General features: G+C 42.3%; 40 protein-coding genes, 5 tRNA genes, 6 pseudogenes and 4 riboswitches. Of the genes and pseudogenes, 19 read left to right on the top strand and 32 right to left on the bottom strand.

Going from position 1 to position 42,676, the window contains the following annotated elements:
* Positions 1-190 precede the first annotated feature (190 nt).
* Both BN1067_RS20725 and BN1067_RS12680 read right to left on the bottom strand, forming a co-directional pair.
* Positions 191-463: pseudogene (locus BN1067_RS20725) on the bottom strand (transposase); the annotation flags it as partial.
* A gap of 346 nt (positions 464-809) precedes the next feature.
* Complete coding sequence (locus tag BN1067_RS12680) at positions 810-3,377, bottom strand: vitamin B12-dependent ribonucleotide reductase (RefSeq protein ID WP_053219228.1); 2,568 nt, start codon at positions 3,375-3,377, stop codon at positions 810-812.
* 449 nt (positions 3,378-3,826) lie between these two features.
* On the opposite strand from BN1067_RS12680, the gene BN1067_RS12675 reads away from it, so the two are divergent.
* The gene (locus BN1067_RS12675) at positions 3,827-4,222 is read left to right on the top strand and encodes a rhodanese-like domain-containing protein (protein ID WP_407701369.1); all 396 of its coding nucleotides are present in this window, start codon (positions 3,827-3,829) and stop codon (positions 4,220-4,222) included.
* Positions 4,223-4,280: 58 nt separating this feature from the next.
* On the opposite strand, the gene gcvPB is transcribed toward BN1067_RS12675, so the two are convergent.
* Genes gcvPB through gcvT form a run of 3 tightly spaced genes read right to left on the bottom strand, consistent with a single transcriptional unit; the run spans position 4,281 to position 8,205 of the window.
* Entirely contained in the window at positions 4,281-5,738 is a 1,458-nt protein-coding gene (gene gcvPB, locus BN1067_RS12670) for an aminomethyl-transferring glycine dehydrogenase subunit GcvPB (protein WP_053219226.1), read from the bottom strand.
* Positions 5,731-7,077 (bottom strand): aminomethyl-transferring glycine dehydrogenase subunit GcvPA, encoded by a 1,347-nt coding sequence (gene gcvPA, locus BN1067_RS12665; protein WP_053219225.1) that lies wholly within the window; start codon positions 7,075-7,077, stop codon positions 5,731-5,733. The genes gcvPB and gcvPA overlap by 8 nt, the downstream gene beginning before the upstream one ends.
* Before the next feature lie 24 nt (positions 7,078-7,101).
* Positions 7,102-8,205 carry a glycine cleavage system aminomethyltransferase GcvT gene (gene gcvT, locus BN1067_RS12660; protein ID WP_110943483.1) on the bottom strand — a complete coding sequence of 368 codons (1,104 nt, stop codon included), beginning with the start codon at positions 8,203-8,205 and terminating at the stop codon, positions 7,102-7,104.
* A gap of 112 nt (positions 8,206-8,317) precedes the next feature.
* Positions 8,318-8,398, bottom strand: a riboswitch (glycine riboswitch).
* A 3-nt stretch (positions 8,399-8,401) separates the two neighbouring features.
* Positions 8,402-8,492, bottom strand: a riboswitch (glycine riboswitch).
* A gap of 161 nt (positions 8,493-8,653) precedes the next feature.
* Here gcvT and BN1067_RS12655 point away from each other — a divergent pair.
* Positions 8,654-9,469 (top strand): annotated as a pseudogene (locus tag BN1067_RS12655) (DEAD/DEAH box helicase); the annotation flags it as partial.
* A 5-nt stretch (positions 9,470-9,474) separates the two neighbouring features.
* Here BN1067_RS12655 and BN1067_RS20215 read toward each other — a convergent pair.
* Positions 9,475-9,613 (bottom strand): annotated as a pseudogene (locus BN1067_RS20215) (glycine cleavage system aminomethyltransferase GcvT); the annotation flags it as partial.
* A gap of 112 nt (positions 9,614-9,725) precedes the next feature.
* Positions 9,726-9,806, bottom strand: a riboswitch (glycine riboswitch).
* A 3-nt stretch (positions 9,807-9,809) separates the two neighbouring features.
* Positions 9,810-9,900, bottom strand: a riboswitch (glycine riboswitch).
* Between the two features lie 161 nt (positions 9,901-10,061).
* On the opposite strand from BN1067_RS20215, the gene BN1067_RS12650 reads away from it, so the two are divergent.
* Together BN1067_RS12650 and BN1067_RS12645 are read left to right on the top strand one after the other, a co-directional pair.
* Positions 10,062-11,738, top strand: coding sequence for a DEAD/DEAH box helicase (locus BN1067_RS12650; protein WP_053219223.1), 1,677 nt, complete (start codon positions 10,062-10,064; stop codon positions 11,736-11,738).
* Positions 11,716-12,528, top strand: a complete 813-nt coding sequence (locus tag BN1067_RS12645; protein ID WP_053219222.1) for a YqhG family protein — start codon at positions 11,716-11,718, stop codon at positions 12,526-12,528. Before BN1067_RS12650 ends, BN1067_RS12645 begins: the two co-directional genes overlap by 23 nt.
* 37 nt (positions 12,529-12,565) lie before the next feature.
* Here BN1067_RS12645 and BN1067_RS12640 read toward each other — a convergent pair whose 3' ends face one another.
* Both BN1067_RS12640 and BN1067_RS12635 read right to left on the bottom strand, forming a co-directional pair.
* A complete protein-coding gene (locus BN1067_RS12640) occupies positions 12,566-12,742 on the bottom strand; it encodes a YqzE family protein (RefSeq protein ID WP_110943481.1) in 177 nt (58 codons plus the stop codon).
* A 23-nt stretch (positions 12,743-12,765) separates the two neighbouring features.
* A complete protein-coding gene (locus BN1067_RS12635) occupies positions 12,766-13,281 on the bottom strand; it encodes a shikimate kinase (RefSeq protein WP_053219221.1) in 516 nt (171 codons plus the stop codon).
* 105 nt (positions 13,282-13,386) lie between these two features.
* Here BN1067_RS12635 and comGA point away from each other — a divergent pair, with 105 nt between their 5' ends.
* The 9 genes from comGA to BN1067_RS12590 all read left to right on the top strand — a co-directional run bounded on the left by comGA (position 13,387) and on the right by BN1067_RS12590 (position 17,848).
* A complete protein-coding gene (gene comGA / locus BN1067_RS12630) occupies positions 13,387-14,412 on the top strand; it encodes a competence type IV pilus ATPase ComGA (RefSeq protein WP_053219220.1) in 1,026 nt (341 codons plus the stop codon).
* Positions 14,372-15,433 carry a competence type IV pilus assembly protein ComGB gene (gene comGB / locus BN1067_RS12625; RefSeq protein ID WP_053219219.1) on the top strand — a complete coding sequence of 354 codons (1,062 nt, stop codon included), beginning with the start codon at positions 14,372-14,374 and terminating at the stop codon, positions 15,431-15,433. Before comGA ends, comGB begins: the two co-directional genes overlap by 41 nt.
* A gap of 14 nt (positions 15,434-15,447) precedes the next feature.
* On the top strand, positions 15,448-15,753 hold the full coding sequence (gene comGC, locus BN1067_RS12620; protein WP_053219218.1) for a competence type IV pilus major pilin ComGC: 306 nt from the start codon (positions 15,448-15,450) through the stop codon (positions 15,751-15,753).
* The gene (gene comGD, locus BN1067_RS12615; protein ID WP_053219217.1) at positions 15,750-16,187 is read left to right on the top strand and encodes a competence type IV pilus minor pilin ComGD; all 438 of its coding nucleotides are present in this window, start codon (positions 15,750-15,752) and stop codon (positions 16,185-16,187) included. The genes comGC and comGD overlap by 4 nt, the downstream gene beginning before the upstream one ends.
* Entirely contained in the window at positions 16,174-16,524 is a 351-nt protein-coding gene (locus BN1067_RS12610; protein WP_053219216.1) for a type II secretion system protein, read from the top strand. The genes comGD and BN1067_RS12610 overlap by 14 nt, the downstream gene beginning before the upstream one ends.
* Positions 16,469-16,915, top strand: a complete 447-nt coding sequence (locus tag BN1067_RS12605) for a competence type IV pilus minor pilin ComGF (protein WP_110943480.1) — start codon at positions 16,469-16,471, stop codon at positions 16,913-16,915. The genes BN1067_RS12610 and BN1067_RS12605 overlap by 56 nt, the downstream gene beginning before the upstream one ends.
* A gap of 40 nt (positions 16,916-16,955) precedes the next feature.
* Positions 16,956-17,282, top strand: a complete 327-nt coding sequence (locus BN1067_RS12600; protein WP_053219214.1) for a hypothetical protein — start codon at positions 16,956-16,958, stop codon at positions 17,280-17,282.
* A 128-nt stretch (positions 17,283-17,410) separates the two neighbouring features.
* A tRNA-Gln gene (locus BN1067_RS12595) sits at positions 17,411-17,482 on the top strand.
* 123 nt (positions 17,483-17,605) lie between these two features.
* Complete coding sequence (locus tag BN1067_RS12590) at positions 17,606-17,848, top strand: DUF2626 domain-containing protein (protein ID WP_053219213.1); 243 nt, start codon at positions 17,606-17,608, stop codon at positions 17,846-17,848.
* A gap of 55 nt (positions 17,849-17,903) precedes the next feature.
* On the opposite strand, the gene BN1067_RS12585 is transcribed toward BN1067_RS12590, so the two are convergent.
* On the bottom strand, positions 17,904-18,524 hold the full coding sequence (locus BN1067_RS12585) for an MBL fold metallo-hydrolase (protein WP_053219212.1): 621 nt from the start codon (positions 18,522-18,524) through the stop codon (positions 17,904-17,906).
* A gap of 154 nt (positions 18,525-18,678) precedes the next feature.
* On the opposite strand from BN1067_RS12585, the gene BN1067_RS12580 reads away from it, so the two are divergent.
* Positions 18,679-18,843, top strand: coding sequence for a DUF2759 domain-containing protein (locus BN1067_RS12580; RefSeq protein ID WP_110943479.1), 165 nt, complete (start codon positions 18,679-18,681; stop codon positions 18,841-18,843).
* 241 nt (positions 18,844-19,084) lie between these two features.
* A pseudogene (locus tag BN1067_RS12575) lies at positions 19,085-19,396 on the top strand (IS5/IS1182 family transposase); the annotation flags it as partial.
* Between the two features lie 369 nt (positions 19,397-19,765).
* Here BN1067_RS12575 and BN1067_RS12565 read toward each other — a convergent pair.
* Positions 19,766-20,437 (bottom strand): LTA synthase family protein, encoded by a 672-nt coding sequence (locus BN1067_RS12565; RefSeq protein ID WP_053219209.1) that lies wholly within the window; start codon positions 20,435-20,437, stop codon positions 19,766-19,768.
* 116 nt (positions 20,438-20,553) lie between these two features.
* Between BN1067_RS12565 and BN1067_RS20210 the strand changes: the two are divergent.
* Positions 20,554-20,865: pseudogene (locus tag BN1067_RS20210) on the top strand (IS5/IS1182 family transposase); the annotation flags it as partial.
* Between the two features lie 369 nt (positions 20,866-21,234).
* On the opposite strand, the gene BN1067_RS12555 reads toward BN1067_RS20210, so the two are convergent.
* The 4 genes from BN1067_RS12555 to BN1067_RS12540 form a co-directional block, all read right to left on the bottom strand.
* The gene (locus tag BN1067_RS12555; RefSeq protein ID WP_053219207.1) at positions 21,235-23,133 is read right to left on the bottom strand and encodes an LTA synthase family protein; all 1,899 of its coding nucleotides are present in this window, start codon (positions 23,131-23,133) and stop codon (positions 21,235-21,237) included.
* Positions 23,134-23,394: 261 nt separating this feature from the next.
* The gene (locus tag BN1067_RS12550; protein WP_053219205.1) at positions 23,395-24,360 is read right to left on the bottom strand and encodes an ROK family glucokinase; all 966 of its coding nucleotides are present in this window, start codon (positions 24,358-24,360) and stop codon (positions 23,395-23,397) included.
* Between the two features lie 12 nt (positions 24,361-24,372).
* Entirely contained in the window at positions 24,373-24,573 is a 201-nt protein-coding gene (locus BN1067_RS12545; RefSeq protein ID WP_053219203.1) for a YqgQ family protein, read from the bottom strand.
* A gap of 230 nt (positions 24,574-24,803) precedes the next feature.
* Complete coding sequence (locus BN1067_RS12540; RefSeq protein WP_053219202.1) at positions 24,804-26,267, bottom strand: spore germination protein; 1,464 nt, start codon at positions 26,265-26,267, stop codon at positions 24,804-24,806.
* A gap of 199 nt (positions 26,268-26,466) precedes the next feature.
* On the opposite strand from BN1067_RS12540, the gene BN1067_RS12535 reads away from it, so the two are divergent.
* Positions 26,467-27,348 carry a hypothetical protein gene (locus tag BN1067_RS12535; RefSeq protein ID WP_053219200.1) on the top strand — a complete coding sequence of 294 codons (882 nt, stop codon included), beginning with the start codon at positions 26,467-26,469 and terminating at the stop codon, positions 27,346-27,348.
* On the opposite strand, the gene BN1067_RS12530 is transcribed toward BN1067_RS12535, so the two are convergent.
* The 4 genes from BN1067_RS12530 to rpmG all read right to left on the bottom strand — a co-directional run bounded on the left by BN1067_RS12530 (position 27,321) and on the right by rpmG (position 30,396).
* Positions 27,321-28,979, bottom strand: a complete 1,659-nt coding sequence (locus BN1067_RS12530) for a rhomboid family intramembrane serine protease (protein ID WP_053219199.1) — start codon at positions 28,977-28,979, stop codon at positions 27,321-27,323. The two genes, BN1067_RS12535 and BN1067_RS12530, sit on opposite strands and share 28 nt — an antisense overlap.
* 111 nt (positions 28,980-29,090) lie before the next feature.
* Positions 29,091-29,279 carry a hypothetical protein gene (locus BN1067_RS12525; protein WP_053219198.1) on the bottom strand — a complete coding sequence of 63 codons (189 nt, stop codon included), beginning with the start codon at positions 29,277-29,279 and terminating at the stop codon, positions 29,091-29,093.
* A 61-nt stretch (positions 29,280-29,340) separates the two neighbouring features.
* On the bottom strand, positions 29,341-29,898 hold the full coding sequence (locus BN1067_RS12520) for a 5-formyltetrahydrofolate cyclo-ligase (RefSeq protein ID WP_053219197.1): 558 nt from the start codon (positions 29,896-29,898) through the stop codon (positions 29,341-29,343).
* A gap of 348 nt (positions 29,899-30,246) precedes the next feature.
* On the bottom strand, positions 30,247-30,396 hold the full coding sequence (rpmG, locus tag BN1067_RS12515) for a 50S ribosomal protein L33 (protein WP_026771167.1): 150 nt from the start codon (positions 30,394-30,396) through the stop codon (positions 30,247-30,249).
* A 233-nt stretch (positions 30,397-30,629) separates the two neighbouring features.
* Here rpmG and BN1067_RS12510 point away from each other — a divergent pair, with 233 nt between their 5' ends.
* Entirely contained in the window at positions 30,630-30,989 is a 360-nt protein-coding gene (locus BN1067_RS12510; protein ID WP_053219196.1) for a hypothetical protein, read from the top strand.
* Positions 30,990-31,000: 11 nt separating this feature from the next.
* Positions 31,001-31,456, top strand: a complete 456-nt coding sequence (locus tag BN1067_RS12505) for an endolytic transglycosylase MltG (RefSeq protein WP_053219193.1) — start codon at positions 31,001-31,003, stop codon at positions 31,454-31,456.
* A 276-nt stretch (positions 31,457-31,732) separates the two neighbouring features.
* On the opposite strand, the gene phoU is transcribed toward BN1067_RS12505, so the two are convergent.
* The 14 genes and pseudogenes from phoU to BN1067_RS12435 all read right to left on the bottom strand — a co-directional run bounded on the left by phoU (position 31,733) and on the right by BN1067_RS12435 (position 42,611).
* Entirely contained in the window at positions 31,733-32,389 is a 657-nt protein-coding gene (gene phoU, locus BN1067_RS12500; RefSeq protein ID WP_053219192.1) for a phosphate signaling complex protein PhoU, read from the bottom strand.
* Positions 32,390-32,413: 24 nt separating this feature from the next.
* Positions 32,414-33,190, bottom strand: coding sequence for a phosphate ABC transporter ATP-binding protein PstB (gene pstB, locus BN1067_RS12495; RefSeq protein ID WP_053219190.1), 777 nt, complete (start codon positions 33,188-33,190; stop codon positions 32,414-32,416).
* Between the two features lie 18 nt (positions 33,191-33,208).
* Positions 33,209-33,997: a phosphate ABC transporter ATP-binding protein PstB gene (gene pstB, locus BN1067_RS12490; RefSeq protein ID WP_053219230.1), complete on the bottom strand. Its 789-nt coding sequence runs from the start codon at positions 33,995-33,997 to the stop codon at positions 33,209-33,211.
* A 51-nt stretch (positions 33,998-34,048) separates the two neighbouring features.
* Positions 34,049-34,936 (bottom strand): phosphate ABC transporter permease PstA, encoded by an 888-nt coding sequence (gene pstA, locus BN1067_RS12485; protein ID WP_053219189.1) that lies wholly within the window; start codon positions 34,934-34,936, stop codon positions 34,049-34,051.
* A complete protein-coding gene (gene pstC / locus BN1067_RS12480) occupies positions 34,936-35,859 on the bottom strand; it encodes a phosphate ABC transporter permease subunit PstC (RefSeq protein WP_407701368.1) in 924 nt (307 codons plus the stop codon). Before pstC ends, pstA begins: the two co-directional genes overlap by 1 nt.
* Before the next feature lie 79 nt (positions 35,860-35,938).
* On the bottom strand, positions 35,939-36,865 hold the full coding sequence (locus BN1067_RS12475; RefSeq protein ID WP_053219188.1) for a phosphate ABC transporter substrate-binding protein: 927 nt from the start codon (positions 36,863-36,865) through the stop codon (positions 35,939-35,941).
* A gap of 224 nt (positions 36,866-37,089) precedes the next feature.
* Entirely contained in the window at positions 37,090-39,219 is a 2,130-nt protein-coding gene (locus tag BN1067_RS12470) for a peptidoglycan D,D-transpeptidase FtsI family protein (protein WP_053219186.1), read from the bottom strand.
* Between the two features lie 70 nt (positions 39,220-39,289).
* A complete protein-coding gene (locus BN1067_RS12465) occupies positions 39,290-40,564 on the bottom strand; it encodes an MFS transporter (protein ID WP_053219185.1) in 1,275 nt (424 codons plus the stop codon).
* A gap of 170 nt (positions 40,565-40,734) precedes the next feature.
* Complete coding sequence (sodA, locus tag BN1067_RS12460; protein ID WP_053219183.1) at positions 40,735-41,346, bottom strand: superoxide dismutase SodA; 612 nt, start codon at positions 41,344-41,346, stop codon at positions 40,735-40,737.
* A 425-nt stretch (positions 41,347-41,771) separates the two neighbouring features.
* A pseudogene (locus BN1067_RS12455) lies at positions 41,772-42,029 on the bottom strand (transposase); the annotation flags it as partial.
* A 141-nt stretch (positions 42,030-42,170) separates the two neighbouring features.
* Positions 42,171-42,246 (bottom strand) — tRNA-Phe (locus BN1067_RS12450).
* A 100-nt stretch (positions 42,247-42,346) separates the two neighbouring features.
* Positions 42,347-42,439, bottom strand: a tRNA-Ser gene (locus BN1067_RS12445).
* 8 nt (positions 42,440-42,447) lie between these two features.
* A tRNA-Ile gene (locus BN1067_RS12440) sits at positions 42,448-42,524 on the bottom strand.
* A gap of 11 nt (positions 42,525-42,535) precedes the next feature.
* Positions 42,536-42,611: transfer RNA gene (locus BN1067_RS12435), tRNA-His, on the bottom strand.
* Positions 42,612-42,676: the final 65 nt, after the last annotated feature.

The following is a 42,676-nucleotide window of genomic DNA, read 5'->3' as shown; positions in this document are numbered from 1 at the left end:
GATTTTTCTTCCACCCTCTCTTTATCGAAAGGCTCATTCTAAAAACAGCTATTTTACTCAGACCGCAGAGGAAATAAACTCGCTTTCCGCGGACGAACGCCCGAGCCTCCTCGCAAAGCCCGCTGTGGGGTCTCGTCCGCCTGTTTTTCCGCACGAGTCTCGCTTATTTCCTCTGCTAAACTATTTCGCTCTACAGGGCCTTTTTAACCGCTTGCTGCCATAAAATTTTATGCTTTAATCGTTCAACGTGAATCTCGTTTTAAAACCTTTATCGTATTGTTTATTCCCTCGATATACCCATTATGAAATGGATACATGAACGACTGTAAAATCTCTTGTTTCCAACGCATGAACGTTTTTCTTACACGGCGAAATGCCTCTATGTTTGAAGCACGCATCCGTTTAAACATTCTTCCAGCCCTTTTCCGGCTGTCTTCTCATCACTTGTCTTAAACCATTGTTTTCTCTTTACAGAACGGGCACTTTTGTTGCCTTTGTCTTGTGTAAAGCTCTACTCTTAAGGCGCTCCTTCTTCCTCTATATTCCATACATCTACTTGTTTATCTTTAATCCCCAGTCAAAGAGAGAGAATGAGTGTATTTTTTTGCACACTGCAGGAACACCCATCACAACAGGGGACACCACCACATTCTGTATAGAGCGCTTTAATCTACTTATCAATTTTAGGTCTTTTTGACATAAAAAACACCCCCTTTAGATAATTTTATCCAAAGGGGTATAACAGTGCATCTTTTTTTATAAACGGTATGGCTTTACTTCAAAACCACAATATGCCTTTCTTCGTTTCCTTATAGTCCACATTTCAGCTGTGCATTGCAATTCGTACAAGTGTTACATCCGCCAATGTCCTCAACTGTCCCCTTACGGCAGACAGGGCAGGTATCACCGACTTCCGAACCAATCGTCACGTCGGTCTTTTCCAATTCATGGATGGTATCCATCAAGACGACATGAGGCTTGTTGTCTGCTGGTTCTTCCTGCTGGTTGTCTCCCTCGTCAAAGTCGTTTTCTTCCGCTTTCAAGGAAAGCACCTGGGTGTCACGGCTTCCGTCTACATAGACAGTTCCGCCCTTGGCTCCCCCTTTATAAAGTCTGCGGTACACACTTTCCACTTGTTCAACTGAGTATCCTTTCGGTGCATTAACAGTCTTGGAAATCGAACTATCAACCCATCTCTGAATTACACACTGCGTATCTGCATGAGCTTCTGGAGAAAGCTCCATAGCAGTAACAAACCAGTTAGGCAAGCTGTCTGCATCTTGTTCCGGATGCTCGTCCAGATATTCTTGTACAATATCTGCTTTTACCTCAATAAATTTACCTAAACGCCCGCTCCGGAAATATGAGAAGGAGAAGTATGGCTCAAGTCCGGTAGAAACACCAACCATGGTACCCGTACTTCCTGTCGGTGCTACTGTCAACAGGTGCGAATTTCGGATGCCGTGTTCCAAAATTCCTTGACGGATGTCTTCAGGCATTTTTTTCACATAGCCAGTTTGGACAAACCGTTCACGCAATTCCTGTGTTTCCTCTTCCGTTTCCCCAATCAAAAACGGGAAACTTCCTTTTTCTTTCGCCAATTCAATCGACTCACGATAAGCAGTTGTCGCAATTGCTTCGAAAATTTTGTCGACCAGCTGATTGCCTTCTGTCGAACCATATTCGGTTTCCGTATAAATCAACAAATCATGAAGACCCATCACGCCCAGGCCAACACGTCTTTCCCCTAATGCCTGTTTTTTATTTTCTTCAAGGAAGTATGGCGTAGCATCAATGACGTTATCCTGCATTCTTACACCGGTCCGGACAATCTCCTTCAGCTTTTCAAAATCAACCTGTTTATTGTCCTTATCGGCTACGGAAGCAAGGTTCACTGCAGCAAGGTTACAAACAGAATAAGGTGCAAGCGGCTGTTCTCCACACGGATTGGTGGCAACAACTTGCTGGCCGTATGCTTTGGCATTGGTCATGTCATTCGCATTATCGATAAAGAAAATACCCGGCTCTGCAGAATAGGTTGCACAAATGTTAATCAGGTTCCACAATTCTTTCGCCTTCATCTTGCGATACACCCGGACGCCATAGCCTTTTTCTTCCCAACGGCGGACATCCCCGATTTCGTGCCAAGTTTCGTTGTAAGCCTGCATTTCTTCTGGTGTGTAATTTTCTACATTCGGAAATCTGAGTTCATAATCCGCATCATTTTCGACAGCTTCCATAAATTCCTTCGTCAAGCAGACAGAAATGTTTGCACCCGTCAAGAACTCCGGATTATGCACACTGTATGTACCGCCAGTGTTTAGTTTTTCTTCAGCTTCTTTGATCGCACTTTCGGTAAAACCGCCCAATCCAGGCATGTTTTTGTAGTTGACAATTCCTTGATAAAGATCGATTTCTGTCGGTGTCAGCGGTGTGAATTTCAGTTTCTCCTGAGCCAGCCTTTTAATCTGCTCGTCCTCTGTATTTTCAATCAAGAATCGGAGGATTCTCGGGTTTTGCATTTTAGAAATAATAAACTCGATGATATCTGGATGCCAGTCGGCAAGCATAATCATTTGTGCTCCTCGTCGGGAACCACCTTGTTCGACTAAATGCGTCAACTTGGCAATATCGTCAAGCCAGGATACAGAACCAGAGGATTTACCATTTACTCCCCGTGCAAGGGTATTACGCGGCCTAAGCGTAGAACCATTCGTACCAACGCCTCCACCTCTGCTCATAATTTCCATGACTTGCTTACGATGATCGGAAATTCCTTCTCGCGAGTCCTGAATATACGGCATAACATAACAGTTGAAGTAAGTAACGTCGGTTTCTGCTCCAGCTCCATATAATACTCGGCCTGCAGGGATAAAATGCATATTGGATAATTCATGGTAAAAGCGTTCAAAGGCTTCCTGTTGCTTTTCCTCTGTTGTTTCCACTTTTGCAAGCCCGGTAGCATTTCGCTTGGCAATTTGTTCATAATAAATTTCCAATGGTTTATCGATTACATCCAAGGATCTGTTGACGACTCCAGCAGCTGCTTCTTCCTGGTCATCCAGCACAGCCAAAAAGTCTTTGTCTACCTGGATGTCAGCGCGTTGGGCCTGCCAATCGATCGATTTGATAAAGCCATATCCCCTTGCCGGAAACTTAGGATCCGCTTTTACCGTCAGTACGACAAAATCTCCTGGTTTCAGTGTGGCTTTCTCGGTGTCTTTGAATGCATACCTGTCCAACATCACTAAGCGTGATACACCTTTATGGGTGATTTTCATATCAGGGGTGATTGGATGTACCTGCTCAAATAAAGCTATGTCCTCATTTAACTGTTCGACATCAATCTGCCTGTTTACTTCTGTGATGGTTTTCATAATATCACCGCTCCTTCTTCCCTTTAGAAACATTTCACTCTAGTTATCAATTTACCACATCTTCGAGAAATAAAACAATATATTGTGTTGGAAATTTTAAAACATACTATATATGGTGATTTTGAACAAAGTTCATTCGATTTGTCAAAGATGAGAAAACGCAAATATAACCGGAAATACGAGATAAAAAAAGAAAAACGCTCAATTTTTTTATTTAATCACCTTTTTTATGAGTTGCTTTTTTTGACGAATTTTGTTGAACAGGAAACTACCCTGTACGCCTGCAAATAGACGGTTCATAATCTTAGATACTGGTTCTTTTTTTTTAAGAATATTGATTCTAGCACAATCTTATCTATTGGAAAAGCAAACTCCAACGAAATATCCTTTGAAAAAAATGTTTAACATGCCTATAATATAGGTTGACGCTAAAGAAAATGGGGGAAGAGATGATGGAACTAGAAATTCTGCTGATTTTGCTAATCGTGATTGTTGGGTTTGGTATATATAGATACTTTAAGCAGAGAAAAATATTGAAAACATTATCAGAAGAGGAATTCCGTCAAGGATACCGAAAAGCACAATTGATCGATGTCAGAGAACCGAAAGAATTCGACGGCGGCCATATTCTGGGTGCGAGGAATATTCCACTTTCCCAGTTGCGCAACCGTTTGACCGAATTAAGAAAAGACCAGCCGATTTACATGTACTGCCAAAACGGAACGAGAACGGCAAGAGCGGCCATGTTGCTCAATAAAAAAGGCTATAAAGATTTGAATCAGCTTCAAGGCGGCTTCAAAAAATGGAACGGAAAAATCAAAAAATCGAAGTCTCCACAATATTAAGAAAAGAAATAGAGAAAGCGGCCTTGCCCAATTCCTGGACAGGCCGCTTTCTAGATGATTATTTCTCGAATCGAAGAACGGGCTTTCGTGCTGCAGTCGTCTCATCCATCCGTTTCACGACGGTGCTGTACGGTGCTTCTTGTACAAGTTCTGGATGATGCTTTGCTTCATTGGCGATTTGAATCATGGTATCAATAAATCCATCAAGCGTTTCTTTGGATTCCGTTTCCGTAGGTTCTACCATCAGTGCTTCTTCCACATTTAAAGGAAAATAGATGGTAGGTGGATGAAAACCAAAATCAAGCAACCGTTTTGCAATATCAAGCGTTCTTACCCCTAGTTTTTTCTGTCTTTTTCCAGATAGGACGAACTCATGCTTGCAGTGCTGTGTATATGGTAATTCAAATTCTTCCTGTAGCCGTCTCATCATATAATTAGCGTTTAAAACAGCATACTCGCTAACCTTCTTCAGTCCTTCCGCGCCCATAGTACGGATATACGTGTAAGCCCTCAGATTAATGCCAAAATTGCCGTAGTAAGGCTTCACCCTACCGATCGAATCGGGTCGATCCTCGTCAAAATAGTATTCACCGTTCGCTTCCGTGAGGATTGGTTTAGGAAGAAATCTTGCCATTTCCTCGCTTACACCGACTGGTCCGGAACCAGGTCCTCCTCCACCGTGCGGGCCAGTAAAGGTTTTATGAAGGTTTAAGTGCACCACATCAAACCCCATATCTCCAGGACGAGCATAGCCCATGATGGCATTGAGGTTTGCACCGTCATAATAAAGCTTTCCGCCTGCCTGATGGACGATTTCTGCCATTTCGACAATGTTTTCCTCGAATAAACCAAGTGTATTCGGGTTGGTGAGCATCAATGCAGCCGTATCTTCACCGACTACTTTTTTCAGATCCTCCAAGTCGACGGTCCCACGTTCATCGGACTTTACCGTCACCGCTTCAAATCCTGCAACAGTAGCGGAAGCAGGGTTTGTTCCGTGTGCAGAATCAGGAACAATCACTTTCGTGCGGTTTGAATCACCGTTTGCTTCATGAAAAGCGCGGATCATCATCAAACCGGTCCACTCTCCTTGTGCTCCTGCTGCCGGCTGCAATGTAACCTGATGCATGCCAGTTATCTCTGCAAGCGATTGCTGTAAATCATACATCACGTTCAAAGCTCCCTGGACGGTTTTCGTATCCTGGTATGGGTGGACATGGCTAAAGCCCTCCATCCTTGCAACATCTTCGTTCATCTTGGGATTATACTTCATCGTACATGATCCTAAGGGGTAAAAACCAGAATCCACTCCATGGTTTCGTTTGGATAAAGCAGTATAATGGCGAATGATCTGCAATTCACTTACTTCCGGAAGATCCGGAGCCTCTTCACGAACATATACTGGATCGATTTCATCGTTCAGGTCGAATTCCTCTATTTCCAAATCCGGAAGACTGTAACCAGTTCTACCAGCCTTGCTATGTTCAAATATCAAAGGAAAATCTTGCTTATCCATGAATATCCCCCATTTCTTTTACGAAGGCATCGATTTCATCCTTGCTCCGATTTTCTGTGGCTGCTACCAACATATGATTAGCCAGATCAGGATACGTTTGCTCCAGATCATATCCACCGATAAAGCCCTTGGTAAGCAGTTGTTCGTTTACTTCCGATACGGGCTTTTGAACATCGATGACCAACTCATTGAAAAACGGACCTGCAAAAACAGCCTCAATTCCTTGCTCTTGAAGTCGCTGTCGTAAATACCGGGCCTTCTGCATATTGAGCCATGCCATTTTCCGTATGCCCTGCTTCCCCAGGGCACTCATCGCAACAGAAGAAGCCAGTGCATTCAACGCCTGGTTGGAACAAATATTGGAGGTCGCTTTATCCCTTCGGATATGCTGTTCTCTTGCCTGTAATGTCAAAACAAAACCGCGCCGGCCATCTTCATCAGTTGTTTGGCCTACTAATCTACCGGGAACCTTCCGCATCAGTTTCCTGGTCGTTGCAAAATATCCGCAATGCGGACCGCCATATTGAGCCGGAATTCCGAAGACTTGTGTATCTCCGACGACGATATCTGCTCCAAATGCTGCTGGAGGTGTCAAGTATCCCAAAGCTAACGGATTGCTTGATACAATGAACATCGCTTTTTGTTCTTCTAACAATTGCTGCAGCTCGGCAAGCGGCTCAATTTGTCCGAAGAAGTTAGGATATTGAACAATGACCCCTGCTGTCTGATCATCGAGTTCCGCCTTTAGAGCTTCCAAATTGACCTTGCCATCTTTTTGGCCGATTTCGACTACCTCCAGATCTGGTCCTTTTGCATAAGAAGCAATTACTTGCCGGGATTCCGGATGTACCGTATCCGCTACAAGGATTTTTTTGCGTTTCGTCTGAGAAGCACTTAAAGTAGCCGCCTCAGCAAGAGCCGTTGGTCCATCATACATCGATGAATTAGCTACATCCATTCCTGTCAATTCACAAATCATCGTCTGAAACTCAAAAATCGCCTGTAGTTCCCCTTGAGAAATCTCCGGCTGATACGGGGTATATGCCGTATAAAACTCGGATCGGGAGATGACATGATCGACGATGGATGGGATAGAATGATCATAAACACCAGCTCCCAAAAAAGAAACGTGCGATTTTAAGTTTACATTTTGCCTCGATAATTCCGACAATTCCTTTAAAAGTGCTTGTTCGTTAGTCGGTTTTTTCAGATTCAGTTCCCCTTGAAAACGCACTTTTTCAGGAACATCCGCAAATAATGCTTCTGTTGACCCGACTCCTATCGTTTGAAGCATTTCCTGTTTATCTTCATCGGTCATCGGTAAATAGCGAAATTCCATTGTTTTTCCCCCTTAGCGATGTATTTAAGATCGTTTATAGAAAGGTGTCGGCACAATTTTTGCTTTCAACAGCCGCTTCCTTACCTGAACGGTTACTTCTTCTCCCACCACGGCATGTGCGGTCTTGATTAAACCGAGACCGACATTTCTCTTTAATGTCGGAGACTGCGTACCGGTTGTGATAAAGCCGATCTCCTCTTCTCCAGCAAACACTTTGTAACCTGTTCGCGGAATGCCTTTATCCATCATTTCCAAACCGACCAATTTTCTTGGCGGCCCTGACTCCTTTTGCTGTTTCAGTACATCTTTCCCGATAAACTCCTCCTGCTTATCCGTTTTGACTGCAAAGCCGAGTCCCGCCTCGATTGGGGTTATTTCGGAGGAAAGTTCCTGTCCGTAAAGGGCAAGATTCGCTTCAAACCGAAGCGTATCGCGAGCACCAAGGCCCACCGGCTGCAATCCGTCGGACGCACCATTAGCAAGCAGACTCCGCCATAGCTGAATCCCTGCCTCTGGTTCTATGTATATTTCAAATCCATCTTCCCCTGTATATCCTGTTCGAGCCACCATTGCTGATTCGTTTATGCCAGTGAATGAGACATTCATTTCAAATCGAAAGAAACGAATAGCAGAGAGATCTGTAGTCGTCAGCTTTTGCAAAATCGCTTCTGCTTTCGGTCCTTGAACTGCCAATTGGACATACTGATCGGATACATCGGATATGGATACTTCCCCATGCTGATGCTCTTTCAGCCATTGATAATCCTTTTCCTTGTTTGCAGCATTCACAACTAGTAAATACCGATATTCTGCCAGCTGATAAACAATAAGATCATCAACTGTTCCGCCATCCGGGTAACACATCATGGTGTATTGAGCACGATTTGGGCTTAGCCTGGATAGATCGTTGGTTAAAAGCTTTTGCAAAAAAGCCTCGGATTCTTGGCCTTCCACAAGAATTTCCCCCATGTGGGAAACATCAAAAAGTCCTGCAGCCGTTCTCGTAGCTTCATGTTCCTTGATAATTCCGGTATATTGTACCGGCATTTCCCAGCCGCCGAAATCGACGGTTTTTGCACCGTTTTTTTCGTATTCCGGATATAAAGGGGTTCTTTTTAATTCTGCCATTCTATCAACTCCTTCTAAATAATATCCCATCGTTTCCTCAATCGTCCTTCCCTCCAAGGGAAAGAAGCAGGAAACAACATAAAAGGACAGAGATTCTCCTATCAAGGAAAATCTCTGTCCTTTTCACCAGAAAGTTTCGCCGAGCCATCGGCTTGCTTCTTTGGTGGTTTACCTGTGTAAACACTCTCCAGAGCCGCGTCCTATAAGAGTCTTTTTGCCTGAGAGATTCACATATTGTTTGCTCCTTCGGCGCTATCTCAACGGATAGTCTCTCCCCTTATATTCATTCGCTATATTAATTTGAATGTATTCGGACATAATAAAGCATGAAGCTGACAACGAGATCATTATGTCATAATGTTTACACTTTTTTAAATTCAGCATCATTATACCACAGCGATTCGTTGATAGGGGAAGATTTTTTAATATTTTTGAAAGGGGAAGCGGGATGAATATTCAGTTAAACAATGATACTGCTTTCATCGAAGAATTTGAAGCCGCTTTACAACAGGATGGTCCGTTTTCTTCCTGGGAATTATTTCAAATGTCCTACCAGGCAGCACAAACGACACTGACACCAGAATTTACTGGACTGACTGCTCCAAAACACCTGCCGCATATGGAATTTTTACCACATCAACTCGACTGCGCCAGGCAGATCGTCGAAGAGATGAACGGAAGAGGGTTGTTGGCAGATGAAGTCGGCTTGGGAAAAACGATTGAAGCTGGATTGATATTAAAAGAATATATGATCAGAGGATTGGTTAAAAAAGCCTTGATTCTGGTGCCAGCATCCCTTGTTAACCAGTGGGTGCTCGAACTGACCCAGAAATTTTACATACCTGCGGTTTCACAAGGAAAACGACCAGTATGGGATCAGAATAGCATTATTGTCAGTTCGATCGATACTGCCAAGCGAGAGCCTCATCGGGACATCATCCTCGAGCAGGAATACGATTTTGTCCTGATTGACGAAGCTCATAAACTAAAAAACCATAAAACCAAAAACTATGAGTTCGTCCGCGCCTTAAAGAAAAAATATTGTCTGCTCCTGACTGCAACACCTGTACAAAACAAACTTAGCGATATTTTCAACCTTGTTTCAATCTTAAAGCCAGGTCATTTGGGAAATTACGAAGACTTCACTGCCACCTATGGAAAAGATCGCAACCATTTATTTAACGATGAACATCTTAAACAACTTATTCAAAAAGTGATGGTTCGCAACCGACGACAGGATACAAAAGTCGACTGGACCGATCGAAAAGNCTGCAGCCGTTCTCGTAGCTTCATGTTCCTTGATAATTCCGGTATATTGTACCGGCATTTCCCAGCCGCCGAAATCGACGGTTTTTGCACCGTTTTTTTCGTATTCCGGATATAAAGGGGTTCTTTTTAATTCTGCCATTCTATCAACTCCTTCTAAATAATATCCCATCGTTTCCTCAATCGTCCTTCCCTCCAAGGGAAAGAAGCAGGAAACAACATAAAAGGACAGAGATTCTCCTATCAAGGAAAATCTCTGTCCTTTTCACCAGAAAGTTTCGCCGAGCCATCGGCTTGCTTCTTTGGTGGTTTACCTGTGTAAACACTCTCCAGAGCCGCGTCCTATAAGAGTCTTTTTGCCTGAGAGATTCACATATTGTTTGCTCCTTCGGCGCTATCTCAACGGATAGTCTCTCCCCTTATATTCATTCGCTATATTAATTTGAATGTATTCGGACATAATAAAGCATGAAGCTGACAACGAGATCATTATGTCATAATGTTTACACTTTTTTAAATTCAGCATCATTATACCACAGCGATTCGTTGATAGGGGAAGATTTTTTAATATTTTTGAAAGGGGAAGCGGGATGAATATTCAGTTAAACAATGATACTGCTTTCATCGAAGAATTTGAAGCCGCTTTACAACAGGATGGTCCGTTTTCTTCCTGGGAATTATTTCAAATGTCCTACCAGGCAGCACAAACGACACTGACACCAGAATTTACTGGACTGACTGCTCCAAAACACCTGCCGCATATGGAATTTTTACCACATCAACTCGACTGCGCCAGGCAGATCGTCGAAGAGATGAACGGAAGAGGGTTGTTGGCAGATGAAGTCGGCTTGGGAAAAACGATTGAAGCTGGATTGATATTAAAAGAATATATGATCAGAGGATTGGTTAAAAAAGCCTTGATTCTGGTGCCAGCATCCCTTGTTAACCAGTGGGTGCTCGAACTGACCCAGAAATTTTACATACCTGCGGTTTCACAAGGAAAACGACCAGTATGGGATCAGAATAGCATTATTGTCAGTTCGATCGATACTGCCAAGCGAGAGCCTCATCGGGACATCATCCTCGAGCAGGAATACGATTTTGTCCTGATTGACGAAGCTCATAAACTAAAAAACCATAAAACCAAAAACTATGAGTTCGTCCGCGCCTTAAAGAAAAAATATTGTCTGCTCCTGACTGCAACACCTGTACAAAACAAACTTAGCGATATTTTCAACCTTGTTTCAATCTTAAAGCCAGGTCATTTGGGAAATTACGAAGACTTCACTGCCACCTATGGAAAAGATCGCAACCATTTATTTAACGATGAACATCTTAAACAACTTATTCAAAAAGTGATGGTTCGCAACCGACGACAGGATACAAAAGTCGACTGGACCGATCGAAAAGTCCAGACTGTCTGGATAACCTTTAGCGAGGCTGAACAACAAGCCTACAACCAGTTGACAACAATTACCACCACCGCCGATACGTTTTCTTCCATCACCCTGACGAGAGAGCTATGTTCCTCCCGAGAAGCCTGCTATCTGTCTATCAAAAAAATGCTACAGCAGGAAAAACAAATTGCCAACCGGGCGGAGTATCAGGAATTTCTTAACGTCATCGAAGGTCTTCCACACCATGCGAAAGCCGACAAAGTCGTCGAACTAATCGGTAAGTCAAAGGATGAGAAATTCATCATTTTTACAGAATATAGAGCAACACAGTTATACTTGCAATGGTATCTTCAACAACACGGAATCTCCTCTGTACCATATCGAGGAGGTTTCAAACGGGGCAAAAAGGATTGGATGCGGCAATTATTCCAAAATCACGCGCAAGTTCTGATAGCCACCGAAGCCGGTGGAGAAGGCATCAACCTTCAGTTTTGCAACAACATGATCAATTATGACCTGCCGTGGAATCCAATGCGCCTGGAACAACGGATCGGCAGAATACACCGGTTCGGCCAGGAGCACGATGTGAATATTTTCAATTTTGCTATTCGCGATACCATGGAAGAACATGTTTTGAATTTGTTGTATGAAAAAATTCATTTATTTGAACGAGTGGTAGGCAATCTCGATGACATTCTTGCAGAACTGGACATCAAGGATGTCGAAAAGGAAATTCAGGCGATTTTCATGGAATCAGAATCAGAAGGAGAAGCAAAAATCAAACTGGATAATCTTTCTTCTGTAATTTCCTTGAGGCAAGAGGAATTACAGAGAGAGGAGGACTGGAATGGCAATCGAGAATCTTCATAACTTTATCACGGAATACTTCCTTGCCAATCAATGCGAATTACTGGAAAATGAAAACGGAAAAGTAACGATTCAACTGACAGATAAAATGGACGAACTGATTATGAACCGACCATTTTACTGGCATTATATCAAACAGATTGGCCAGCAGGGCCAGCCCATGAAAATAACGTTTATTACAAATCCGGATAGACAAAACGAGCAAGGGGAATGGCTGCATTTTGGCAGTCCAAGACTGCATCAAATTTTCCGTACATTGGCCAGTCAAGGGAAAATGACCAGGCAATACGAACAAACCATGGCAATGGAACGGCAACCACTAATTCCTTGGCTGCTGTTGAATATCAAAGTAAGCTATCAAGGAAAACATAAAAAGGATGAACTGTTGTCCTATGGATTACAATTGATTAACGGAACAATGGTCAGTCCGATGATGGAGAAGCTCACCGAAATACGCTTACAGCCGGTGATTCCCGATTATTGCTATACGATCTCCCCGCTCATCCATAACAAGAGCGCCTATCAGCGTTTGATTCGTTATGTGCAGGATTATCTTCGGACAAAGGATTACACATGGGCGAAAGAATCCTGGGATCATTTATATGCGGAGGGGAAATTGCTTGAACACTTCTATACGGGCGAAAAAGCTGATGAGGAAAAACAACGCGAGTTACAGCAGGCGTTAAAGGAAATCGAAAGCCGCTTCCGGCCACGGATTTCCATCGATATGGTCAATGGCGGTCTCTTTTACCTAACCCAAGAGAGTTCTGCCAGAATTAGCACATACCCTTAAAACAGTAAAAAGTAACAGACCGTGGAGATGCGGCCTGTTACTTTTTCTTTTTCATGAGCAGCCGGAAAGCAAATGGCAGTAATCCTAGCCAGTGATCCGAAACCTCATTCTGTTCTCTTTTACGATGCTTTTGCTTCTTCCTGTCTGCATGCGGTGTATCCATGTACTTAACGATTTCCTGGGTCATGAATTTTACGTAATCGTTTCCGGACACCTCATTTTCACCTCGTTGTTTTGTTATATACCTAGCATAACCGTTTTATTGTTAATTATAAGCTGGTATATTTCCTCGGCAACCTGTTCGGGGCTTTTCCCATCCGTTTTCACAATGCTGTGAGCAGTCTGTCGGTACTTCTCCAAACGATGCTCATATAAAGCTGATTTGTCGTGTTTATTCCATAGTGGCCGGGATGGATCCACACCTAACCTGCGGTCGATTTCTTCAAAAGAAGCGTGTAAATAGACCACATAAACATTTTCCTTCAGCCAGTTTCTATTCCAGGAAGATTCGACAATACCTCCACCGGTTGCAATGACTGCATCCGATACAGGCATGTTTGTTAATATTGCTGTTTCCTGCTCACGGAACGCTGCTTCTCCTTGTTGTTCAAAAATTTCAGGGATTGTCTGCCGGGCTTTTTGTTCAATCTCCCGATCCGTGTCCAAGCCCTGCACCATCAATTTTTCGGCCAACAACTGGGAAATGCTCGTTTTACCGCTTCCCATAAATCCGATAAGATATACTGCTTTCATCGTTCCACTCCCCCTAGTCTAACTTTCATGATATTTTTTTCAATTCGTTGCAGGATAAAAACGAAATTCGTCGAATAATTCTTTATCCCAATTAAAAGTGAGGTGATGATAGAAGTGACCCTCGCCGTCACGTTCTCCGAAAAGCTGATCAAATCTGCCATTTCCCAGGATGTCACCGACATCCACTTCCTCCCCTCTTCCCACCGAACCGATATTTTTTTTCGAATCCATGGTAAAAGGAAACTTTTCAAAGATGTACCGTTTAGACAATATCAACAAATACTCAGTTTCTATAAGTTTACATCAGGAATGGATATCGGAGAAGTGCGCAAGCCGCAAAATGGTACGATACCTTATACAAGTGGCAGGGGCCAGGCCTACTCCCTTCGCTTGTCGACACTCCCCGTGAAAGATTCGGAAAGTTTAGCCATCCGAATTCTTCCTCAAACGGAAACGCCTTCTCTTGACCACTTGTGTTTATTTCCTTTTCAGTTGGCAAAACTCAAAAACATGATTGCAGCTAGAGCAGGAATCATCCTGTTCACAGGACCCACTGGAAGCGGGAAAACCACTACCCTATATGCCTTGCTTCAATCCTTGCTTGATCGTTTTTCCCCACAAGTTATCACGCTCGAAGATCCAATTGAGAAAGAATTAAACCAAGTTATCCAGGTCCAAGTAAATGAGAAAGCAGGATTAAGCTATCAAACGGGATTAAAAGCAGTATTAAGGCATGACCCGGATATTTTGATGCTTGGGGAAATCCGCGATGAGAAAACAGCCCGGATTGCTGTCCAGGCAGCTTACACTGGTCATCTCGTTCTTTCCACTCTCCATGCAATAGATGCCTACGGAACCATCAAACGGCTGCTCGATATGGAAATCAACAGGAGCGACCTTCAACAAGTATTACTTGGGGTATGTGCTCTCCAATTAATACCCATCTATTTGCCCGGAGCGAATGTCGGTCGTGCTGCTGTGCTTGAATTATTAGATAAAAAACGACTAAGCGAGTCCATTAGCGGTTATAACCCATATCTCTCCCCTTCTTTTCCAACTTTTTCGCGATTAAGGAGGAAAGCCTACGCCTATGGTTTTGCTGACAAAAAAGTTATCCATCCCGATTTTTAACAGAAATACACTATCTGCCAAAGACCAGCTTTTACTGCTGCAACGTCTCAGTCGTCTCATCAAAAGCGGCTACTCTTTATTGGATTCCCTTCAGTTTCTAGAATGGGATCCAAAACTAAAAACAGCTTCCCGTACTATCTCCAATTCTCTGGCGGATGGACAAAGTATCGATAAGGCTTTCGAACAAGCACATTTCCAACAGAATATCATTTCTCACTTGTATTTTGCCAGGAAAAACGGTGATTTAGAATCCATGCTCCGTCAGTGTTCCCAAACCATGGAAAGCCAATTGAACCAGTATCATCAATTCCAAAAAACAGCACGATACCCTTTCCTCTTGCTTGGCATTTTTGCCGTTTTGCTTTATTTTATCAAGACGGCCGTTTACCCTGCGTTCGCACAGTTGATTCATTCTGCCTCAGGAAGCACACCGGCAATGACAACCTATTCCGTCCTATTCGTCAACTTTTTATTTACTCTGTTTACATGTTTACTGGTCACAGGCATCCTTGTCGTCCCCATATGGCTTGTGGCAAGAGACAGGCTTTCCATTGAGCTCCTAATAAGGATTTTACAAAAAACACCCTTCCTCCACGGCTTTAAACGAATGCAAACAACATTTTTGTTTTCCATGCACTTGGGAGCTTTATTGAAAAATACAGTGCCGATGAAAGACGCCCTACTCATCATGAAGGAGCAAAAACACCATCGAATACTGGCCCACTATGCAGCTGTCGTTATGGAAAACTTGAATCGTGGAATCCATATTACCACAGTCCTTCCAAACCTCCCCCTTTTCGAAGCAGAGCTAACCCGGATTTTTTTAAAAAATGCCAACGCCAAGGAATTGGAACACGATTTATTGATTTATTCCGACTTTTTGACAGAAAGCATGGAGGATAAATGGAAGAAGGTTATTTCCTGGGTTCAACCCTTGGTATTCTTCCTGCTGGCGGGCTTGATTATTTTTGTTTATTTGTCGATTATGTTGCCGATGTTTCAACTGATTAATTCCATATAAAAAAGGAGATTGTTATGTATAACGAAAAAGGGTTTACATTAATTGAAATGTTGGTCGTATTAACGATTATTTCTATTCTTTTGATTTTGATTTTGCCAAATCTTGCAGACAAAAACGAAGAGGTCCAGACAAAGGGGTGCTCCGCTCTAGCAGAAATGGCTTCCGGCCAAGTTCAAGCTTATGTCTTGGACCACGGCACAGATCCGGATTCCATTGCGCAATTACTGGATGAGGGTTACTTAAAAACGGATACATGTGCCAACGGGGCAAAACAAATCCAACTCTCCTCTTCCGGTGAGATTGTAATTGTTTCACCATGAGCAGGAATGCCGGCTTTACTTTTATTGAGGTTATGTTTGTTTTGAGTATTACCGCTTTCCTCATGGCTTTAGGAGTCATGTTTCCTCTTCAGCTTCTAGAAAAGCAGGAAAGGAATGACTTTTTCCAGTTATTCGAAAGTGATCTCCTCTTTCTACAACAGAAATCCATGCTTTCCTCCGAGCGTTATACTCTATACATTGACCCGGAAGCCCACAAGTACTCAATTCGAACAGGCGGGACTGCCAAAATACTTGTCTCAAGAAAAATACCGGAAAGCTGGAAAATCGAACTGCGAACGCTCAAAATGCCGATTTCCTTTAATTTGAAGGGGACGATTAAACAGCCTGGGACAATGGTTATAGATACAGGAAGAAAGCGGTACAAAGTGGTATTTCCTTTCGGAAAGGGACGGCACTATTATGAGGAATTGTAAAGGTTTCTCCACATTGGAAGCAATGGCCGCTTTTTCAATATTTCTAATGGTCTCCGTCACCATCCTCCCAAGCATATATTTCATAAAAATAGAAGATCACACCTTAACATTGAAAAGACAAGTTTTATCTCAACTTCACGAAGACTTGCTGGAAATGTCATACGGAGACCAGTTGGAGAACCCAGAACAAAAAAATTATCACGTTATCATTAAAGGAAGGAAAATCGATTTTCATTTTGTTAAAGAAACTAATTTGATCGAAGGATGTGCAAAATGGAAGAATGCAAAAAAAGAAATCGATGAAGTTTGTCTTTACGGTTATCCTGCTAAAAAATAGAGGATTTACTTTTGTCTCGCTTTTACTAAGCTTAGCCATTTTATTAATGGTTCTTCCTTTTATCGGAATGTTTTATCAGTCGATTAACAACACCAATCATTACAAGGAACAAGCAGTAATGCTTACCTTTCAATTTTTGCGCGATGAAGCAGACCAAGCTATTGAAATGCAAGCAGAAGGAGATACTTTACAATTTGTATCAATCCCCGGTGACGTTATCACGGTAAGCCAATATGGAAAATTGATCAGACGCCAAGTATCTGGTGAAGGACATGAAATATTACTGCGTGAGGTATCCGATTTTTCGGTAAACAGGCTGCCTTATGGAGCCCGGATTACAGTGGTAATGGAGGGAGGAGAACAATATCAAAAAACAATTAGAAACCCTTAAACAAAGAAGAACCAGTCAACGTGGTTTCATCTTTCCGTATATGGTGTTCATATCTGTATTTGTTCTCACGACGCTAATAAGCGCAGTGGCGCTTCTCCATAATCACCAGCACGTGACAAGCCAGTTTCATGAACAGCTTAAAGTGGATACCCTTTTACAGATGGGAGAAGAACAATTCTATACAGAACAACAAGAAATAATAATCGCTTGCCCGGAAAAAACATGGAAATACGATTTTCCTTACGGAGAGACTACTATTCATTGTGAAAACTTGACAGATGGTATTCTCACTGCCATTTTTACCATTCAGACCGACAATGGAACACTAGTCAACAAATTGGTCAAACTGCAGCAAAACAGCAATTAAAAAAGGCTCTATTTGTCCTGAATGTTTATGAAGATCATAGATGGCCATATGAACTATCTGAAGAGAAAAGTTTAAAATAAAATGTATATAACATAACGCTATCAGCCATGCTATCCATGTACAAACAATGGGCTATAGCCAAGCGGTAAGGCATCGGGTTTTGATCCCGTGATTCGCTGGTTCGAATCCAGCTAGCCCAGTTTGTTGTTTTCTTTGGAGAACATTCTTCCCTTCAAGAATAGGAGTGATAAGATTGTTTTACAATCTTGTCATACTCGTTTATAATAACCATGATACATAACCTTGAAAAGGAGGGGAAAAGTATGGATAGAATGTATCGCGTTCTTGCTTTTTGGACGGGTATTTTCACTGTCATGTTTTTTATAGGTGATATGGACAGCCTCGCTATATTGTTCCTGGCTCAGACAGTGTTTTTTATTGCTGTAAGCTATTTGAAGCTTTCTGAACGCATGTACATGTACTTATTCGGTGGCTATTGCACCCTGTTCTTTATCGGTTTTACCTATTATACCAACTTCATACTCGTTCCCGGATTTGGGCACTAAAAACTGAAAGCTCTGAGCCTTTTCCAAAGGTCCAGAGCTTTTTGCTTTTCAAAGTTCAGCTTACAAACTGGTTGTGGACTTTTTCTTCTCCTATCCGTGTCTCCGGCCCATGACCCGGATAAACGATATAGTCATCAGGCAAGCTGAATAATGTATGTTTAATCGTATGCAGCAGCACATCAAAATCTCCGCCAGGCAAGTCGGTTCGTCCTATTCCCCGTTGAAATAACGAATCTCCTGAGATCACCCACTTTTCTTTTGAAAAAAGATATGCTACCCCGCCTGGTGAATGCCCTGGAGTTTCCAGTACTTCAAACGAGAAATGTCCGATTTTCATTTCACCGCCATCCACATATTCATCTGCAGGATCTGCAGATATCGGCTCCAGACGGAATAACGCCGATCCATTTAAATTAGGATTTGAAAGCCAATCAGCTTCCGCCTTATGTAAATACACGGGAACCTGATATGTTTTCCGTATTTCATCCACCGCTCCAATATGGTCGAAATGGGCGTGCGTAAGCAATACAGCAATTGGTTTTACACCTGATTCTTTCAGGCGATTAATCAGTATATCTCCATCCCCTCCCGGATCTATGACCAAAGCCTCGCGTTCCTTGATGATTAGGTAGCAATTGGTGCCTAATGGGCCAAGCGGCATTTTCTCTATCTTCATGTCACCACTCCTTCTAAAAACAGTATAAAACGTCTGTGTATATCTCGACAAATCATTTAATTTGTTTTAGAATGTATGAAGAGATTATATCTACTACATATTAATATTGATTGTTCCTGGCACCGGCTTCAGGAATTCAAGGAGGTTATCGATAGTGGTTTTGGCAATCCTGTTATTGATTGTAGCTATTTTATGCGCTATTGCTGTTTTACGTGAATTGAAAGCTAAAAATATGTTTGCTGTTGCATTTGCTGGATTATCCACTTTAGTGTTTGGATGGTTTTCCGTTATGACTATTTGGGCCGAGCTGTTCCAATAATCAAAAATCCCCCTGTCTTTTAGGAGGCCACTGAAAAACTGAAGGTCTTTAAAAAGTAGAATTTTAAAAAAAGCGGTCTGTATGGAATTTGATTTCCATACAGACCGCTTTTTATCTAATTTCAAGTGATTTGTGCCCTCTATTCCTTCATTAGTTTAACGATTCGTTTTACATTTAGCTGTGAAAATCGCCATCGCACCTTGCATGCGCATGCCTTCGAGACCCGAAGGACATTTATCCCAGCTTATTAGCTTACTTCCGTCGTAAACGTCTGAAAGACATCAACCTTTTAGATCTCCTGATGGGAAAAACCGTAGAGATCGCTCTTGAGAAAGGCGTGATTCAATCGAAGTCTCTCATCCTTGATGCGACACACACCAAGGCTCGATACAATCAAACATCCCCTCAAGAAGTATTGCGTAGCCGTTCCAAGAACGTCCGTAAAATGATTTATTCTATCGATGGATCCATGAAGAAAAAATTTCCTGAGAAACCAACCGAAGATACGCTTGAAGCTGAGCTGGACTATTCGGAACGTCTTGTCGAAGTCATTTGAGAAGGAACCAAAGCTCGTTTTTCGTTTACCCTCTGTTGATTCCACGATGAACGTTCGGTGGTGACGCCTGCGGGAACAGCGCGAGCCGAAGATCCACTTGGTCAAGTGATCTTCTTGACCAAGTTAGCTGAGGCCGTGCCCGCAGTAAGCATCCATCGATAAGCGATTTGTAAGAATCAACAACAAACTTTAAAATCTCTTCTGGATTAGAAAGGACTTTTTCAGTGGCCACTCTTTTAGGACGGGGGATTTTTAATACTCTGCCAAATGTGATGGGGAGATTTTTCATGCCATACACCAACGACTGTGACTCTCCTGAAAGAAAGCAAAAAAAGCATTCCCGTTATATCGGGAATGCTTTTTTTCTTACTCACCGTTATTGAAGTCATAGAAACGGAATAAGTCTCCATAGATAAGTTTATCAGAATAAGATAATTCTTTCTCGACCTTTTCTTTTACTGGCTGGCAAAGACCCTCATTACCATCCTTCTGCTCTTGATCCAGACCAGTAGGTTCTGTTTCGAGCACTTCACCGCTCTTGCGATCATAACATTGACCTTTCGTATAGATATAATCATCACTAACAAAGTCGCCATTACGCAGGGCAATGAATTCTTTCCGATCTTTGGAAAACAAGTCTGTACCGAATCTAATATCATCTTCACTTTCAATACCAAGTAAGCTTAAGATAGTCGGCTTCACATCGATTTGACCGGCAATGTCAGAGATGACGCCGCCTTTTTGGCCAGGAATGTGAATAAAGAACGGTACACGCTGTAATTGAATGTGTTCATATGGCGTGATTTCTTTTCCTAAATATTGACTCATGGCTTTATTATGGAATTCACTAATGCCATAGTGGTCACCCATTAGCACGATTATTGAGTCTTCATACAAACCGGATTCTTTCAAGTCTTTAAAGAATTGTTCGACTGCTTCATCCGTGTAACGTACTGTTGGGAAGTATTGATTAAGCGNAAAAAAAGCGGTCTGTATGGAATTTGATTTCCATACAGACCGCTTTTTATCTAATTTCAAGTGATTTGTGCCCTCTATTCCTTCATTAGTTTAACGATTCGTTTTACATTTAGCTGTGAAAATCGCCATCGCACCTTGCATGCGCATGCCTTCGAGACCCGAAGGACATTTATCCCAGCTTATTAGCTTACTTCCGTCGTAAACGTCTGAAAGACATCAACCTTTTAGATCTCCTGATGGGAAAAACCGTAGAGATCGCTCTTGAGAAAGGCGTGATTCAATAGAAGTCTCTCATCCTTGATGCGACACACACCAAGGCTCGATACAATCAAACATCCCCTCAAGAAGTATTGCGTAGCCGTTCCAAGAACGTCCGTAAAATGATTTATTCTATCGATGGATCCATGAAGAAAAAATTTCCTGAGAAACCAACCGAAGATACGCTTGAAGCTGAGCTGGACTATTCGGAACGTCTTGTCGAAGTCATTTGAGAAGGAACCAAAGCTCGTTTTTCGTTTACCCTCTGTTGATTCCACGATGAACGTTCGGTGGTGACGCCTGCGGGAACAGCGCGAGCCGAAGATCCACTTGGTCAAGTGATCTTCTTGACCAAGTTAGCTGAGGCCGTGCCCGCAGTAAGCATCCATCGATAAGCGATTTGTAAGAATCAACAACAAACTTTAAAATCTCTTCTGGATTAGAAAGGACTTTTTCAGTGGCCACTCTTTTAGGACGGGGGATTTTTAATACTCTGCCAAATGTGATGGGGAGATTTTTCATGCCATACACCAACGACTGTGACTCTCCTGAAAGAAAGCAAAAAAAGCATTCCCGTTATATCGGGAATGCTTTTTTTCTTACTCACCGTTATTGAAGTCATAGAAACGGAATAAGTCTCCATAGATAAGTTTATCAGAATAAGATAATTCTTTCTCGACCTTTTCTTTTACTGGCTGGCAAAGACCCTCATTACCATCCTTCTGCTCTTGATCCAGACCAGTAGGTTCTGTTTCGAGCACTTCACCGCTCTTGCGATCATAACATTGACCTTTCGTATAGATATAATCATCACTAACAAAGTCGCCATTACGCAGGGCAATGAATTCTTTCCGATCTTTGGAAAACAAGTCTGTACCGAATCTAATATCATCTTCACTTTCAATACCAAGTAAGCTTAAGATAGTCGGCTTCACATCGATTTGACCGGCAATGTCAGAGATGACGCCGCCTTTTTGGCCAGGAATGTGAATAAAGAACGGTACACGCTGTAATTGAATGTGTTCATATGGCGTGATTTCTTTTCCTAAATATTGACTCATGGCTTTATTATGGAATTCACTAATGCCATAGTGGTCACCCATTAGCACGATTATTGAGTCTTCATACAAACCGGATTCTTTCAAGTCTTTAAAGAATTGTTCGACTGCTTCATCCGTGTAACGTACTGTTGGGAAGTATTGATTAAGCGTCTTCGAATTCGAATCATATTGATCGATCGATGCGTCTTCCTCATCCAAGTCAAAAGGATAATGATTGGTTAACGTAATGAACTTGGAATAAAACGGCTGTTTCTGCGATTGCAAATATTTCATAGACTGTTCAAAGAACGGTTTGTCTTTTAATCCCCAGCCGATGGAGTTTTCTTCCGTCACTTCATAGGAATCGACATCAAAAAATTTATCATACCCAAGGCTGTCATACATGACATCACGGTTCCAGAAACTTTTGTTGTTTGAATGGAAAACAGAGGTGAAATAACCGTTTTCCCCTAAAATTTCTGGTGAAGCATGGTATTCATTCTGACCATGCGTAAAGAATACCGCTCCTCTGGATAGAGGATACAAAGAGTTTTCAATCAGGAATTCTGAATCAGATGTTTTACCTTGTTCGGTCTGGTGGTAGAAGTTTTCAAAGTAGTAACTCTCATCAATCAAATCATTAAGGAAAGGTGTGATTTCTTCCCCATTGACTTTATTATTGATGACAAAACTCTGGACAGACTCCAAGGAAATAAAGATCACGTTTTTGCCTTTTGCAGCGCCAAACATATCCGATTTCTCATCCGGTTGGACTTGCTCATCAACATATTCAGTGATTTCAGGCATCTCATTACCATCAGCAAATACTCGCTGTGCTTTTGTCTTGGATTGCAACACTGCATCATAAATATGATAGTTGAACAAACCGATATTTTTTACCAGGTATTCCCGGTCAAATGTACGCTGCAACAACTGAGGCCGTTCAATTTCTGCTAATGTGTAGTTGAACAGCAAGAATAAAAGCGAGACACTCAATGCAAGTGTTTTACCGCGCTTATGGTAGCCTGCCGATACTACGGATGGATATTTTCTGCTTAGCACCCAGATGATGGCTACATCAAGGAACAATAGTAAATCCGGAATATGGACAAGTGATAGAATACTGGATCCTAAATCCGCGGCATTGCTTCCTTGGAATAGTACAGGAATGGTGATAAAGTCGGTGAAATTCCGGTAAAAAATCAAGTTGAAGTAAATGACCAGGGATCCGATCAGCGCAGCGTAGCGCAAAAACTTCATTTGTCTTCTATCTTTGAACCAAACGCTCAGCGCAAATACCAAAAATGCCGAGGCAAAAGGGTTCACAAATAGAATAAATTCTTGCATGACGTTATCCAGCGAAATTTCAAAGATAAATCGATAAACAATATACGTCTTTAAACCAAATAGTACAGTTGCAATAATGTACAACGGTATATTAAACAGTTTTTTAGACATGCTTTCTTCCTCCTAACAAAACAATAAGCTCTATTTTCATAGTTTGGTAATTTTTTAGGGAATTTACATCCTCTTTACATTATTAAAATATATTCCACCTACAGGAAAAGATAAACACTAATTATAAGACGAGCCTTCCGTTAAAAAAGTTTCATGTTTAACGAAAAAATTTACGTCTTTTTAATATTTCTATATTCTAATAGACATTGCCAAAAAAATAAACCCTCTTAAGGCTTATTTTTTTGGCAGCGGAGGAAGCATTTATGCTTTCCCGTTCTGTTTAACTAAATAAGCTGCACCAATAACACCCGCATCATTTCCTAGCTTAGCCTTTACAAATTCAGCACCATCACTGATCCGGGGCAGGGCATATTTATCAAAAGCTTTCCTAAGCGGAATGAGAAGCTGTTCCCCTGCATCAGAAACCCCTCCTCCGATTACAATCTTCGATGGATTCACCACGGTTGCGGCATTGGCAATAGCCAGACCCAACACATCCGTCACTCGCTCAATAATCCTTGAGGAGATGCGATCGCCTGCTGCCGCTGATTCGAATACATCTTTCGCACTGATTTTTCCATTCTTTTCAAAAAGCGTTGTCAATACGGTTTTGTGGCCGGATTCGACAGACTGGTTTGCTTGCCTGACTATTCCGGTAGCCGAAGCAACTGTTTCCAAACAACCATTCCGGCCGCAGTTGCAAGGTGCTCCATCTGTTTCGACTGTGATATGGCCGATTTCTCCTGCCGTCCCGTTTACACCGCTTATCACCTTACCGTTGGCAATAATCCCACCGCCTACACCGGTACCAATCGTGACAGCAATTAAATTTTCAGCCTGATTGCCAGCCCCAAGCCAGTTCTCACCTAGTGCCGCAATATTCGCATCATTATCTACTACTGCTGGCAAACCAGACAGCTGCTCCAGCTTATCAGCAAGTGCAAAATCTTTCCAGCCAATATTGACTGCCACAGCTACATCACCTGTGGACTTATCAACAAATCCGGGGGCGCCGGCGCCGATTCCCAGCAACTCGGAAGAACGAAGACCATGTGTTTCCAGCTTTCGGGATACAGATTTCCAAATATCTCCCGGGATGGATGCTCCGTTGTCCTCAAGGTTTGTTTTGATTTCCCATTTTTCAATAATGTCGCCGGTTTCTTTAATAATGGCCAGTTTCACGGTGGTACCGCCTATATCAACGCCGACAGCATATTTTTCCGCCATAGTCCTTCCCCCTTATTGTCTTTCCCCCAGCTTCTGTTTCTCCTGTTTAAGCAGCAGAATGGCCAGCTGGAAATCTTTTGTTTCCATACATTGTGCCTTGTATAATTCCCTTACTTCGTCTTCCATCATATCGAGGTCTGCCATTCTATCCCCCAAATATATGAAAGTGCCAAATTTTTTTAAAAATTGTTGAATATCATAAATCGTTCTCATAAAAATCACCAACAACCATTATACCAATGTTTTATCTGGTTGGGAATGATTAACCACTAATTGTCAGTGTATGCAATAAAATAATTCGCGGTCGGGTTTATGACTAAAAACCGATTTACCGGTCTAGACTTCAATAAAACGAAGATCGATACCATTTTTTAGATGTTCCTGAAGCAAAGAAAAAAGCTTGCGGAAAACGGGTTCCCCCTGCAAGCTTTTTCCATAGATCTTTATCTGTCTGGATCCTGCGGATTTAAAAATGTCGGACGTCTATTTTTCAATGGGATCGGTGAGCGAAGTACAATATCGCGCAATGGTCGCGCGGAAAACGGGAAAAATGGCCACAAATAACCAATTCGGAAGGAGTCCATTCTTACCAAATAAAAAATCCATATTGTTATTCCCACTACATACCCCTTCACCCCGAATAGTGCTGTGACGACAAGTAAAACGATCCGGAAAATCCGATTAGCTAAACTCAGCTCATAGCTGGGCGTTGCAAAAGTTCCAATTGCAGCTACAGAAAGGTACAGGACTACTTCATAAGAAAACAGGCCCACTTCAACCGCGACTTGGCCGATTAAGATAGCAGCAACTAATCCAAGTGCAGTCGCCAGTGCCGTAGGGGTATGAATGGCGGCCATTCTAAGCATGTCTATACCTGCTTCCGCAATTAAAAATTGAATGAGAATGGGGATGCTTCCATCCTCATTTGGCCCGATAAATGCCAGGGCATTCGGCAGCAGTTCCGGTATGGTAGAAAGCAAATAGTACAAGGGAAGAATAAAAATGGAGGCTATCACTGCAATAAAGCGAACCATCCGCAAGTAAGCCCCCACTAATGGTTTCTGCCGATATTCTTCGGCATGCTGTAAATGATGCCAGAAGGTTGCCGGCGTGATCATCACACTTGGCGACCCGTCGATAATAATCAGAATATGCCCTTCATAAATATGGGCTGCGGCTGTATCCGGACGTTCGGTATAACGGATTGTCGGGTAGGGATTCCAATGCCTTCCGCATAGATATTCCTCAATCGTCTTTTCTGCCATCGGCAAGCCGTCCGTATCAATCTTCTTTAAATGCTTTTTTAGTGTTTCCACTCTCGATTTGTCGGCAACATCTTCCAAGTAGCACAGACAAACGTCTGTTTTGGATCTTCTGCCTATGCTTAGGTACTCCATACGCAGTGATCGGTCCCTGATTCTCCTTCTTGTTAAAGCAGTGTTGAAAACAATCGTTTCTACATAACCATCACGGGACCCCCGTACCACTCTTTCCAAATCTGGTTCTTCCGGACTTCTTACAGGATAAGTACGTGCATCGATAATAATGGCATAACGGATACCTTCCACCAACAATGCTGTAGGTCCAGCAAGCACTGTATCAACCGTTTCATTCAAATCGTCTGATTTATCCAATTCAATGTACGGCAAGTGGGTTTTCAGTAACTTCTCCAGCGGGTCTGGCTCCAACTGACTTGGCTCGAGCCTGGATAAAAGCTTCATCAACAAGTGAAGAATATCATCTTTAACAAAACCGTCAACCATAAACAAAGCCATTTTCTTGCCGGCATACTCTAAATCCATATGGATGACATCAAAGCTTTTATCAACTCCGAGACGTTCCCGCATATATGCAACATTTTTTTCCAAGTTTTCATGTACTGGTATCTTCTTCGTTTCTTTTTCCATGCTCTCATCCTAATTGGTTAGCTTTAATAGGCTTAGCTTGTACCGATTTGGATGGAACCATACAGAAGAAAATGATGCATGCAACCGATCCTTTCCGTTTTTCCAGAAATCAAAACATTCCTCTTCCTTCATATATTTTATATACCGCTCATATATTTTTTAAAAGGAACGAATGACAAGCTTTCAAAGGGGTAATTGTATGAAAAAAACCTTGCTCATCCCATTGATTTTAATCGCCGCTATCTTTGCCGCCTGTTTATTTTTTCTTCAGGACAAGGAAAAAACGGTAATCAAATACTTTCCACTGGATGAAAAGGTGTCCTTTTCTTCTTATAATACGGAACTGAAAATATTATCAGAAACGGATACCGATGAATACGACATACGCTGGGAAGAACACTCTGAATTGGAAAGTCCGATTTACCTGCGGCAAGACGTTTCCTTATTATATGTAGACGGAAGGTTAAAGGGTATCCTTAGCAAGTGGAAAGAAAACGGACAAACCATCGAACAAAAATCTTCCATCCATGGGGAAGACAGCAGTCACTTCCAAGCCATCACTTTTCACCATGGAGAATTGCATTATCCTGATGACAAGATTAAAAGCATACAAGCGATGTCCGCCGACGAATTGTATGTCATTGATTCCCCGCATACTGCATTGGAGTCATTTGATCAGCCATTAAACAAGGAGCAGGAAGAATGGAAACAGACCCTTGATACAGCGACGAACCAGCAGCTAAGCTTTCATTGGAATCAGCTGATTAATCACTTTGGGGTTCCTGTCGATAACTACACCATTGTGCCGCTTACCGATTTGGTAAAATTTCAAGACCAGCCGGTGCCGGGTTTGACGGAAAAACAATCGCAACAAGTTATCGGGCAGCTTTGGGAAGGCCTGTATAAAAATTATATCCTTGGCATTGCAGGCAACCAGGATAACAAGCATCCGATCAATACTTTCATTCCGCTCCTATTGTTTGCCAATGATGGAAGTCATTTAATGGTACTATACCAAAACGAAAAAGAAGAGAAGCAGCAATTGCTACAAGCTTACCCTTCATTCTCTGACAATCGTTGAACCAAATTGTCAAAATCTTGGTTATCCGGCTGCAGGGTGAGCGCCTTCTCTGCATGCTGTTTGGCATCATCAATCTCATCCTGACTCGCATACAGCAGCGATAAGTTATAATGCGCTTCAGCAAAATCCGGTTTAACTTCTACAGATTTCTCTAGAGCGTCAATTGCTGCCCCGGAATTTTCCAAATTTATGTGAGCAAGAGACTGATAAAATAAAAGCTCCGCCTGATATTCGTCGTCATGTTCAAGCCCTTGTTCCGTATAGTGTAAAGTCTTTTGATATGCTTCTTGTTGAAAAGCCTGTTGTGCAAGGTGGAGTAGATTGGCTGACGAATAGTTCAGAGCATAAAAAAGCAATCCAATTGCCATGAAAAGATAGATCAAGAAACCGCCCAGTTGATGTGGCCATTTCTTTGTTCCGGGTAATGAAACAACAGCAGAAGCGAGAAATCCACCTAACAATCCACCGATATGCGCGCCATTGTCAATTTGCGGCATCATGATACCGAACGCAATATTTAAAGCTAATATGAATAGAAGATTCCAACCCATTGTCCGGAAAAATAACCTTTTGTTAAGTACTCCGAAATACAAAAGGGCGCCGAATAGACCAAAAATAGCTCCAGATGCCCCTGCCGAAACTTGTGTATTAAATGCAAAACTGGCTAGCCCGCCAGATATGCCGGCTAAAAGATAAATGATTGCAAACCGAGTAGTTCCAAACAATTTTTCAACTGCACTTCCCAAATAATATAAAGCAACCATATTCATAAACAAATGGACAAATCCGATATGGAGAAACATGGAAGTGACAATCCGCCACCATTCTCCTTCTAATATAGCAGGATTAAACTTAGCTCCGAAGTCAATCAACGTTTGCGTATTCAAACTGCTGCCATATTGTTCAAGCAAAAAGAACATCAAGATATTGATCGAAAGAAAGACATAAGTAAACAACGGTCGCCCATACTGAAAGATTGACTGTTCGGCTTTCTGCTGATCTGCCAGGTAATGATGTAATTGTTTTTTTATTTCGGCAGAACGTTTTTCCATTAGCCCGATATCGTCTAATGGTTCTGGTAAACGATTATCAATTCCCAGATTGGCATAGAACCGGTGTTTTTCCCTTAAACGGTCCGTTTCGTCCAGGTAATACACATACATCTCCGTCGGCTTTTTATCCTTTACCTGCATCGGTTTTTTCAAAGACTCCCAATCATCTACCGGAGGCTGTGCTGCGATATAAACATCATGGATGATTACTTTTTTTCCACCAATCAGTTTGCGCAGATTCTGGACTTTATAGATGACTTGAGCCATGTCATTTTTCAAGTGATTGCCCCAGTCGAAACTTTTATGATAGAGACGGATGATATCTGAAGTACCTTTTCTTTTTTTCTCCAACCAAATTTCCTGACTGTCTTTATCGATATGTAGTATTTCAAACCCATGAGTATCGACCAAGTCAAGTGTTACATTCAAAAAGTAGTATTCATCTTGTACATACATGCTGCCACTCCCTCTCCCTATTATCTTATCATGTATAGCTGCATGAATGACAAACAACAAACCTGCAACGCCTTCCTTTAACTGCTCACACGTTCCAATACGTTTTACTGGAAGTTTCCCCATACTATGGTTGTTCTTTCATCAGGTGTATTTCCCATCCCGATTTTAAACATTGGATCGGTATGTTTTTAAAACAGCGAGGTGAGATGAAAGTAAAATAAAAAGACGTTCAGCTTAAGATGCTGAACGCCCTAATATACTCGGCATGATTTTGGAACGAACATAAGGTATGTTCATGGAAACGGTGATCGCCAGCTTGCGTAAAGTATTTACTGCAAGAAGTGCGTTAAGTATTTTGAAACGTTTTTGAAAAATCATACCTGCTGTAATAATAATCGAGCATGCAATCAGAAACGATCTCATTAAATCCACCCTTTCTTACTGGATGGTCTTATCATGTACGAACCGGAGTGACTTTATGCTATTAAAAAAGCGGACCTGTTTCCGTTACGATGTGATCGACAGCAATATCAAAAGTATCCCTCGGAACTTCATCAATCACCTGATCGTTGCTTGTCAATGCGACGGTTGGTTTTGAAAAACCGGCTAAATAACGATCGTAATACCCTCCGCCATAACCTACCCTGAAGCCTTTCTTATCAAATAATAAGCCCGGTACGATCATTAAGTCGATTTGCTGCCTGGAAACCGGAATGGAAACAGCCGGGTTCGGTTCCAACAAATCGATGTACACACACTCTAATTGGTCATAGGATTGCAAATGATAAAAAACGATTTCCGGAACTTTGGGATAACATTTTGGCACACACACGTTTTTCTCTTCTTTCCATGCCTGCTCAATGATTGCCCTTGTATCCCACTCATGGGGCTGCGAAACGGTTAATGCAATGGTTTTTGCCTGCTTCCAATACGCCGAAGCAAATAGATGGTTTGCTAATCCGGTTTCTATCGTTTTTCTCCGTTCAACAGGCAAATCTGTTAATAGTTGCTTTGCCCAGGCTCTCCATTGCTTTTTGTTCATTTGCTATCCTCCTTATGTAGAATACCTAACCTGAAGGCTCCTCGAAAATCCAGCGAGAGGAAAAAATTCGGTGAGATCCCGCAGAGCGTTGGCTCGAGGGAGCTACCAGCCGCCCATGGAAAGTGAAATGGTGTTTCCGCAGCGATAGACTAACACTTTTGCAAAGATGAAAGAAGACATCCTTAGTCAGTTCACATTTTGTATCCTTCACGAAAGCCACCATCTCTATGAAAACAGCCTTTTATTAAAATGGAACTACCTTAAAAATCTGTGATATAGACTAAAAAAACCCCCGCCAAGCTGAGTTGGTGAGGGTTAGATAACACATACAGCTTCTAAACTATATGGTTATTTTGTTTCACGGTGCAAAGTGTGTCGACGCAAACGTGGAGAATATTTTTTTAGCTCCAAACGTTCAGGATGCTTACGTTTATTTTTAGTAGTAATATAGTTGCGGTCACCAGTTTCGGTGCAAGCAAGAGTAATGTTTACACGCATTCTTTATCCCTCCAATACCTTCATCAAATGTAATGAACATTTCAATCTTACATATCATTTTTCAGACTTAATTATATTACCAAATATGCATAGTAATTTCAACCTCTTACCAGAAAGCATTCAAATAATCGACAAAATGTGATATAACTGTTAGAAGAAACCACCAGAATCTTCTAGTCTTACCATTAGAAATGATCAACCTTAGTTATTTTAAAAAGAAATGAGGAATCACCATGCTATATGCACTTTCCACCTTATTGGCCGTAGCAATTATTTTATTGATCCTGTCCTTTTTCATGAACGATCGTTTTAAAGACATCGAACATCAACTTGAGCAGTTTTCGATCTCTTCCATGCAGGAGTACTACCAACTAAAGAAAAAAATCAAGATACTGGAAGAAGAACTGCTTGCTGATGACATAGACTTCCTCGAAGAAACGATACCTGGTACACCGAATAAAAAGCCACCGATGTATCAGAAAATCCTCGATATGCATCAACAAGGAGAACCAGTCGAACAAATTGCCAGGGAGACATCTTTGAGCGAACATGATGTCTACTCGATTATTAACCAATTTTCTTCCATGAGATAAGGAGAATCACAATGAAGCAACCGATTAGGGCCTTTGCCCTTGGCCTTCTGAGCGCAGTCTTAGTGCTTGGTACCATTTATTATATTGAAGGAAATTCAACGAAATCAAAAGCAGATATTTCTGTTTCCTCAATGATTTCTCAACTGGAATCTGAAGGATATATCGTTAACACCCCGGAGGAAGAACAGGCTGAAGCGACCGAAGAAAACAACAACCAGAAAAAAGAGGAGGAAGAACAAGAGAAGCCCGAATCAACCTCCCCTGCCGCGATCGATTTACGAGTCGAACCCGGAATGAATACAGATGAGATTATCAATAGAATGTATGAAGCAGGAATCATTGAAGACAAACAGAGTTTCACTGACTATTTGTCTGATCATGACTATAGCACCGCCATCCAAACCGGTGAGTTCCATATCCGGGAAGACATGACGTATGAAGAAATCGCTCAAACCCTCACCCGTTGATTGGAAAGAACCGCGTACAGCAACTAAGAAACTAGAAGCATCGCCATCATTCCCAATGTATCTTTGTAAAGATGAAGTGGGACAAGCAGCAACATATCGATTCAAAAACGCTTGGGTGCAAAGTAGCCCAAGCGTTTTTGACGAAGTATAAGATTAATTAAGTTGTTCAATCTTCTGTGTGTCACGGACAGGTATCTTAAAGATTCTCCTTACTTTAGCTGCAAAAAAAATACCATATACATTACGTTTAGTAATCACACTTTTTTTCAGATGCAATTAATTTAGGTCGAGTGTTTCCCCTTTAACCAAATAAAGAATACTTTCTCCTATATTGGTCGTATGATCAGCGAATCGTTCAATATACCTTGCACTAAAAGCCATCTGCATAATGTGCTGAATTTTCTGCGGATTAGTGGCAGTCTCTTCCAACATTTCCCTTACTACTTCCCCGTACATATTATCTACCCGATCGTCCAGCTCAGCCAGTTTTCTTGCCAGGGTTACATCCTCGTACTCAAAAGCTTTGACAGAAAGGTCGAGCATTTTCAAAGCAGTTTGCTTCATGTCATCCAGTGCTGGGTGGATGGTCAACCCATGGTGTTCTCCCAAATGGATGGCTGCCTTTGCAATGTTTTTCGCATTATCGCCCATCCTTTCCAAATCAGAGGAGATTCGTAATGCGATAATCAGTCTCCGTAAATCTGTGGCTACAGGTTGTTGACGGGCGATTAGCAAAATGGCATCTTCGTTGATTTTCAGTTCCTTTTCATCCAGTTTTTTATCTTCGAAAATGATATTCTGTGCTGCATCGATATCCTGATTGTATAATGCCTCCAACGCCTTTTCCAGGAGATGTTCCGTATCCCGGGCCAGGCTGATGATGTCTCCTCTTAATCTAGCCAACTCTTCCTGGAACTGTTCTCTTGCAACCATATTCCATCCCTCTTTCCTATAAATTTAACCGAATCTTCCGCTAATATAGTCTTCTGTCCGTCTATCCGAAGGAACCGAAAACAAACTGTCCGTATCCGATGCTTCGATAATTTCTCCATGCAGAAAAAATGCGGTCTGGTCTGAAATTCTGGCTGCCTGCTGCATGTTATGGGTTACAATCACAATCGTGTACTGCTCTTTAAGCTCGCTGATCAGCTGCTCTATTCGAAGAGTGGAAACTGGATCCAGAGCTGATGTTGGTTCATCCATCAAAACCACACTCGGTTTGGTAGCAATCGCTCTCGCTATACAAAGGCGCTGCTGCTGTCCACCTGACAATCCAAGAGCTGAGCTGTTTAATCGATCTTTTACTTCGTCCCACAAGGCAACCTGCTTTAAGGATGTTTCGACCACTTCATCAAGCTGCTTCTTTTTTTTCATGCCGTGGATTCTGGGGCCGTATGCAACATTATCATAAATCGACTGGGGAAATGGATTCCCTTTCTGAAATATCATGCCAATTTGTTTCCTAAGGTTCACCAGGTCCACTTTATCCTTTAAAATATTTTGCCCGTTAAAGGACAACTCGCCAGACAATTTTACACCGGGAACTCGTTTAATCATCAAATTTAACGTTTTTACAAAAGTTGATTTTCCACATCCGGAAGGGCCGATTACGGCTGTCACCTCATTTTCGGGGATTTCTAGATTGATGTTCTTCAAAGCCTGGTTGTTCCCATACCATAAATTCATGTCCTGAACCTGAAAAACTGGTTTCGCCGCTGTTGCTGTCTTGTTCATGTGTATATCCTCCTAACCCTATCCAAACCTGCCGGATATATAGTCTTCTGTCTTTTCGTTATCTGGATTGGTGAAAATTTTCTTCGTGTCTCCATATTCAATGACCGATCCATTCAGAAAAAAGGCTGTTTTATCCGATATCCGTGAAGCCTGCTGCATATTATGGGTGACGATGATAATTGAATAATCCTCTTTCAACTGCAGGATCAACTCTTCTATTTTTGCATTGGAAATCGGATCCAAAGCGGAAGAAGGTTCATCCAGAAGCAATACGTTCGGCTCCATTGCCAGCGTTCTGGCGATGCAAAGGCGCTGTTGCTGTCCACCCGACAACGATAGAGCAGAATCGTGAAGCCTGTCTTTCACTTCATCCCATAAGGCCGCTTTCCGCAGGCTTTCCTCGACGATTTCGTCCAGTTGTTTTTTCTTCCTGATCCCGTAATAACGCAAGGCATGGGTAATGTTATTGTAAACAGACTTCGGGAAAGGATTCGGCTTTTGAAACACCATACCGATTTCTTTACGGAGTGCGATGGTATTGATGTTCTCCGCCAATATGTCGATTCCTTCATACATGATCTGCCCTTCATTCCACGAAGACGGGATCAAATCATTCATCCTGTTGATACTGCGCAGAAAAGTCGATTTACCGCATCCAGAAGGTCCAATCAAGGCTGTGATTCCATGCTTTTCGATATTCATGTCGGCATGCTTTACTGCCTGGTTGTCTCCATAATAGATACACAAATCCCTAACCTGCAAGATGGTTTCTTTTGATTGATTTGCTGCCGGTGAATTTTTTTGCATATTTGGTTCTATTGTAATTGTAGCAGCCATGATTCATGCTCCTTTGTTTGTTTATTTACTAGCAGTCACTTTCTTATGAATGGCACTGCCCAGCCATCTTGCCAAGAGATTGAAAATCAATACAGCCAAAACCAAAACTGCAGATGATCCATTGGCTATCTCTCTGATATCCGGCATAATACCGTTCGTATTTACCGCCCAAATATGGACAGAGAGCGTTTCGGCCGGTCGGAAAATATTAAACGGCGATGTCTCAGAGAATGGATTGAAATTAAGGTAATCGAGCCGCGGTGTCGACAGTCCAGCTGTGAATAACAGCGCTGCCGCCTCCCCAAATACCCTGCCGGAAGCAAGAATCGCTCCTGTAAGAATTCCCGGAAAAGCAGACGGGATCAACACCGTCTTAATCGTATGCCAATGGTTGATACCTAAGGCTAAACTTGCTTCTTTCATTTCTGCAGGTACTGAACGAATGGCATCTTCACTTACACGGACCATGACCGGAATATTAAAAATAGTCAGAGCCAAAGCACCGCCAATAATTGTATAACCCCATCCTGTCGTATTGACAAAGACTAGAAGCCCGAACATGCCGACTACTATCGATGGCAAGGAAGCAAGCATTTCAATACAAGAACGTATAAAATTGGTCACTTTACCAGGCTTGGCGTATTCCGCCATGTAAATGCCTCCACAAACTCCCAATGGAACAGTAATCAACATGGTAATGAACAAAATATAAAACGAGTTGAACAATTGGTCCCGAATTCCACCACCTGCCTGTACAGAACTTGATGGAGTCGTTAAAAATTCCCAAGAAATCTGTGGTACTCCTCTAAACAGAATGAACGAGAACAGCGCGGCCAGAATGGCTACAATAATCAAAGCTATGGTGACGAATACTCCTGTTGCAATTCGATCTGCTATCCTGCTGTTCATTAGATTTTCCTCCTAGATGACAAGTATCGGACAATTAATATAAATACAAAGGATATCGTTAAGAGAATCAATCCCATAGACCATAGGGTATTATTCTCAATACTCCCATACGTGGTGTGTCCCATATTCAACGTAATGATTGTTGTTAACGTTGCAGATGGATCAAGGATACTGGAAGGAAGGCCACGGACGTTACCAATGACCATTTGTACCGCCAGTGCTTCTCCAAATGCTCGCGCCATTCCTAACACCACTGCTGTCAAAAGAGACGGAAGCGCGGCAGGGAGAAGTACTTTCCGGATTGTCTGCCATCTTGTAGCTCCCAATGCCAATGAACCTTCACGCAAACTGCTAGGTAACGAACCCATAGCATCGGTTGCAATTGTCGTGATCGTAGGCAAAATCATGACGGACAGGACAATGGTACCGGCAAGCAGGCTAAATCCGGTCCCCGAAACATGTTCCCTTATAAATGGGACTAATACTGTAAGCCCGATGAAACCATAAACAACAGAAGGAATCCCTACTAACAGTTCAATGACTGGCTGCAGGAATTTTCTTCCCCAGGAAGGGGCTATTTCTGTCATGAAAATAGCGCCGCCTATACCCAAAGGTGCTGCAATCAAAGCAGAAAGAAAGGTGACCGCCAAGGATCCAAAAATGAATGGAAATGCCCCGAAACTTGGCTCGTCTGCTAAAGGGTTCCAATTGATGCTGGTTAAAAACTCAATCGGACTTACATCGTTTACGAGGAAGGATTGCAGCCCTTTAACCGTAAGAAATACGGTTACAGATATAGTCGCGATGATCATGATCAACGCACAAAGCGTAACAAGTATTTTTCCTCTCAAATCACCCAATGACCTGTTTCTTTTTGATTTAATTAAACGCTCTCCCGCTGATAGAGCTGCTTTGTTTTCCAATATAAACACCCCTGATAAGTCATCACAGGGCAAATGCTTCTGCATTCACCCTGCTTTGTACTCATTTGTTTTCTAGTTCTTATATATCTGTCTGGTTACCCTCTGCATCACGTTCTACTTGCATTTTTGTCGCCGGGATATATCCTTGCTCCGGTAACAGTCCAGTTTGGACTTCCTCACTCAACAAGTAATCAAGAAACGTTTTGGCCAATCCTTCGGCTTCTCCGTTTGTATAAGAGTGTTGATATGCCCAAATCGGAAAATCTCCGCTTTGTACATTTTCATCGGTTGGCTCTACCCCGTCTACGGACAATGGTGTTACGGAATCATCGGTGAAGTAAGAGAATGCGAGGTAACCGATTGCCCCTTCTGTTTCGCTGATGATTTGCTTTACAGTATTGGAAGAATCCTCGGTTACACCCTCTGCAGGTGTTTCACCATCCAATCCAAATTTAACGAAAGTAGCGCGTGTGCCGGAGGAATCTGGTCGGTTGACGAGGGTCACATCTACATCCTTACCGCCCAGTTCAGACCAGTTGGTGACTTCACCAGTGAACACTTTGATTAGATCCTCTTTCGAAATATCGTCAATCCCTACTTCTGGATTAACTGCCGCGGTCATCCCCACGACCGCTACTTTGTGATCTACCAGTTCATCTGCCGGGATACCGTCTTTTTCTTCTGCAAAGACATCTGAATTACCAATGTCTACTGTTCCTTCTGAAACTTCACTAAGACCGGTACCAGAACCGCCAGCATTTACTTGAATATCTGCTTCAGGGTTTTCACTCATGAAGTTTTCCGCAGCAGCTGCCACTAATGGCTGCATAGCGCTTGAACCAGAAATTGTAATCGAACCGGATGCACTTTCTTCGCTGGACTCTTGATCCGTTCCACTATTCGATCCGTCCGCTTGATCTCCTCCATTGTTGGATCCGCAAGCTGCCAAAATTCCTATCAGTAAAATCAGTAGTGCAGCAAAGGATAATAGCCTTGTTTTCTTCATAAGTTTGTTCCCCCTATAATCTTTTAAAGTGTTTGTCGCCTATCCGGCTACAAATCCATACTAACGTGCTAGTTTTAAGCAGCGGTTAACTGCATGTAAAGATCATGTAAATTTACTAGATAAATAGTCCTGATTAATAGAATCAGGCATGAGCATTCGCTTTTTATTTACTAAAAAAGACCCTCGGCACAAGATAAGCCAAGGGTCTTTCTGGTCAATCGGTATTAATCTTCTTCTATTTCTTCCACTTCTTCTTTTCCTTCTTTACTTTGCTTTAATTCTTTTTCAACGCCGTCTTTATCGCGATTTTCTTTCAGTTCAAAATATTTCTTAATAATCCGGGTTCCGATTTTATGGTTGATATCATATTGACTGCCTCCCGTACCGTTGTTCGGTACGATAATGGCAAAGGCTACTTCTGGTTCATCATACGGGGCATACCCGACAAGACTCAGGTTCTCCGTATCGGCCAGCTTTTTGCCATCTTCATACACTTCGTTTTCTGCAGTACCTGTTTTGGCTGCTACTTTGTACTCGCTCAAGCTATCCCAACCATGCCCAACACCAGTCCCCTGCGTGATGACTCTGCGGAATCCTTCATGAACTCGATCAAGATATTTTTCATCCATCTCCATTTTATTCAGGACATCCGTGTTAAAGCTTTCAACAACAGGACCGAGCTTGTCGCGATCTGGCTTCGGAGATCGAATCTCGCTGACAAGCCGTGGCCGTATACGGTAACCGTCATTGGCAAGTGTCGAAACGTATTGAGCCAGCTGCATCGTTGTATATGTGTCGTACTGGCCGATGGCAAAGTCAAGGAGATTACCACCTCTTGGATCCGGGCCTACATATCCTGTTGCTTCATATGGATAATCGATTCCGGTTTCCACACCGAGGCCGAATTGCTTAAAATAGTTGCGCATCGTCGTAAACGATGCCGGATCGAAGTTCATCGATTTCATACCATAATGGTAATTAAATTCCCCAGCCATCCGCATCGCAATATGGAACATATACACGTTGGACGATTTTTGTAAAGCCTCTATGTCATCGACAGAGCCTAAATTCCTGTAAGAGGATTTCTTCAACTGACCTATTTTTATCGTTGTATCATTAAACACGGTTCCAGGCTTGATCACCCCTGCGTCCATCCCGGCCAGAATGGTTGCACCTTTTACTGCAGACCCAGGCCGGTGTGCATCGTAAAGCGTCCGGTAAGACTGATTGCGGTATTCATCTTCCTCTCGATCGTAATGCTGCCCAGACATCGTCAATACTTCTCCTGTCTGTGGATCCATCATGACGACCAATGCATCGGACATGTATTTATTTTTAGCCGGATGCATTTCAATCGCCGTTTGCAATTCTTCACGGACGATTTTGTCTACAGCCTGCTGTAACTCCATATCGATGGTCAACATCAAATCGTTGCCACGTCGCCCTTCCGTGACTATTTCAGAACTGACCACTTCACCTTTACTATTGGTAATGTATTCCACTTTCTCTTTGGTACCTTTCAATTCTGCCTCGTACTGTTCTTCTAAACCGCTAATTCCTACACGATCATTTGGACTATATCCTCTGCTTAAGTAGTATTGTTCATTTTCTTTCGGAATTCCGCGCTCCGTACTTGAGACACTGCCGATGATATCAGAGAAAGTACCTTCGACAGCGGAAATCCGATTCCAGTCAATGGTAGCGTCGATACCCTGAAGTTCGTTCAAATGCTCGGAAACACGAGCATATTCCTCCTCCGTGACCCCTTCATTCTTCACGATATGCGGAGATAATTCCGTTGCAGCGTCCAATTCTTTTTTTATCGCGATTACTTCAAGTAAAGAATCGTCCCACTCAATTTCCGCCAAATCTTCTTCCGTGATTCGTTCAAGAATGGTGTTATACTGTTCACCATTGTCCATCGCTTCTTTTTCTTCCTCACTCAGCTTCTCGAAAGCTTCATCTTCATTCAAAAGAAACCAGTATTCCCGTCGATCCCGTTCTCTTACTTTGTCTTCTGCATCCTCAATGTCAATGTATTCGGCTAGTTTTTCAGCCAATTTCAATCGGTCTTCTGGTTTCGCCCCGTTTTTTGGCGCGGTATACGTAATCGAACGCACCGGCTCATTATCCAATACCAATCGGCCGAAACGGTCATACATTTTCCCTCTTGGAACTGGTATTTCTGAAACGGTGTTTTCTGTTCGGTTTACTTCATTCTGTGCTTCTTCACCGTTCAAAATTTGAACAACTCCAAGCTGGAGAATCAGACCTGAAAACAACAGAAATACAAATAAAAACAATATATTTAAACGAAAGGGAAGTTGTGCGCGTTTTTTCTTCTTTTTTCCCATATCGCTCCCCCTTTTTTATATTCTCATTACGGATAGTATAACATTTTTAGGGGAAGCGGACTATTATTTATCAACGATTTTCTTCTTCTGCCAATTCTCGGGATATTGCTGTTTTTTCCCGTGGCTCTGCTACTTTCAAATCAATATTTTTCAAAAAGAAATAAATAAGGAATGGTCCTATTCCCACTACAACCAACAAATAAGGAATTGCCCTTTCTGCATTAAACAGGCTGACTGTCGCCAGGAATAGAAGGATAGATGTAACTCTGCCGAAGTTGAGAAATAGCTCTCTAACGACGATATATTCTATTCGCATCTCTCCTGCATTCCATGCTTTTCCGATTACATCATAGGTCATCGAAGCATATGGCACGAATAATACCGGGTAAGAGAAGCCGATGATGCCTGCGTATATCAAAAGCGTGGCATAATCCAAATGAATCAGAATCAAGGAAACAGAAAGAAAAAGCGATAATCCACCGACAAAGATGGCTTTTTTTCTCATCTTCGGTTTAATCAGCCGTGTTGCTACATAGTAAAACACAAAAGAAAAACCTGAAAAAATCAAATTAAAGGTTCCTAATGCTAATTCACTGTTCGTTGCAATAAATACCCATACCGAAATAACAAAGACAAAAATCCCTTCCCGCAACCCTTGAAATGAATGGGCATAGAGCACCCTTTTCCAGTCTTTATTATGATTCCGTTCCTTAAAGATACGCACAAAGCGAAAGACCCCCTTCGCAGAACGGCGTTTGAGAAAGAATGTGCAGACAACCGCCAGCACGAATAAAGAGAAGGAAATTCCAAAAATGACTGTATACCCTTTAAAGGATACCATTCTCGAAATAATGTAGCCGGCCAAAATCGGGCCAACCATTCCACCGAACGACTGAAGCAGCCCCTGAAATCCATTGAAAAAATCCCTTGTTTCCGGTTCGGTCACTTCAAAAGTTAGTACGTTAAAAGCTAACCAATAGAAGCCGTAGCCGACTCCCAGCAAGCTGCCCAACAACATGTTATACTTGGCTGCCTGTTCACCGACTAGCAGTACGGACATAAAGAAAAGGGAGAGAAACAACACTCCCAGTCTCAGTACAATGACCCGATCCACTTTTTTTGCCCAGCGGCCAGCCAGTATAAATGTCAGTGGTTGCAAAACGTATATGGCTAAATTATATAACGCAATCGCCATATATTCTCCTGATTGCTTCCACAAATATATGTTTACAAAGGTATTCGATAAAAAAATTCCTAATGAATATAACCCACCAATTGTAAGCAACAATTTTAAATCGCGGTCTATTTCAATATCTCCAATTAATAAATGTAATGGCTTTTTCATAACTCCCGTCTCCTTTACTGTTGAACTTAGTGTTTTCTAAAGGAACTGAGTTATTCAAAAGTCACTGAAACCTTATGGAAATGAAATTGATCGGCAAGGAACGCATCCTTAGGAATAAAAAAAGAACTTGACGGGATGAAACCCATCAAGTTCTTTTTGATTCACGTTGATTACTTAGCTGCATCGTAGCGCTTAGCAACTTCTTCCCAATTTACGACGTTCCAGAAAGCTGAAACATATTCTGGGCGTTTGTTTTGATACTTAAGATAGTATGCATGCTCCCAAACATCCAGACCAAGGATAGGTGTTTTACCTTCCATGATTGGGGAGTCCTGGTTAAGCGTGCTCGTAATTTCCAGTTCGCCTTTGTTGACAACCAACCAAGCCCAGCCGGAACCGAAACGGCCAGTTGCAGCATTGCCAAATTCCTCTTTAAATTTGTCGAAGCTGCCAAACTTATCATTGATTTTGTCAGCTAGCTCACCGGATGGCTCGCCGCCACCATTAGGAGAAAGTACTGTCCAGAATAAGGAATGGTTGGCATGACCTCCGCCGTTATTGCGTACAGCTGTACGAACATCAGCAGGAACACTGTCAATATCTGAAAGTAATTCTTCTAGTGATTTGTTTTCCAAGTCACTGTTTCCTTCCACAGCACCATTCAATTTCGTCACATACGTGTTATGGTGTTTCGTGTGGTGGATATTCATGGTTTCCTTATCGATATGAGGTTCTAATGCATCGTATGCATAAGGTAGCTCTGGTAGTTCAAATTTAGCCATTGTAAATTCCTCCTTTTATTTAGTATGTAGCCGGGAAAGACAATGATTCATTATCTTTCCTTCAAATCCAAGATTATCAAAGCGTTTTTTTTCTTGCAACTTTTATGCATATATTTGGAACGGTTTTTTAAGTACCAAGTTAAAGTTATGCTTTTGTCCTCAGAGCAATGAAAGTGAATTTTCCTTTTTTACGAGTTATCCCTATAACTTTTTTTCGAGAGAGCCCTCTTTAAAACATGGTTCTCTGTCAAATGTGGTGGTGCGATTTTTCTTCCACCCTCTCTTTATCGAAAGGCTCATTCTAAAAACAGCCATTTTACCCAGACCGCAGAGGAAATAAACTCGCTTTCCGCGGACGAACGCCCGAGCCTCCTCGCAGTGCCCGCTATGGGTCTCGGCCGCCCGTTGTTCCGCAGGAGTCTCGCTTATTTCCTCTGCTGCGCTATTTCGCTCAACAGAGCCTTTTTAACCGCTTGCTGCCATAAAATTTTATGCTTTAATCGTTCAACGTCTTTGATTCTAAAGGAATCTCGTTTTAAAACCTTTATCGTATTGTTTATTCCCTCGATATACCCATTATGAAATGGATACATGGATTGTAAAATCCCCTGTTTCCAACGCATGAACGTTTTTCTTACACGGCGAAATGCCTCTATGTTTGAAGCACGCATCCATTTCAAACATCAGGGGACACCACCACATTCAGTATAGAGCCTACTTTCATCGCATTGTTATTCCCGAAAACCTTGAAAAATAGGCAACAAAAAAAGACAAGCTGCAGAATGCTTGTCCCTACTGTGTCAATTTATCATCATAAAGTAAAATGGTGGCTCGGGACGGAATCGAACCGCCGACACACGGATTTTCAGTCCGTTGCTCTACCGACTGAGCTACCGAGCCATTCAGTAAATTATTTCACGCTCACCGTTTTGATGGTGCAATTTTCGTTCCTTACTTTTCGCAAGCGTATATTGCATGAAGCTGATATAAAAATATGTAATGGAGGAGGATGAGGGATTCGAACCCCCGCGGGCGGTGAAGCCCCTGGCGGTTTTCAAGACCGCTCCCTTCAGCCAGACTTGGGTAATCCTCCTCGAGTTTTGGTGGACCCTGCAGGACTCGAACCTGCGACCGATCGGTTATGAGCCGATAGCTCTAACCAGCTGAGCTAAGGGTCCTTGTTTAAGTATGGGGCGACCGGTGGGAATCGAACCCACGAATGCCGGAGCCACAATCCGGTGCGTTAACCACTTCGCCACGACCGCCATATTAAGTTGGTAGCGGCGGAGGGGATCGAACCCCCGACCTCACGGGTATGAACCGTACGCTC

This window comes from Virgibacillus senegalensis (genome assembly GCF_000821245.2).
Classification (GTDB): Bacteria; Bacillota; Bacilli; order Bacillales; family Amphibacillaceae; genus Sediminibacillus; species Sediminibacillus senegalensis.
The sequence above is the reverse complement of the archived record's forward strand: the minus strand, read 5'-3'. Positions and strand labels throughout refer to the sequence as shown.

Coding starts and splice junctions, on each gene's coding strand:
- BN1067_RS12680 (WP_053219228.1), bottom strand. CDS start 3,377: ATGAAAACCATCACAGAAGTAAACAGGCAGATTGATGTCGAACAGTTA.
- BN1067_RS12675 (WP_407701369.1), top strand. CDS start 3,827: ATGATGGAACTAGAAATTCTGCTGATTTTGCTAATCGTGATTGTTGGG.
- gcvPB (WP_053219226.1), bottom strand. CDS start 5,738: ATGGATAAGCAAGATTTTCCTTTGATATTTGAACATAGCAAGGCTGGT.
- gcvPA (WP_053219225.1), bottom strand. CDS start 7,077: ATGGAATTTCGCTATTTACCGATGACCGATGAAGATAAACAGGAAATG.
- gcvT (WP_110943483.1), bottom strand. CDS start 8,205: ATGGCAGAATTAAAAAGAACCCCTTTATATCCGGAATACGAAAAAAAC.
- BN1067_RS12650 (WP_053219223.1), top strand. CDS start 10,062: ATGAATATTCAGTTAAACAATGATACTGCTTTCATCGAAGAATTTGAA.
- BN1067_RS12645 (WP_053219222.1), top strand. CDS start 11,716: ATGGCAATCGAGAATCTTCATAACTTTATCACGGAATACTTCCTTGCC.
- BN1067_RS12635 (WP_053219221.1), bottom strand. CDS start 13,281: ATGAAAGCAGTATATCTTATCGGATTTATGGGAAGCGGTAAAACGAGC.
- comGA (WP_053219220.1), top strand. CDS start 13,387: ATGATAGAAGTGACCCTCGCCGTCACGTTCTCCGAAAAGCTGATCAAA.
- comGB (WP_053219219.1), top strand. CDS start 14,372: ATGGTTTTGCTGACAAAAAAGTTATCCATCCCGATTTTTAACAGAAAT.
- comGC (WP_053219218.1), top strand. CDS start 15,448: ATGTATAACGAAAAAGGGTTTACATTAATTGAAATGTTGGTCGTATTA.
- comGD (WP_053219217.1), top strand. CDS start 15,750: ATGAGCAGGAATGCCGGCTTTACTTTTATTGAGGTTATGTTTGTTTTG.
- BN1067_RS12610 (WP_053219216.1), top strand. CDS start 16,174: ATGAGGAATTGTAAAGGTTTCTCCACATTGGAAGCAATGGCCGCTTTT.
- BN1067_RS12605 (WP_110943480.1), top strand. CDS start 16,469: ATGCAAAAAAAGAAATCGATGAAGTTTGTCTTTACGGTTATCCTGCTA.
- BN1067_RS12600 (WP_053219214.1), top strand. CDS start 16,956: ATGGTGTTCATATCTGTATTTGTTCTCACGACGCTAATAAGCGCAGTG.
- BN1067_RS12590 (WP_053219213.1), top strand. CDS start 17,606: ATGGATAGAATGTATCGCGTTCTTGCTTTTTGGACGGGTATTTTCACT.
- BN1067_RS12585 (WP_053219212.1), bottom strand. CDS start 18,524: ATGAAGATAGAGAAAATGCCGCTTGGCCCATTAGGCACCAATTGCTAC.
- BN1067_RS12555 (WP_053219207.1), bottom strand. CDS start 23,133: ATGTCTAAAAAACTGTTTAATATACCGTTGTACATTATTGCAACTGTA.
- BN1067_RS12550 (WP_053219205.1), bottom strand. CDS start 24,360: ATGGCGGAAAAATATGCTGTCGGCGTTGATATAGGCGGTACCACCGTG.
- BN1067_RS12545 (WP_053219203.1), bottom strand. CDS start 24,573: ATGAGAACGATTTATGATATTCAACAATTTTTAAAAAAATTTGGCACT.
- BN1067_RS12540 (WP_053219202.1), bottom strand. CDS start 26,267: ATGGAAAAAGAAACGAAGAAGATACCAGTACATGAAAACTTGGAAAAA.
- BN1067_RS12535 (WP_053219200.1), top strand. CDS start 26,467: ATGAAAAAAACCTTGCTCATCCCATTGATTTTAATCGCCGCTATCTTT.
- BN1067_RS12530 (WP_053219199.1), bottom strand. CDS start 28,979: ATGGGGAAACTTCCAGTAAAACGTATTGGAACGTGTGAGCAGTTAAAG.
- BN1067_RS12525 (WP_053219198.1), bottom strand. CDS start 29,279: ATGAGATCGTTTCTGATTGCATGCTCGATTATTATTACAGCAGGTATG.
- BN1067_RS12520 (WP_053219197.1), bottom strand. CDS start 29,898: ATGAACAAAAAGCAATGGAGAGCCTGGGCAAAGCAACTATTAACAGAT.
- rpmG (WP_026771167.1), bottom strand. CDS start 30,396: ATGCGTGTAAACATTACTCTTGCTTGCACCGAAACTGGTGACCGCAAC.
- BN1067_RS12510 (WP_053219196.1), top strand. CDS start 30,630: ATGCTATATGCACTTTCCACCTTATTGGCCGTAGCAATTATTTTATTG.
- BN1067_RS12505 (WP_053219193.1), top strand. CDS start 31,001: ATGAAGCAACCGATTAGGGCCTTTGCCCTTGGCCTTCTGAGCGCAGTC.
- phoU (WP_053219192.1), bottom strand. CDS start 32,389: ATGGTTGCAAGAGAACAGTTCCAGGAAGAGTTGGCTAGATTAAGAGGA.
- pstB (WP_053219190.1), bottom strand. CDS start 33,190: ATGAACAAGACAGCAACAGCGGCGAAACCAGTTTTTCAGGTTCAGGAC.
- pstB (WP_053219230.1), bottom strand. CDS start 33,997: ATGCAAAAAAATTCACCGGCAGCAAATCAATCAAAAGAAACCATCTTG.
- pstA (WP_053219189.1), bottom strand. CDS start 34,936: ATGAACAGCAGGATAGCAGATCGAATTGCAACAGGAGTATTCGTCACC.
- BN1067_RS12475 (WP_053219188.1), bottom strand. CDS start 36,865: ATGAAGAAAACAAGGCTATTATCCTTTGCTGCACTACTGATTTTACTG.
- BN1067_RS12470 (WP_053219186.1), bottom strand. CDS start 39,219: ATGGGAAAAAAGAAGAAAAAACGCGCACAACTTCCCTTTCGTTTAAAT.
- BN1067_RS12465 (WP_053219185.1), bottom strand. CDS start 40,564: ATGAAAAAGCCATTACATTTATTAATTGGAGATATTGAAATAGACCGC.
- sodA (WP_053219183.1), bottom strand. CDS start 41,346: ATGGCTAAATTTGAACTACCAGAGCTACCTTATGCATACGATGCATTA.